The sequence below is a fragment of the Streptomyces sp. ISL-43 genome, assembly GCF_018614195.1.
In the GTDB taxonomy this organism is placed as follows: Bacteria; Actinomycetota; Actinomycetes; order Streptomycetales; family Streptomycetaceae; genus Streptomyces.
This window is the reverse complement of sequence record NZ_JAGGOT010000029.1, coordinates 224,964-281,819: the sequence shown is the minus strand read 5'-3', so window position 1 is coordinate 281,819 and position 56,856 is coordinate 224,964. Positions and strand designations below refer to the sequence as shown.

Here is a 56,856-nt window from a genome sequence, read left to right as displayed (position 1 = left end):
ACCCTCCAGTTCCAGTTCCAGCTCCAGTTCCAGTTCCAGCTCCAGCTCCAGCTCCAGCTCCAGCGACGCGACGAAGAAGGAGACGGACATGCGACGTACGTTGACGGTGGCGGCCATGACGGCCGCCCTGCTGGTCCCCGCCGGGCCGCTGCCCCTGGCCGAGGCCGGGAACGCCCCGCTGCCCGCCACACGGTGGTCGGCCCGGGAGGCGGAGTCCTTCTGGACCCCCGACCGGATGGCCTCCGCCGTCCCGGTCACCCGCGGCGGAGCCCCGGCGGCGGGCGACGGGACGGGGCAGGACTTCGACGGGATCCCGGTCGTCGGCCGGATGTTCGTCATGAAGGGCGGCGGCGCGTACTTCTGCACCGCGAGCGTGGTCTCCTCCCCCGGCCGCGACCTGGTGCTCAGCGCGGCGCACTGCCTGCTGGGAACCGATGCCCGCCAGGTGGCCTTCGTACCGCAGTACACGGCCGGGAACCCGCAGCCGTACGGGATGTTCCCGATCCTGCGCGACACCCGGGGCCGCTCCAAGGTGTGGATCGACCCGCGCTACCGGCAGCTCGGCGCGGACAAGGGCGCCACCCTCGACGTGGCCTTCGCCCAGGTGGGCCCGGATGCCGACGGGTTCCCGGTGGAGGACGTGGTGGGCGGCAACCGCCTGGTCACCGGCGCCGCGTACGCGCACAGGAAGGTGTCGCTGATCGGCTACCCGGCCTCCGCCGCCCGACCGCGCCTGTGCGTGAACCGGACGACGAAGTTCACCAGCGCCGATCCGAGGATCCCCGGATCGTTCCTGCGGATCGACTGCACCGGCTATCCGGGCGGGACCAGCGGCGGCCCTTTCCTGACCGGCTACGACGAGCGGACCGAGACGGGCGACGTGGTCGGGGTCATCGGCGGCTGGAAGACGGGCGGGGACACCTCCGACACCTCTTACAGCTCGTACTTCGGCGCCGACATCAGGAAGTTGTACGAGACGGCTCTTGCCGGGGCGCGGGTGGCGTGAACACCCGCACCCAGCGGGTGCGGCGCGGGTTGCCGACCGTGCGCGGGCTCGCCGGCAGCCCGTCCGCGGTCAGTAGGTCGGCCGGCGCGAGGCCGAGCTGCCGGCGCAGGTCCGCGAGGGCGGTGTGGACCGGCCCGAGGATGACCTCGGCGCGCGGGTGGGCGAGGGCGAGGGCGTGCGCGGCCGTCTCGATGGCCTCGGCGGCGTCCTCGGCGGCGCTGCGGCTCCACCCGCCGGGCGCGGCGTGGCCCCAGGGCGCGATGGTGTCGTAGAGGTGGCAGGCGGCATCGGCCACGGCGTCGGCCCGTTCCCCGACGCCGGGCGCCGCGATGATCGGCAGCTCCATGCCCGGTCAACGAGCGGAGCCCGCCGGGGGAACGACGGTTCCGGGGCCTGTCTCCCGGCCGCCCCGGGCTCCGTGCCGTGCCGGTGTCCTCAGGAGGCCACGGCCTGCAGCCAGAGCGGCAGCAGCAGGAGGGACACCACCGAGCTCTTGATCACTACGGCGGCGGAGAGGTCCACGCCCACGTCGTAGCGCTGGGCGAAGATGAACAGGTTCTGTGGCGTCGGCATCGCGGCGATCAGCACGAGGTAGGTGAGCCACTCGCCCCGGACCCCGAACAGCGCCCCGCACACCGCCCAGGCCAGCAGCGGGAAGGCGAGGCATTTGAAGCCGATGAGCGCCATTTCCTCGCGCGTGGTGCCCCGGATGTCGAGGCCGATGCCCCCGAGGTGGAGGCCGAGGGCGAAGAGCGCCACCGGGGAGGCGCTGTCTCCGACGAATGCGGCCCCGTCCAGGACCACTTCGGGTACGTGCACGGAGAGCAGGTTGAGCAGGATCCCGGCGTTGCAGGCGAGCACCAGCGGGGTGAGGAGCGAGGAGCCGACGGCCCGGGCGAGGCGCTGCGCGGGGCCGCCCGCGCCGGGGTCGCCGCGGCCCAGTTCCATGATGGCGATGACGACGAGCGACAGGACGCACACCTGGAAGAGCAGCACCGGGAAGATCGGCGCCGCCGTCCCGAAGAAGGTGATGAAGACGGGGACGGCGAAGTAGGCGGTGTTGACCTGGACCCCGGCCATCACGCGCAGGGCCACGGCGCGCGGCTCCCGCAGTCCGGTCAGTGCCGAGGCGGCGGCGACCGCCGCGACGGCGAGGGCGGCGGCCGCCGCGTAGCCGCCGATGGCCCGCCAGTCGAAGAGGGCGGAGAGGTTCGCGGCGTAGATGTTGCCGAACAGGTAGCAGGGGACGGCGAAGAGGAAGGCGTAGTCGGCGAAGACCTTGGAGGCCTCGGCGGGGACCACCTTGCGGCGTGCGAGCAGCACGCCGGCGCCGAAGGCCAGTACGACCGGTATCAGCTTCTCGAGCGCGGCTGCCCCGCCCATGCGTTCCCGCTCCCCCGCCGTTCGGTGATCGTCCAGGCCTGGCGCAGTCTATGCCGACCAGGTCCGGGGCCTGCTGCCCGTCCCGGGACCGCTTCCCGACCCGGACCCGCGGCCTCGACGGTGGGTGCCGCACGGGGCCGGCCCGTCCGCGGGCGCATACGCTGGACGGATCATGAGCGAACGAGCCCGATCCCTGTCCGCGTCCGCCGCCGCGAAGGCTTCCGCCGCCGCCAAGGCGGCCGGTGCCGCCGCGTCCGCCGCGGGGGCGCCGCGCGCGCTGACCCAGCTCGCGGTGTCGCTGCGCACGCCCGCGCGCGCCGCCGAGCCGCTGTTCGCCCAGGCGCCCAAGGCCTGGCAGCGGATGATGCCGTACGCGGTGGCCGCGGTGTGCGTGATGACGCTGCTGCCGGTCACGATCGTGGTGCTGACCAACGACTACAAGGCGGGCGGCGGCTGGGCCGGCGCGCTCGGTGTGGCCCAGACCGTGCCGCTGCTGCTCGCCGTGACCCGGCCGCTGCCCGCGTGGGCGCTGGTGCTGTTCGCGGACATCGTCGGGGCCGTCGTCCTGACCCAGGCCGACCAGGTGGCCCGGCACGCCTGGCCGTGGACGCCGATGGTGATCATCGGCTACCTGGTGCTCATGGCCTGCCTGGGGCTGCGGGAGACCATCCGGACCCTGGTCTGGGTGTGGCTGGCGACCGGGGCGGCCGGGGTGGTGCTGGGCTTCTTCCAGCCGGACGGGATCATCAACACCGTTGCCCTGCTGTTCGTGCTCTCCGGTGTCGTGCTCGCTCTGACGGGGGCGCTGCGCGGGCTCGGCGACGCGCGACAGAAGATCGCCGAGCAGGAGAGCATCAGCGAGGCCGAGCGGTCCCGGCGCACCCTGCTGGAGGAACGGGCGCGCATCGCCCGGGAGTTGCACGACGTCGTGGCCCATCACATGTCGGTGATCACGGTGCAGGCCGATTCGGCGCCCTACCGGCTGCCCGGCATGGCGGAGCCGGTCCAGGAGGAGTTCGCGGCGATCGCGGCGAGCGCCCGGGAGTCGCTGGGCGAGATGCGGCGGCTGCTGACGGTGCTGCGCGGGGACGAGACGGGCAGCGGCGACCTGGCCCCGCAGCCGGGGCTCGGCCGGTTGCAGCAGCTGGTGGAGGCGACCGTACGGGCGGGGCAGCCGGTGGAGTTGGCGCTGGCCGCGGGGGCCGCCGAGGCGGCGTCGCCGGCCGTGGACCTGTCCGCGTACCGGATCGTGCAGGAGGCCCTCGCCAATGTGGTGCGGCACGCGCCCGGCGCGCCGACCCGGGTGTCGGTGACGTTCGACGCCGAGGAGGTCCTCGTGCTCGTGGTCAACGGCCCCGCCCAAGACGCGGTGGTGGCGCTGGAGACCTCCGGCACCGGCCACGGTCTGGTGGGGATGCGGGAGCGCGTACGGTTGACGGGCGGGACGCTGGACACCGGTCCACTGCCCGACGGCGGCTTCCGGGTCGCCGCCCGCCTACCCCTGGACGCCCCGGCAGAGGAACAGATTTGACCATCCGCGTGATCATCGTCGACGACCAGGCCATGGTGCGGGCGGGGTTCGCCGCACTGCTGTCGGCGCAGGCCGACATCGACGTGGTGGGCGAGGCGCCCGACGGGCGCCAGGGCGTCCAGGTCTCGCGCACCGTCCACCCCGACGTGGTGCTGATGGACGTCCGGATGCCGGAGATGGACGGGCTGAGCGCCGCCCGCGAGCTCCTCGACCCCCCGCCGGGGGTGGTGCACCGGCCGAAGGTGCTGATGCTGACCACCTTCGACATCGACGACTACGTGTACGAGGCCCTGCGCGCGGGGGCCTCCGGGTTCCTGCTGAAGGACGCCCCGCCGGCGGATCTGATCGCGGCGGTCCGGGTCGTCGCCTCGGGCGAGGCGCTGCTCGCGCCTTCGGTGACCCGGCGGCTGATCGCCGACTTCGTCGAGCGGCGGCCGGCGCCGCGCAAGAACCCGGCGCTGCGGCTGAACGGGCTGACCCCGCGTGAGACCGAGGTACTGGAGCTCATCGCGCGCGGACTGTCGAACCAGGAGATCGCCGGGCACCTGGTGCTCGCCGAACAGACGGTCAAGACCCACATCGGGCGGGTGCTGGGCAAGCTGGACCTGCGGGACCGGGCCCAGGCGGTGATCTTCGCCTACGAGGCGGGGCTGGTGCGGCCGGGCGACGCGAAGGGCTGACCTGGGCGGCGGGCTCCGCGCGCCGTGGCACGCGGGCCGGGCTCAGCGGGTCGGGCTCAGCGGGTCGGGCTCCGCTCTCCGGGCGCCGCGCCCGCCGTACCCCTTGCCGCGTCCGAGGTCTCCTCCACCCCCTACCGGGGTATGACATCCGACTTGGCTCCACGGTCCGACGCCCCGACCGGCACCTCCTTCTTACCTTCCTCCTCGTCACGAGGAGAGGAGAAGGGGCATGCGCCGCTTCGCAAGGACACTGGTCACGGCCGCGCTCGCGGCGACCGTCGCAGGGGGGACCGCGGGATGGGCCTCGGCCGACACCCAGACGGCGGTCACCGGGCCGCCGCCGGGCACCGCCGCCTGGCGGGCGGACACGGTGTCCGGGCAGCCGCTGCCGGATCCGGCGCGGGCGACGCCGCGCGAGGTCGCGCGGTTCTTCGCCGGGCTGGACGAGGGCCGGGCGCGAAGCCTCGTACGGTCCCACCCGCTGGTGGCGGGCAATCTGGACGGGGCTCCGCTCCCTCTCAGGTACGAGGCCAACCGGCTGGCGGTCCTCGCCTCGGGTGAGGACCGCTTCGCCTCCCTCGGCGCGCCCGGCCGGCAGATCCTGGCCTTCGACCCGCGCGGGCGGGGCACGGTCGCCGAGGTGTTCGGGGACCTGGAGCGGGCCGCGCACGTCTCGGTGATCGTGCCGGGCTCGGACAACGACGCCACCACCTACGACCGCCCGCGAGCCCCGCACACCGGCCCGGCGGGCATGGCCCGTGCGCTGCGGGCCGCCTCCTCGGACTCGACCGCCGTCATCGCGTGGACCGGTTACACCACGCCCGTCGGGGTCGGGCTGGACGCGGCGCAGGGGCGGCTCGCCCAGGCGGGCGCGGTCCGCCTGGCGCGCTTGACGCAGGGGCTCAACGCGGTCGGCGCCCCCGACCCGGTGCTGTTCTGCCACAGCTACGGCTCGGTGGTCTGCGGACTGGCCGCCCGGGACACGGACGCCACCGACATCGTCGCGTTCGGCTCCCCGGGGATGCGCGCGGACACGGCCGCCGGGCTGCACACCACCGCCCGCGTGTGGGCGGCGCGCGGACCCTCCGACTGGATCTCCGACGTCCCCAACGTGGAGTTCGCCGGGCTCGGCCACGGCGCCGACCCCACCTCGGCTGCCTTCGGAGCCCGCCCGGTCCCCGCCGCCGACGTGGCCGGGCACACCGGCTACCTCACCCCCGGCACCCAGTCCCTGAAGGCGTTCGCCGCCATCGCGACGGGAGAATCCCGATGAGCACGCCGAGCCTCCTCGCCAAGGCGCGGGCCACCGCCGGCCGCATCGAGGCCAAGACCCCCGCCCACCGCGACCGGGCGATCGACGGACTGCGGGCGCTCGCCCTGCTGGCCGTGCCCACCGGGCACTGGCTGCTCGGCGGGTTCACCCTCGACTCCGACGGCGCCCTCCACAATGCCAGCCCGCTCTCCGCCTTCGGTGGCCTGGCACCGGCCGGCTGGCTGCTCCAGATGCTCGGGATCTTCTTCCTGGTCGGGGGCTACGCCTCGGTGCTCTCCTTCCGGCGGCGCACCGGCACCACCGGCTCGTGGCTGAAGGGGCGGATCGCCCGGCTCGGGCGGCCGGTGCTCGGGGTCACGGCGGTGTGGGCGCTGGCCGCGCCATTGCTGTACGCGGCCGGGGTGCCGGAGGCCACGCTGCGGACCGGGGCGACGCTGGTGATCCAGCCTCTGTGGTTCGTCGGGGTGTACGTGGCGGTCACCGCGCTGACCCCCTACTGCGTACGGGCGGCCCGCCGGCTCGGCGGCTGGGCGGCGGCTCCGCTGCTCGGCTCGGTCGCCCTGGTCGACTTCCTGCGCTACGGGCCCTTCGCGGACTCGGTGCCGGGCTGGCTGGCGCTGGTGAACATCCTTCCGGGCTGGCTGTTCGCCTACCAGCTGGGCGTGTCGTGGGGCGAGGGGCGGATCGGGCGGCGCGGGGCATGGCTGCTGCTGGCGGGCGGGGGCGTGCTGTTCGCGGCACTGCTGGTGGTCTTCCACTACCCGGCGTCGATGGTCGGCGTACCGGGCGAGGCCCGGACCAACTCGCACCCGCCGTCGCTGCTGGTCCTGGCACTGGCGTCAGTCCAGTCGGGGGCGGCGATCCTGCTGCGGGACCGGCTGGCCCGGCTGCTGGCCCGGCCGGCGCTGTGGGCGCCGGTGGTCGTGATCAACCTGTGCGCGATGACGATCCTGTGCTGGCACCAGACGGCGATGCTGGCGGCCGCCGTGCCGGGCTCGTCCGTGGGCGGGTTGGCGGGGCTGACGACGGCGCCGGACACCCTGGGGTGGATCGCGGGCAGGCTGGCGTGGATGCCGGTCTTCGCGGCGCTGCTGGTGGGCATCGCCCGGTACGCGCGCCGGTTCGAGCAGCCGTGGACGAAGGCGACGACCGTGCGCCGGACCGTGGCGGGCGTGCTGTCGGCCGGGTTCGCTGTCTTCGCGCTGGGGCTCGCGTAGGAGACGCCGCGGGGCCTGGGAGCACCGGTACGAAACGAGAGCGCCGCTCCCCGAAGGGAGCGGCGCTCTCGGCGTCGTGATGTCCGTGAACCGCCGTCAGGCGATGGAGGCGACGACGATCGCGGCCACCGCGATGTTGCAGGAGGCCGTCACCCACACCGCGGGGTGCGGCTCGGGGTCGACCACGATGGCGCCGAGCTTGCCCGGGGTCACCAGGTCGAGCACCAGGAACGCCACGGCCATCAGGACCAGGCCGAGGACGCCGAAGGCCGCGGTGGAGAGCAGGCCCTTCCCGAAGTCGTCGTAGGTCGTCCAGATCGAGGTGAAGACGATGCCGCCGATGCCGAGCAGCGCGGAGGAGAGCATGACGGAGGCGTTGCGGTTGCGCTCCTCCCAGATCTGCTTCGGCAGCTTGCCGGGGGTCAGCACGTCCACGAGGACGATGCCGAGGATGAGCAGCACCAGACCGACGCCGCCGAATGCCGTGGTGCGGCCGAGTCCGTTGATGATGTCGCTCATTGAGAAGCCGTCTCCGGGTGGGTAGGAAGTACGTCGCGCGCCTGTCGGCGCGGTGGCCGAATCTATCGCACGCTGTGGCACCGGACCATGGGGAGGTCAGGAAGTGGCAAAGCTCAGGCCCGCGCTGCCCGCGGAGGCGGATGCGCTGACGGTGCTGGTCATGCGGTCGAAGGCGCACTGGGGGTACGACGCGGAGTTCCTGGCCGCCTGCGCGCCCGAGTTGCGGATCGGGGCCGGCGACGAGGTGCGGCGGCGGATCGTGGTCGCCGAGGGCGGAGCCGACGACGGCTGCGGCGGCCGCGGTGCCCCGGTGCTCGGGCTCGCCTCCCTGGACGGGGAGCCGCCGCTCGGGCGGCTCGGGCTGCTCTTCGTGGAGCCGGCCGCCATCGGGCGGGGAGTGGGCCGCCTGCTCTACCGGGACGTGCTGCGGCGCGCCGCCGGGCTCGGTTTCCGCCGGCTGGTGATCGACTCCGATCCGCACGCCGCCGGGTTCTACCGGGCCCTGGGCGCGGCGTACCGGGGCGGTCCGGGCGCTCCCGGCGAACTGGTGCGGTTCGAGGTGGCGCCCTCGCCCCTGGCCGCCTGGGCCCGGGCTTGGACGGGCGGCGTGGCCGCCGTGCACGTGGGCAACGTCGCCGAGTACAACGCGCAGTTCGCCGACGCCTCGCTGGACCGGGAGCAGCGGGCCGCGCACCACTACGCCTGCCTGGCCGCCTTCTACAGTCCGCGGCCGGCCGCGCTGGTGCTGCCGCGCACGGTGCCGGCGGGCTGGATCGGCCTGGTCGGGCGCCAACTGGGCTGGCCCGCCGGTGTGGAGGTGTACGACGGGCTCGCGGAGCGGGGTCCTGGTCTGTCGGACTCCGTACGGGCCCGGCCGGCGCTGACCGCACGGCTGACCGGGGCCGCAGACGGGGCCGTAGCCGCGGGCTGCGAGGGGGCCGCGGCGCCCCTCGTGCCGTGGGGGCTGACCGCCCCCTTCGCTCGGCTGTCGGGACGGCCGTGGCGCCCGGGTGAGCTGCGGTACGAGTCGAAGTCGGCGGCTCACGAGCTGTTCGGCCGGATCCTGGCGGAGGGCGGCCACCCGGCGATCACGCTGCCCGCGCAGTGGCGGGCGGACACCCGGCGGGCGGCGGTCCGACTACTGGCGGCCCGGGCCAGGGCGGGCGAGAGCACTGTTCTCAAATCGGAGCACGGCGTCGGAGGTTCGGGCACGACGGTGGTGACCCCCGAGCGGGTCCGCGCGGCCGGCGGGGCGCGGGCGGTGCTGCGCGCGCTGCCGCGCGGACCGCTGCTGGTGGAGGAGTACGTGGCCGGCCCGGCGGACGCCGAGGAGCCGCGCGACCTCACGTACGACGGGTTCGTGGACGCGCGGGGCCGGGTGCACGAGGTCGGCGGCGCGGTGATGGACGTGGCGGACGGCGGGTACCGCGGGGCGACCGTGGGGCCCGGGGTGGTGCCCGGGTGGGCGGAGAAGCCGCTGCTGGCCTTCGGGGAGGCGGTGGGCCGGGAGCTGTCGGCCGCCGGCTACCGGGGCTGGTTCGACGTCGACTTCGTCGCCGACGGCGCGGGACGGCTCGCCCCGACCGAGACGAACCTGCGCCTGACCGGACCCTCCGTCGCCTTCATGGTGGCGGCCCGGCTCGACGAACTGCGGGGCGCGGGGCACCTCGTACGGATCGCCGACCGGGTGGAACTGGGCGCCCGCCTGCCGGAGGCCGCGTTCGACGAACTGTGCGAGGACCTGGCCCGCCGGTGCGCCGCGATCGGGTCGGTGTTCGTCCCCGCCATCCCGACCGGCGCCTTCGAGCCGGCGCCATGGATGGGCGCCCTGGTGGCCGCGACCGACAAGGAGGCGCTGGACGCGGCCGAACGGCTGGTGCGGGCGGGGGCACTGTCGGTCGGGGCGATGTTCGAGCAGGCGGGCGACGACAGGGCTTAGTCCGGGTCCACGTCGAAGGCGCTGGCCGGCGGACGGGATACGTAGACCGCCACGATGCCGGCGGCGATCATCAAGGGGATGTTGAAGGCGTAAACGAGGGCGGCCTGTTGGGGCCAGTCCTGCTTGGCCGCGAGCCGGTAGAGGTTGTCCTGCGGCCACCAGGCGGCCAGCAGGTAGACGATCGCCAGGTGGGCGGCCGCGGTGATGCCGGGGCCCCGGCGCATGTGGCGGCGCATCCGCGATCGGCCGGCGAACAGGAACAGCACACCGGCGGCGAACGACCAGGACTCGGCCAGGTAGAGAAGGAAGAAGAGCGTCGCGTAGGGGTTCGGGACGCCCGTGAGGTCCATGGACCCCGGCCAGAGGATCGCGGCCAGGCCCATGGCGAAGGCTCCCAGCACGAGCAGCGCTATCCCGCAGAAGAAGACGAAACCGGCCGTCCCGGCAGCCGTGGACCCCCCTGCCCGCGTGAACGCACCGTACTTGCCCCCGTCGGCGGTCCGCGCGTCCTCGGCCGACGACGCGGGCAGGGGCAGCACGGTCCGCTGCTCACGGCCGGCCCGGTCCCGGGGAAGCCGGGGCAGCCGGAACACGGCGCGCGGCAACATGGCGCCCGGGATCCTGCCCCCCAGGTGCCGGCGCAACTGCCCGCTGTCGGGAAGGTCGGAGCCCGGGGGCCAGGTGTCGTCCTCCGCGGCCGGTGCCAGGTAGGCGACGAGCATCGGCTGCGCGTTCTTGCCCGTGCCGGCGCCCCGGACCTCGGCCAGGACCGCGCCGCCGACCCCTTCGTACGTCCGGATCGCGGATTCGACGGGATGCGGGTCGAGGGGCCTGTTGTCCACGGTGAGCCGGTCGCGGATCCGGCCGCCGAACTCCAGCAGCCCGTCGGGGCGCAGCGCCCCGAGGTCGCCGGTCGGGATCGCCTCGCCGCCGCCCGGCACGGTGAGGCGGATCTCCCCGTCGCGCACGCCCACCCGGCAGCCGGGGAAGGGGGTGCCGATCAGCGAGAGCTCCTCGACCCCGTCCAACGGGCCGGCCAGTTGCGGGAGTTCGAACCAGGCGCCGGTGCCCGCCGACTCGGTGAGCCCGTAGACGTTGAGCACCCGGGCGCCGGACCGCAACCGGGCGAGCAGGGCGGACTGTTCGTCGAGGTAGAGGCGGTCGCCGGTGATCGTGACCATGCGCAGCGACCGCAGGCCCTCGTCCGGGCGGCGCAGGGTGTGCGACAGGACCGCCTCCCCGTCGCGCATCAGGAGCTGGGTGGCGGTGCCCGGGTCGGTGTGCAGGACGGTGACCCGCTCGGCGTCGACCGCGCGGCGCAGCGACTCGGCCGTCCAGCGCGGGCCCCCGGGCAGGACGAGGGCTCCGCCCTCGCACAGGGCCCGCGTCCACCCGGCGGCGAAGGGGGTGAGGTCGGGACCGGCGGTGATCAGGTGCCGGTCCTCGGGGGTCAGCCCGGCCGCCTCGGCCCAGCCGTCGTGGGCGGCGAGGAGCCGGTCGTGGCCGAGGGGGACGGCCCGGTGGTCCGCGCCCGCGGTGAACAGGACGGCGGCGGTGTCCCCTTGCGGGGCTCGGGTCCGGTCGTCGGCTCGGGCCTGGTCGGCGCGGGCCTTCGGGACACCCGCCTTCGGGGCCCGGACCGGCGGGTCGGTGGGCAGTGCGCTCAGCGCGGCCGCCTCCGCGCCGAGGCTGATCACCCGCAGGTCGCCGCCGTCGTCCAGGCGGGCCCGGTCCGCGGCGTCGCCGAGCAGGGCGAAGGGGCCGGCGGCGGCGAGCTGGAGCCGCCCGGTGCGCGGGTTCTGGACGTCGATGACGGCGTAGGCCGCACCGGCCTTGAGGATGCCGAGGAGGGCGACGAGGAGTTCGGCCCGCGGGGCGGTGCCCACGGCGACCACGGCCCCGTCGGGCAGTCCGGTGGCCAGCAGGTGGTGCGCCAACTGGTTGGCGCGGGCGTCGAGTTGGCCGTAGGTGAGACTCTCGGTACCGGCGACGACGGCCCGCGCACCGGGGGTGTCGCGCACCCAGCGCTCGAAGCGGGACAGAACGGTGTCGTCGGTGCGCCGGGCGGCATGCGTGGATGGCTCTGATCCCTGCGTCATGGACCGATTCTGCCATCGGGCACTGACGCGCACGAGGTCTCCGAAAATCCCTCGTACGAGCGGGCGTTGGTCATGGAACGGGGTAAGCGGCGCCCGCCCCTTGACCTCAAGTTTGGTTGAGGTCGTAACGTTCGGCGCATGGATATGGAAGTCACCGCCTGGACATCGCTGCACAGCGCGATCAACGCCCAGAAGGACCGGCGCCCGCTCTCGCGGGCCGGCCTGCGCCGCGTCGCCGCCTTCGCCCGCCCGCACCGCCGAGGGCTGACGCTCTTCCTGCTGCTCAGTGTGGTGACCGCGCTGCTCGCGGTGGCCACCCCGGTGCTCGCGAGCCGGGTGGTCACCGCGATCGTCGAGGGCCGCGAAGGCGGTACGGTCACCCGCCTCGCCCTCCTCATCGCCCTGATCGCGGTCGCGGAGGCGGGCCTCGGGCTGCTCGTCCGCCGGCTGTCGGCCACCCTCGGCGAGGGGCTGATCCTGGATCTGCGGACGGCGGTCTTCGACCACGTGCAGCGGATGCCGGTGGCGTTCTTCACCCGGACCCGCACCGGCGCGCTGGTCAGCCGGCTCAACAACGACGTGATCGGCGCGCAGCGGGCCTTCAGCAACACCCTCTCGGGGGTGGTGGCCAACACCGTGACCCTGCTGCTGACCCTGACCGTGATGCTGGGCATCTCCTGGCAGATCACCTTGCTGGCCCTCGTACTCCTGCCGGTGTTCGTACTGCCCGCGCGCCGGATGGGGGCGCGGATGGCGGGGATGCAGCGGGAGGCCTCGGCGCTCAACGCGTCGATGGGCACGCAGATGACCGAGCGGTTCTCCGCGCCGGGCGCGACGCTGGTGAAGCTGTTCGGGCGGCCGGCCGACGAATCGGCGGAGTTCGCGGCGCGGGCGGCCCGGGTCCGCGACATCGGGATCCGCACGGCGATGGCCCAGTCGGCCTTCATCACCGCCCTGACGCTGGTCTCCGCGCTGGCCCTGGCGCTCGTCTACGGACTCGGCGGCCACTACGCCCTGCGCGGCACCCTGGACGCGGGCTCCGTCGTCGCCCTCGCCCTCCTGCTGACCAGGCTGTACGCGCCGCTGACCGCGCTCGCCGGGGCGCGGGTGGAAGTGATGAGCGCCATGGTCAGCTTCGAGCGGGTCTTCGAGATCCTCGACCTGAAGCCGCTGATCTCCCAGAAGCCGGACGCGGTCCGGGTCCCGGACGGGCCGGTGGCCGTGGAGTTCGACCGGGTCTCCTTCGGCTACCCCTCCGCCGACAAGGTCTCGCTGGCCTCCCTGGAGGAGGTCGCGACCCTGGACGCGCGCGGCGGCACGCAGGTGCTGCACGAGGTGTCCTTCCGCGCCGAGCCCGGCCAGATGATCGCCCTGGTCGGCTCGTCCGGCGCCGGCAAGTCGACGATCGCGCAGCTGCTGCCCCGGCTGTACGACACCGACGCGGGCGCGGTCCGCCTCGGCGGGATCGACGTACGGGACCTCACCGCCGACTCCATCCGCGACACGCTGGGCATGGTCACGCAGGACGGCCACCTCTTCCACGAGTCGGTACGGGCCAACCTGCTGCTGGCCCGACCGGAGGCGGGAGAGGACGAGATCTGGGAGGCCTTGCGCCGCTCCCGCCTGGACGGCCTCGTGGCCTCGCTCCCGGACGGGCTCGACACGGTCGTCGGCGAGCGCGGCTACCGGCTGTCGGGCGGGGAGCGCCAGCGGCTCACCATCGCGCGGCTGCTGCTGGCCAGGCAGCGCGTGGTGATCCTGGACGAGGCCACCGCCCATCTGGACTCCACGTCGGAGGCGGCGGTCCAGGAGGCCCTGGGCGAGGCCCTGGCGGGCCGCACCGCCGTGGTGATCGCACACAGGCTGTCGACGGTGCAGGCGGCCGACCTGATCCTGGTGGTGGAGGACGGCCGCATCGTGGAACGCGGCACCCACGCCTCACTGCTGGCGGCGGGCGGACGGTACGAGGAGCTGTACCGCACCCAGTTCGCGACGGCCGGCCCGGACGGGGACACGCCGTCGGCGGACACCCTCTCGGGCGGCGCGGCGGGCGCGGCGGCCGTGTCCGGCGGATGATGGCCGACAGGCCCGCACCGCCCACCCCTCACCGCTGGGAGCAGGAACAGCCGATGGACATCAAACTGGAACTGGTCGCCGTCCCGGTCACCGACGTCGACCGCGCCAAGGCCTTCTACGAGCGGATCGGCTTCCACGCCGACCACGACGTCACGGTCAGCGAGGACATCCGCTTCGTCCAGCTGACCCCGCCGGGTTCGGCCTGCTCGATCGCCCTCGGCAAGGGCCTCACCCGGATGACCCCGGGCTCGCTGGACAACATGCAGGTCGTGGTCACGGACATCGAGGTGGCGTTCGCCGACCTCAAGGGCCGCGGCATCGAGGTGACGGAGATCCAGGACCTGCCCTGGGGCTCCTTCGTCTACTTCTCCGACCCGGACGGCAACGGCTGGGCGGTCCAGCAGACCACCCCGCGCACGGCCTCGGCGGACTGAGTGTCCGCGGCGGGGGTGGCGGCCGGCTGACCTTCGGGCGGAGCCCGTCGGATTCGGGCCGGAAGGCCTCGAATCGGGCGATCGGCCCGCGGACCGGTGGAGACTGTCCCCCGGGGACACCTGAGGGACGACCGAATGGGAGTGAAGCCGTGAGCGCCGTCGCACTGCTGGGGACCGGGATCATGGGATCAGGCATGGCCCGGAACCTGCTCGAGGCCGGACTCGAAGTCCGCGTGTGGAACCGGACCCGGGAGAAGGCGGCCGCCCTGGCCGCAGACGGCGCGGTGGTCACCGACAGCCCGGCCGAGGCGGTGGCCGGTGCCGATGTCGTGCTCACCATGCTGGCCGACGGCGCGGCGGTGGCGCGGGCCATGGCCGCGGCCGAGGAGGGGCTGAGCGCCGGCCAGGTGTGGGCGCAGATGGGCACGGTCGGCGTGGCCGCGCTGGACGAACTGGCCGCCTTCGCCCAGGAGCGCGGGCTCGTCTTCGTCGACGCCCCGGTGCAGGGGACCCGCCAGCCCGCCGAGGCGGGAACCCTGGTGGTACTGGTGTCCGGCCCGGCCGACCCCCGTCTGGACCCGGTCTTCGCCGCCGTCGGGAGCAAGGTGCTGCGGGTCGGGGACGCGCCGGGCGCGGCGACCCGGCTGAAGCTGGCCACGGTCGGGTACGCGATCACCGTGACGGCGGCCGTGGGCGAGGCCCTGGCACTGGCCGAGGGGCTGGGGGTGGACACGGACCTGTTCGCGCAGGTCGTGACGGGCGGACCGATGGACAACCCCTACCTCCAGGCCAAGATGCGAGCCGTGCTGGAGCGGGACTTCACACCGAACTACACGGTGCGCGGTGCCGAGAAGGACACCGGCCTGATCGCCGACGCCGCCGAGGCGGCCGGGGTCTCGGTGGACCTGGCTGTCGCCGCGCGGGCCCGTTTCCACCGCGCCGACTCCCTGGGCCACGGTGACGAGGACATGGCCGCCGGCTACTTCGCGGGCTTCCCCGACCAGCCCTGACCGCGTCTTCGAATGCCCCGCCGCCGGCCCCGGCGAGCAGCCCGCTCTCGCCGTGTCCGGTTCGACGGCGGTGCGCAGCCCTTGGACAGGTACGGCGCGATGGGTTTCAGTGGTGCCAGGCGCCGCACCCGTCGGCCGGGCGCCGTACGGGCCGGTGCCGACGAGAACGGCGAGGTGTTCGGGGATGCGCGTCATCGTGGTGATGGGAGTGGCGGGTACGGGCAAGACGACCGTGGGCCGGCTGCTCGCCGAGGAGCTCGGCCTTCCCTACGCGGAGGGCGACGCCTTCCACCCGGCGGCAAACGTCGCCAAGATGTCGGCCGGCACCCCGCTGGACGACGACGACCGGTGGCCCTGGCTGGACGCCATCGGCGAGTGGATGCGCAACCGGGCCGGCCTCGGCGGCGGGGTCGTCGCCGCTTCCGCGCTCAAGCGCGTCTACCGCGACCGGCTGCGCGCCACCGCTCCCGGGACCGTGTTCGTACACCTCACCGGCGAGCGGCCGCTCATCGAGAAGCGGACGGCGGCGCGCGAGGGGCACTTCATGCCCCTCGCGCTGCTGGATTCGCAGTTCGCCACGCTGGAGGCGCTGGACCCGGACGAGGCCGGCGTCCTCGTCGACGTCTCCGGGAGCCCGCGGGAGGTCGCCGCACGAGCGCTCGCCGCCCTGCGGGAGCTCCCCGCGCCGGAGGAGGGGAAGGTCGGCTGACGGGGTCGGCGGCAGGGCCGTACGGGCGGTCATCGGTCGCGATCTTCCTGGACGGGATCTTGAGGTTCTTTCAAGGTGCGGCTGCCACCTTGTCGGCCGTACCCACCCCGCTCCGAGCAGAGGAGAACCCCATGCCCACCCTGGCCCCCGAACGCGATGCCGAGCTCGCCGCGTCGATGAGCGACGACCTCTTCGACCTCGACGTGCAGATCGAGGTCACGACGAAGCCCGAGGCCGGCTGGCACAGCATCGGCTGCAGCATCACGTGCAGCTCCTGCATCCAGAGCACCTGTTACTGCTGAGGCTGCTCAGACCGCTGAGACCGCGGAGCCAGGAGGCCGGCGGCCCACCGCCGCCGGCCCCTCGCCCGTCCGCGCACCAGCCCGTCCGCGCACCGCCCGCCGCGCCACCCAGCGCGTCCGCGCACCCGCCCGTCCGCGCAACTCGCCGCCAACGTCAGGGGACCGGTCCCGATGCCGCCGAAGCCCTCGCACCGCACGTACTTCCGCGCCGTACCCGCCGCCCTGCTGCGCGCGCCGGCGCGCGGCCGCCTCCGGGAGCCGGCCCGGACGTCCGCCGGCGGACCGCCCGACAGCCGGAGCGCCTGCGAGGAGGTCCTGCGCGACGCGGCGGCCGACGCCCCCTTCATGGAGGCCCTGCACGTGGCCAGCGCCTCGCTGGCCCGCCTGGTGGAGTCGAGCACCGAGCCCGGCCGGCTCGCCTCCCGCACCGACGCACAGCTGCGCAAGGCCGCGGTCTCCGTGGTCCGGTACGAGGCCAGGATGCGTTCGCGGTCCACCCCGTTCGGGCTGTTCGCGGGGGTCGCCCCCGTGCGCATCGGCACCTCGGCGAAGGTGTCCTGGCCGGAGCCCCCGACCAGCCGCACACGGGTGGACCTGGACTGGCTCTCCCGGCTGATCCGCGAACTGGAGCAGGACAGCGACCTGTTGCCGCACCTCACCGTGCACGCGCACACCGGAGTGGTCCCGCGCGGCGGCCGGCTGGTCATGGCCACGCCCTCCAATCCCGGCACCGGCGCGGGGGACGCGGCCCGCAGCGAGGTGTCCGTCCGCGTCACGCCCGTGGTCACGGCCGCCCTCGAACTGGCCTCCGACGGCATCCTCGCGGGTGCCGCGATCGCCTCGCTCGAGCGGCGGTTCCCCACCGCCCCGGCCGGCGCCGTCGCCGGACTCCTCGCCACGCTGGTCCGGCAGGAGTTCCTGATCACGGGCCTGCGGCCGGTACTCGACGGCAGCGATCCGCTGAACCGGCTGATCAGGGTGCTCGCCGCCGCGTCCGAGTCGGCCGGCGCACCGCTCCCGGTCCTGACCGCGCTGCGGGATGCCGCCGCGGCCCGGGACCGGTTCGACGCGGCCGCGCCCGGGTCCCGACGCACGGCGCTCGCCGAACTCGAAGCCGGTCTGCGCCGGCTCGGGGCGCGGGACGGCGACCGGCTCGTCCACGTGGATCTGGCGCTGGGCGCCGACGTGCGACTGCCGCAGGCCGTCGCCGACGAGGCGGCCCGGTCGATGGACGTGCTGTGGCGGCTGTCGCCGCAGGGCCCGGGCATGCCGGCGCTGCGCCCCTACCACCTGGAGTTCGTGGAGCGGTACGGCACCGACCGGGTCGTCCCGCTCCTCGAGGTCCTCGACGACACGGTCGGACTCGGAGCGCCCCCGGGCTACGAGTGGCCGGCCTCCTCCCGCGCCGAGGAGCCGCACGCCCCGTCGGACCGGGCCCGCGATCTGCTGCTCGGCCGGCTGGCCGCCGCGGCGGTCCGGGACGGGGCGCGCGAGGTGGTCCTCGACGAGGCCCTGGTGGACCGGCTAGCGCCCGGGGAGCCTGACCTCGCGCGGCTGCCGAGGTCCTGCGAGCTGTTCTGCACCCTGGTCGCGGAGTCCGAAGAGGCGCTGGACCGGGGGGATTTCCTGCTCGTCACGGGGCCGGGCCCCGGACCCGCCGAGGCCGGGGCGACGTTCGGCCGGTTCGCGGGGATCGCGGGCGGAGTCACCGAGGAGCTGGCCGACGCCGTACACCGGGACGTGCCGGGCGCCGCGCACCTCACGGTCGCGTTCCAGCCCCGTACGACCCGGGCGCTGAACATCGCGAACAGCCCGCGCGCCGCCGAACACCAGGTGGCCATCGGGCTGCCGCCGGACCCCGCCGCGAGCGCCGTGCGGCTCGACGAGATCGGCGTCGCGGGAAACACCGAACACCTCTACGCGGTCCATCTGCCCACCGGCCGGCGGCTGCTCCCGCACACTTCGCACGCCCTCGACCTGCGCGGCCAGGCGCCCAACGCCGCCCGGTTCCTGCTGGAGCTCGGGCGCGACGCCACCCGGATGTGCACCCCGTGGGACTGGGGTCCCGTCAAGAGCGGGCCGTTCCTGCCGCGCGTCCGGTACGGCCGCACGGTCCTCTTCCCCGCGACCTGGCGCCTCGACGAACTGCGCGAGCACACCTCCGGCGAACCGGCCGCCTGGTCCCGTGCGGTGGCCGGCTGGCGGGCGCGGTGGCGGGTCCCGGAGCGGATCGTGCTGAGCCGGCTCGACCACCGGCTGCACCTCGACCTGTCCGACGACTGGCACCTGGAGGTCCTGCGGGACGCGATCGCCAAGGACCCCGATCTCTTCGTGCTGGAGGTCCCGGGCGGCGAGGGCCGCCCCGACGGCTGGCTGCGGGCCCCGGACGGCGCGCCCCGGGCGGCCGAACTGGCCTTGGCGTTCACCGGCGCCGAAGGCCCCGCCGGGCGGCTCCGGGCCGCGCCCCCGCCCACCGCGGGGCCGCGGGCCGCCGAGGTGGGTGGCGAGTGGCTCTACGCCAAGCTCTACCTCCCCGGCCGGCACACCGCCGCCTTTCTCTGCGAACGGCTCACCCCCTTCCTGGCCGGGCTGCCCACCGAGTGCCGGGAGCTCGTGGACCGGTGGTTCTTCATCCGCTACCGGGACCAGGAGGACCATCTGCGCCTGCGCTTCCACGGACCCGCCGGGCCGCTGTGGGAGCGGCTGCTGCCCGCCCTGCGCGCGGCGGTCCTGGAGTGGACCGCCGAGGGCCTGGTCGGGCGGTGCGTCCTCGACGCGTACGAGCCCGAGTGGGAGCGGTACGGCGGGCCGGACGCCCAGGAAGCCGCCGAGCGGTTCTTCGCCGCCGACAGCCGCGCGGCACTCGCCCTGCTGCGGGCCGCCCGAAGTCAGGGGGCGGACGGGCCCCGTTGGGACCAGGAAGCCCTCGCCGCGATGTCGATGGCCTCGATCGCCCAGGCCTTCGGCCCGCCGCCCGCACCCGAAGACGCGGCCGTCGGCGACGTGGACGCCCACCACCGCCGGGCCGGCGCCGCTCCCGCCCGGTACGGGCCGGAGGAGCCCGGCGCCGCCTGGCTGTCCGGCGGCGAGGCGGGCCGCGAACTCCCCGACGGATTCCGGGCCGACCGGGCCCGGTGGCTCGCGCTGATCGACCCGGCCGGCGGGTGGCCCGCGCTCGCGCAGAGCCCCGCCGGACGCGAGGTGCTCGCCGCGCTGACGGACCAGGCGACCGAGCTGCGCGCCTACCGGGAACTCCTCGACCGGCTCGCCGGCACCGGCGAGAGCTGGTCCCCGCTGCCCCGCGTGGCCGCGGGCCTGCTGCACATGACCTGCAACCGGCTGCTCGGCCCCGACCGGGACGCCGAGAAGCGGGCGTACGCCATCGCCCGCGCCTGTGTGACGGGCAACGCCGACCGAAGGAGGCACCAGCGGTGACCACGGCCACCAGCCGGATCGAGACCACCGTCGCGCGGGTGGCGGACGCTCTCGCCGACCCCGAGACGCTGATCCGGCACACCGGCGACCGCAGGGCCGCGGTGTCGCTCGACGGCAGCGCCGGCGCCGCGCTGTTCCTCGCCGAACTCGCCGCGCACGACCGGGACCGGCTGCCGGCCGCCCACGCGCAGCTCGCGGTGGCCGCGCGGGCCCTGGCGGGAACCGCCACGGCCGGGCTGCACTACGGGCCCGCTTCGGTCCTGGCCGCCGCCCAGGCCTGCGGGCGGCTCGGCGGGCACTATCCCCGGCTGCGCCACCAGCTGACCGCGCACGTCGCGGCCGAACAGCTCGCCCGGATCGCCGCCGAACCGCCCGGCGAGGGGGTGGCCTGGTCGGCGTACGACATCATCGCCGGGACCACCGGAACCGGCCGGCTGCTGCTCGGCGCGGTGACCGAGGGGGATCAGCAGGAGCGGGCGGCGGCCGAACCGGCGCTGCGGGCCACCCTCTCCCATCTCGTCGCCCTGTCCCTGCCGATCACGGCCGACGGCCACCGGGTCCCCGGCTGGTGGGTGCCCGGACCCCTGCAGCCGACCGGCGCCGACCGCGAGGCCTTCCCGCGCGGGGACTTCAACCTCGGGCTCGCCCACGGCATCGCCGGACCGCTGGCGCTGCTGGCCCTCAGTGCGCAGGCTGGTGTGACGGTGGACGGCCAGCTCGCCGCCGTCGGGCGGATCGGCGGCTGGCTCGCCGACCGGGCCGACCACGACGCGTTCGGGCCCTACTGGGAACCGCGGCTGCCCTTCGACGACGAGCTCGTGCGGAGCGCGGGCGCCTCGACGGAGCCTTCCCCTTACGCGGCCGCCGCGTCGGGCGGGGCCTGGTGCTACGGGGCGGTGGGCATCGCGAACGCGCTGGCCCGGGCCGCGCAGCTCAGCGGGGAGCCCGGCTGGCGGCGGCTCGCGTTGGGCAGCGCCCGTGCGCTCTTGCGCCGCCCCGGCACGGACCGGCATCTGAAGGGCCCCACCGTCTGCCACGGCCACGCCGGTTTCCTGCAGAGCCTGTGGCGGCTGGGCCGGCTGACCGGGGACCGGGAGCTGCTCGACGGGGCCGCGCCCCTGGCCGGGGAGCTGGCCGCGATGGCGGACGAGGACGCCCCCTTCGCCTTCCGCCATCTGGCACCGGCCCGCCGCGACCAGGGCTGGGACCGCACGCAGCGATTGTGCGCCGAGGACAACGGCGGACTCCTCGAAGGGGCCGCCGGAGTCGCGGCGGCGCTCCTCTCGCTCGTGCCCGGTCCCTCCGCGGACGGCCCGCACTGGGACCGCGTACTGCTCCTGTCCTGACCGCCCCAGCCCACGCCCACGCCCCGCCCCGCCCCGTACGAGGAGAACCGCCCATGAGCTCCGAGCCCACGTCCGCGCGCGACCTCCTCGACCTGCCCCGGGGACAGCTCCTGATGGTGGGCACGGGGGCCTTCGACGTGGTGAAGATGCCGAGCTGGGTGATGTGGCTGCGGGTGACATGCGGCTGGTCGGTACGGGTCTGCCTGACCGCGTCCGCCGACCTCCTGGTGTCCCGGCGGGCCGTGGCGGCCGCGGCCCAGGCGCCGGTCAGCGGGCCCGAGTGGGAGACCGAGCAGGGCCGGGTGCCGCACCAGGAACTGGCGGAGTGGGCCGACCTGGTCCTGGTGCTGCCCGCGACCGTGAACTTCATCGGCAAGTGCGCGGCGGGCATCGCCGACGACCTCGCCCTGACCACGGTCATGAACACCGCGGCACCCGTCGTCATCGGACCGTCGGTCCCGGCCACCGCGCTGCGCCGCCCGGCGGTCCGGCGGAATCTGCGCACCTTGCAGGAGGACGGCTTCTTCGTGGTGCCTCCGGTGGCGGGCACCTCCGTGCACGAGGGCCGGACAACCGAGGGCTGGGGCAGCGAACTGGGCCCCGCGCTGGAGCACGCGGCCAAGGCACTCGCCGCGCGCCCGCTCTGACGCCTGGCAAGGGGACGGAGTTCGTCGTCGGCCGAGGACAGCACTCAGGGCCTGAGCGGGGGCCTGGGCGCGACGAGTTGGGCCGCCGCCAGGTCGAAGCCGCCCGCCGCGGTGGCGCAGCGGTCGGCCAGGCCGGCCACCTCGGCGCGCAGCGCGTCGGCCCGCGGACCCTGCCAGCGCAGGTCTCCCGCGGCCCGGCGCAGGCACTCGGCGTGCGTGCGCAGGGCTGCCGAGTGGGCGCGCAGTCCGTCGGCCGGGGCGGGGTCGGGGGTGTCCGTCACCGGGGCCTCCCCGGGGCGAAGGCGTCGGGCAGACCGGGCACGCCGACGAGGTGGCTCGCGGTGACCCTGCCCTGGAATCCGGCGAGCGCCGCCGCGGACTCGGGGTCGGGGCACACCCGGGTGACCGGGTAGACGGTGGTGAAGTCCCGGCTCGTGGCCAGCCGTTCGGCCGTTTGCCCGCCCGGGCCGCGGCCGACCAGGGCGAGTTCGGTTCCGGAAGGCACGAGGCGCCGTACGGTCGCGGCCACCGTGCGCGCGTACTCGTCATGGGCGTCATGCGCGTCATGCGTGTCATAGGGGTGATGCGCGTCATCGGGGTCGTCGTCTGCGTGGGCCGGGTGGCCCTGGCCATCGGCGTGCCGGGGTCCCGCGCGGCCGGACTCACCAGGTGGACCGGCGAGTTGGACCACGCACCGCTCGGTGCCGTCCGGGCCGATGACCGACTGGAGCAGGATCGCGCCGGCGGTCCCCCTGATCCGGTCCGCGTTGCGCCCGTACCCGGCGGCGGTGCCAGTGGTGTCCAGCTCGCCGATGAGACCGGCCTCCGGCTCGGCCCAGGCGGGCGCCCGGTCGAAGAAGGCCCGGAAGGCGGCGCCGAGTCCGAGGAACGGTGCGGCGGTCACGGCCCGGCCGGTGGCGACCTGCCAGCCGGCGTGGTCGTTGAGGGGGTTGTCGTCGGTCAGCGCGCTCCAGGCCAGGATGTCGGCGAAGGAGGGGTTCAGCAGGGCGAAGGCGGGTCCGGCGCCCTGTCGGCGCATGAGGTCGCGGAACTCGCGGACGGCGTCGGCCTGCCGGTCCTCCTCCACGGCCCGGAAGACCTCCGCGGCGGCCGGGTCCGCCGGCATCCCCGGGTTGCGTGTGCACGCGACCCGGATCCGGCCCTTGAGGCCGCACACCGCGAGGCTGACGGCGAGGCTCTCCCGCCTGGCGAGGACCCCGGCGAGCCAGCCGGCCCGCGCGACGCCCCGGCCGCGCGGGGCCCAGCCGAGTCCGGCCGGGTCGGTGAGGGTGCGCAGCAGCGTGCGCCAGGCCGTCCGGCGGCGGCTGCCGCGGGCCAGGGCGGTGACCGGGAGCCGGGAGCCGAGGGCCAGTCGGGAGGCGTAGTGGGCGGCTTCGCCGACGGCGTCGGCCGCCTCGGCCAGCTCCCGGCACAGGGCGTCCAGTTGATCGGCGTCCGGGTCGGCGTCCGGATCGGTGGATCCAGTGGTCGCGGAGGGCGCGGCGTCGGACATGGATTCCTCGTCGGGTCGGATGGACATCGGGTGGGGATCGCACGGGGCGAGTGGGACGGGTGGGGCAAGTGAGCGGGCATCCAGGGGAGCAGGCGGCCTGGAGGACGGCCGGGCTGCGGTGCGGTGCGGTGCGGTGCCGTGCGGTTCAGCGGCGGGTGAGCCGGAGCCGGATGCCCTGCGGGTCCAGCCCGGCGGGCAGCGGTCCGATCGGGTCGAGCACGGGCCGGACGCCGTGGACCCGGTGTCCGCGCAGCACCTCGGCGCAGAGCGCGGCCGTGACCAGCAGCCCCAACTGCTCGCCGGGGCAGCGTCCGTCGGCATGGCTGAAGGGGGCCATCCGGATGTCCCGCTCCGCATCGCGCGAAGCCCACCGGCCCGGCACGAAGACGTGCGCGGCGGGCACGTGCTCGGGGTCGCGCTGGTGGAACAGCGCGGGCAGCACCACGCGGGTCCCGGCGGGATGGCGCACGCCCCGCCACTCGGTCTCGGCCCGGGTGATCCGTATCAGGTCGGGGACGGCCGGATACAGCCGCAGCGCTTCGCGGATACAGGCCCGCAGCCGGGGCAGCGCACCCTGGGCGGAGCCGGCCGCCCGCGCCTCCGCGGCGACCGCGTCCTGTTCGGCCGGGTGGGCGCCGAGGAGCAGCAGGGTGCGCAGCAGGACGCCCGGGACGAGGTCGAAGGCCGCCAGCCAGTGCCGGGCCTGCCCGACCGGGTCGAGGCCGCCGGTGAGGCCGCCACGGCGGCGGGCCCGCCCGAGGAGGGTGTGCGGTTCCGCGAGGTCGGCGTACGCGGCGATGCGTGCGCCGGCCTTGTGGTGGAAACGTCCGGGCCGGCGGGCGAGTTCCGCGTCCTCGGCGGCCGCGTCGCAGAGGACGATGCGGCGGGCCGCGCGGGCCACGGCGTGGCGGGTGCGGGCGAGTTCGAGGGTGCCCCCGGCCGTCAGCCGCCGCGCCTCCTCGGCGAGCACCGAGAGGAACGCCCCGCACGACGGGTGTACGGGCAGGCCCGCGGCGAGGACGGCGTCTTCGACCGCCCGCCGCCGCGCGTGCGCCCCGGCGTGTGCGCAGCCGTCCGCCGCGTCCGGGGCGGGGGCGCTGACCGGTTCGGCGTAGAACCGCGGCACGTCCCGCGGATCGAGGATGAGCAGGACGGCGCCGGTCAGCCCCCGTACGAGTACGGGCGCCCCGCCGTGCCGGGCGCGCAGGGCCCGCAGCGTCGCGGCGGACCAGCGGGTCCGGCCGGGTGCGGCGTGTCCCCGCGCCGCGCGGGGGCGGGCGCTCACGAAGCCCCGTACGAGGACGGGCAGGGTGTGCGTGGCGGCGAACCGGACGCTCGTGGCCGTCCCGGCCCGCGCGGGCCGGGCCGCCGAGGAGGCCTGGGAGACCGGCGAGGACGGCGAGGTCGGGGCGGTCATCCGGCGTCCGCCTCGGCGCCGGGGGCGCCCAGCGCCTCGGGAGCGGTCTCGCGGACCGTACGCATCCGTGTACCTCCACGCAGCCGGGGTTCTACGGTCGGTGATGTCGCGCTCACCGTACGTCGAGCATCCCGCGTCCGCGCCCCGAGGACTACGGGAGGATGTCGGGCTCGGAAACCGGACCGTACGCGTACCCGGAGGCCGGGTCGAGGCCGACGAGCAGGGCGGCGGCGTCCAGAGCGGTGGCGAGGTAGTCGGCGAAAGCCCCGTTGTGCAGGGCCCAGGGCGAGCGCCTGCGGCGGACGAGGCAGATGGCGGCCTCCGGCGCGAGGCCGCCGTCGACGAGGCACTGGGCGACGACGGGGCCGGAGCGGTTGTAACCGGAATGGCAGCGGACCGGGATCGTCCGTCCGGAGTCGAGGGCGGTACGGACGGACCGCGCCGGCGAGCCGTTGGACGGTACGCGGCCGCACGCCCGTGAGCGGGGCGTCGGGCATCTCTCCGACCAGGTGCTCCACGCGCGGGCCGGGGTCGTGGCCCGGGTTCAGCCGAAGACCGCGTCGCGGAAGGCGGTTCGGAGCGGGGCCGACGGGGTGGTGGGGAGGAGGGCCGCCCAGCGCTGCCCGCGCGGGGAGACCCACAGGGCGGGGCCCTCGCCGTGGGACCAGGCTCCGTGCGGGGCCGGGTGCCAGAGGAGGCCGCGGGCCGGGGTGAGTTCGCCGGTGCGGATGCGCAGCGACTGGGCCGTCCAGGCCGGGCTGACGGGACCGCCCGCCGGGGCGAGGAGGTGGCTCAGGAACCGGGCGAGGTCGGCGACGGGCGCACGCAGGGTGCCGTCGGCGGCGAAGCGGGTCCGGGTCATGCCGAGCGGGCCCCAGACCCGGTCCGCGGCGAATCCGGCGAGGGGCCCGCCGCACAGCCGCTCGGCCAGCCCGACGAGGGCGGGCGACGGTCCGGAGCCGTGGGTGAGCAGCTGGTGCGCGGTGGTCCCGTCGGGCAGCTCGCCGCCCGCCCCGTACGCGGTGAGCGGGGTGTGCAGTTGCAGCTCCCCCGCGTCCACGAGGATTCCGATGACGGGCCAGACGGCCAGCACGCCCGCCAGCCCCCCGACGTCGAGCACACCGGCCCGATCCCCGGCATCGACATCGCCATCGCCATCGGCCCCGGCATCGGCCCCGGCTTCGACCACCGCGTCCGGACCGTCAGGGCCGTCCGGACCGCCGACCGCCCACGCGGCCCCCGGGTCGGCGTCCCGCACGACCTCCCGGATCCGATCGGCGTCCCCGCCCGGTCCCGCCGCTGTCCGGGGCGTGGTCGGCTCGCTCTGCTCGGCCTGCCCGGCCCGGTCGCTCTGGAGCGTCATGGGCAGCCACGGTACGGCGCCTCCTGGCCCTCCCGCGAGCGTCGCGCGGGCCGGTCCTCGCCGGCCACCCGAATGCCCCCGCGCCTTCGGGACGGGCCCGACCGCGTCGCGGTGCGGTCAGGCTGCGGGTTTGCCGGGCTGATCGTGGGTCGAGCAGTGGATGCCGCCGCCCGAGGCGATCGTGTCGATCGCGACCGGCACGACCTCCCGCTTGGGGAAGTGCTCCCGCAGGATGCCGCGGGCCCGGTCGTCGGCCTGGCGGTCCCCGAACTCGGGCATGAAGACGGCGTCGTTGGCGACGTAGAAGTTGGCGTAGGTCGACACGAAGTCGTCGCCCTCGCCCCTGATCCTGTTCAGGTCGGGCTGCGGCAGGTCGATGACATCGAAGCGCCGGCCACGGGCGTCCGTCGCCTTCGACAGGACCGACTTCGCCTGGTCGGCGGAGCGCGACCAGGAGTCCGGCGGGGTGCCCGGGTGCGCGCGGTCCAGCAGGACGACACCGGGGGCCGCGAACCGGACGAGGCTGTCCACATGGGCGTCCGTGATGTCCTGACCGCGGACGCCGGCCAGCCAGACCACCTTCTCCACGCCCAGGGCCTGCTTGAGTTCCGCCTCGATCGCGTCCCGGTTCTTGCCGCGGTTGCGGTTGTCGTTGACGATCGAGCTCTCGGTGATCAGCAGGGTGCCCTCGCCGTCGGTCTCGAAGGAACCGCCCTCGGCGACCAGCGGAGCCTGGACCCGGGGGATCCCGTACTTCTGGAGCAGGGTGCGCCCGACCTGGGCGTCGTTCTTGTGCTCCTGCTTCCGGCCCCAGCCGTTGAAGTTGAAGTCGACGCCGACGACCTTGCCGCCCTCCTCGACGAAGACGGGGACGGTGTCGCGGGCCCACAGGTCGTCGACGGCCAGCGGGATCACCTCGACCTGGGAGCCGCAGGCCCGCTGCGCCGCGTCCACCTGATCGGGCAGGGCCATCATGACGACCGCCTCGTACTCCCCGACGGCCCGGGCGATGCGCGCGATGTCCTCGCGCACGTAGCGCAGGTCTTCCATCCAGACCGCGTCCAGCGCGGGCCAGGCCACGAAGGTGCGGGTGTGGCTCTCCCACTCGGCGCCCAGCCGGCGCCCGCCGCCCGCCGGGGACGGCTGGGGGGAGCCCGCGAGCGCGTTGGAACGCGGAGCGGTCTCGGAGGCACCGCAGGCGGCGCTGCCGAAGGCGAGGGCTCCGAGTCCGGCGAGCGCGCCGAGGGCGGCCCGGCGGCTGGGGAGGAGGTGGGACACGGGGAACTCCGATCGTGGACTGGCGCAGCGGGTTCGTCCGGCCAGGACGGGCGCGGGAGGCATGGTGCGGACCGATGCCCCCGGGCCACTGGGACAAGGGTGCGCGCTCCGCACCGTGAACGGCCGGCATGCGGGGCAGGCGGTGCGGCTGCGTGTCGCCACTCTGACGCTGACTGAAAATTCAGTCAATTCCGCCGTGAGGTGCCGTCTGATACCTGGCGCGCGACGGCCCGGCGTTCGAGCCGTCCGAGGAGTCGGACGGCTCCGTCGCGATCGTCGTGGACCAGTACTGCCGCAGCCGACCAAATCCGCATGACGACAGGCCAGGGCGTTCGGCAAGATCTCCGCATGACCCTGCTGCTCCCGCCCCGCCTCACCGCGTCCGCCGCCCGGCTCCGGGACGCGGCGCACGCGCGCGGGCTGGACACCGCACAGCTGGACGGCTTCGCCGTACCCGAAGGGCTGCGGGCCGCGCACCTGCACGCCGGTCCGCGCTTCGCCGACGCCGTGGCCCCCGGGCTCGGGATCGGGTTGCTGGAGGCGCCGTGCGACTGGCTGGCGCGGCTGCCCCGGGAGTTCACCGGGCGGGAGATCCTGCTGATGCCGATCCGCGAGGCGTACGGGCTGCGCCGGCCCGTCTTCGTGAAGTCCCCGAACGACAAGGACATCCCGGCCCTCGTCTACGCCGACGGCTCCCGCCTGCCGGGGCCGGACGCGGTGGATCCGCTGACGGAGGTGCTGGTCAGCGACGTCGTCCGGTTCACGGCGGAGCACCGGCTGTTCCTGCTGGACGGGGCCGTGCACACCGCGAGCCGCTACGCCGAGGACTGCCGCCTCAGCCTGGGCCCGGCCTCGGCCGACGCGCTCGCCTTCGCCGCCGGCCTGCCGTTCGCCACCCTCCCGTCGGCGATCGTGGTCGACGTGGGCGTCGCCGACGGCCGCTGGTCGGTGATCGAGGCCAATGCGGCGTGGGCGAGCGGCACGTACGCCTGCGACCCGCAGCACGCCTTGGACGTGGCGCTCCGCGCGGCTGCCCCGCTCCCCTCCTTCACCCCACGCGACCGGGAGTTCCTGCGGTGATCCTCATGCAGCCGTACTGGACGTCTCGGACGACGACGGCAACCTGCTGACCCTGTCCGGCGCGTTCACCCCGGCCGAGGTGGCGGGGAAAGGGCGGGGCGCCCGAGGACGCCCCGCCCGTCGGACCGCCGCCGGGGTCAGTTCTTGTCGGGGCGGTCCGTCACACGCAGGGAGTTCAGCAGAGGTTTGCCGTAGCCGGTGTGGGTGACGAAGCGGACGTTGAGGACTCCGTCGGTGACCGTGACCGTGTACGTGCGGGTCAGGGCCGTGTAGGTGCCGGCCTCCAGGGAGATGTCCAGGGACGGCAGTACCTGGGTGCCCTCCGCCAGGACGTCGAAGACGCGCTTGTTCGGCTTGGTGGAGGAGAGCTCCGCGAAGCCCAACTCCACGGTGTAGGTGCCGTTGGGGACGTTATCGAAGCGGTATTCGTACATGCCCTCACGGGCGTTGCGGAAGAGCCGCTGGTCGTCCGTGCCCGCGATCGTGCGGCTGGTGGACTGGGCCGAGCCGTTGCCCTGGTAGCCGTACGAGCCCGCCGTGTACTTGCGGTCCGGGGACCAGCCGTCGCCCAGCGAGTCCGTGCTCGCGGCGGTGGACCCCGCGTCCAGGGCGGCCTGGTAGCGCGGGACCACGAGTTTGACGGGGACGGTGAGCACCGGGGTGCGGCCGCTGGCCGAAGCGATCTTCAGATCGGCCGTGAGGACGGTGCCCGGGGTCAGGCCCGTACTGTCCACCGACAGCGTGAGCGAGGCCTTCCCGCCGGTCGGGAGATCCCCCGAGGCCGGAGTCACCGTCAGCCAGGACGCGTCCTCGGCCGCGGTGAAGGCCGTGGCGAGACCCTGGTTGGCGAGATCCAGCGTCCGTGTCCGCTTCTGGCCCGGCGGAAGGACGATCTCCACCGCCGGTTTCGCCGCCGCCACCTTGCCTGTGCGCAGGGACCGGGTCACCGCCGTGACATCGGCCGCCTTGACGTCCACGGTGGCCGCCACCGGCTCGTACTGCGCCGCGGCCAGCGCGAGTTCCCGTGCGCCCGAGGGGCTCTGGACCACGTATCCGCCGTCGGCGGCCGTGGTGGCCGATACGGCCGTGGCGCCGGTGCCGACGGTCACCGTGGCTCCGGCGACGCCGTTCCCGTCGTTCGCGTCGAGCACCCGGCCCGCCACCACACCGCTCTTGGTGGTGCGGAAGGCGATGGACAACCCGTCGGTGATGACGGGCGTGTTGAAGGAGTACTTGAAGCCGTCGGTGCCGGTCGCGTTCTCCACACCGACCGTGGCCGAGGAGCCGCCCTTGATGCCGGTGCCGCCGGTCCCCTTGTAGGAGTACTTCACGGAGCCGTCCTCGCCGATCGCCGCCGAGAAGGAGAACTTGTCGGACTGCGCCGACCAGTGGGACACCTCACGCCACTCGATGACGTAACTCCGGTGCGGCGCCGTGCCGGTGACCGCGGTGAAGACGCCGGACCCGCTGCCGGCGGCGCCGACGACCAGGTCGTCCCAGAACGGGTACAGCGCCGCGTTGGGCGTGGCCGCGCTCGGGATGTCCCCGTTGATGTCGCCGGTGTTGTTGCCGCCGAAGCTGACGGTGCCGTTCGTCCCGATCCACGCCTGGCCGTACGTCTTGCCGTACAGCGGCAGCGGGAAGGGCAGGTCGACGCGCTCGGTGGTGTTGTCGCCGGTCAGCGCGAGCTGCCGGTCCCCCGCCTGGTACGGGCTGCCGCCCGCGGCCGCGCAGGCGTAGCCGTAGCCGTCGGTGCGTTCGGGGAGGGCCACCGCGACGGTGGTGTCCCCGGCGACGGTGACCTTGGCCGTGCCGCCGGTCAGGCAGCGGGAGGAGTGGGCGGCGTTCACGTCGTACGTGCCGTGCGGCAGGGTGACCTCGAAGCGGCCCTCCCCGTCGGTGGTCGCGGTCACCGGGGTTTCGGCGATCGTGACGGCGGCGCCGGCCAGCGGGCCCGCGGCCGAGGAGACCGTGCCGGTGACCTTCCCGGAGGCGGCCGCGGTGAGGGTGAGGTCGCCGGTGGCGGTGGTGTTCTCGGTCACCGCCACGGTCGCGCCCTGCTGCCCGTAGCCGAACTTCGACGCGGTCAGCGCGTACTCGCCCACGGACAGGGCCGGGAAGCGGTACGTGCCGTCGGCCGCCGTGGTCGCCGTACGGTCGATCGGGCCGTCCGCGACGATCTTCACACCGGCGACCGGCTGCCCGTCGGCGCGTACGGTACCGCCGAGGGCGCCGATCGCTCCGCGCGGGGCGGCGGTGACGGCGGCGAGCGCGTCGAGCTTGCCCTCGCCGAAGACGTTGTTGTCGGCTGCGGTACCGCCGCACTGGGCGCTCTCGGAGTCCTGCGCGGTGCCGTCCAGCAGTGCCTCGGTCTGCGCGACGTCGCCTTCGAGCGCGGGCGCGGCCGACCAGAGCAGGGCCACCGTCGCGGCCGTGTGCGGCGAGGCCATCGAGGTACCGGACAACGACTCGTATCCGCCGGGGACGGAGGATCGCACGTTGACGCCGGGGGCCGCGATGTTCGGCTTGACTATGCCGCCGGGGCCCGCGCCGCGCGAGGAGAACGACGCGACCGCGCCGTTGATGTCGAAGGCGCCGGAGCTGTAGGAGCTCGCGTAGTCCCCGGGCGAACCGCTGGTGGAGCAGCCGGGCCCGGCGTTGCCGTTGGAGAAGGCCGGGAAGATGCCGGCGGCGCGCCAGGTGTTGACGATCTCCTGGTACCAGGTGTCGCCGCCCGTGCCGCCCCACGAGTTGTTGACGACGTGCGGGGCGAGGTCGGGGCGGGGATTGTGGCCGCTCAGGTCGGTCGGCGCGACGATCCACTGGCCGGCGGCGAGCAGCGAGGCCTCGGAGCAGGAGGTGGTCTCGCAGCCCTTGGCGGCGATCCACTTGGCGCCCGGGGCGACGCCGATCTTGTTGGCGCCCCCGTCGTCGCCGACCATGGTGCCCATCGTGTGCGTTCCGTGGTCGTTGTTGTCGCACGGGGCCGCCGTGGGGCACACTCCGGCGGGATCGAACCAGTTGTAGTTGTGGTCGTACGTCCCGTCCGCGCCTCTGCCGCGGTACTGGTTGGCCACGGCCGGGTGCGTGTGGTCCACACCGCTGTCGATGTTGGCGACGACGATGCCCTCACCGCGCACGCCCAGCTGCTCCCAGACCTGCGGTGCCTTGATCCGGTCGATGTTCCACTCGACGGCGTCGGCGGCGGTCCGCTCGCGCGTGCCGTCCGCCGGCTTGGGGAGGTCGACCTTGTCGTCGGCGTCGATGCGCGAGACCTCGGGGCGCTGGGCGAGGACGCCGGCGAGCTTCTCGGTGCCGACGACGCGGACCGCGTTCACGATCCAGTACGAGGTGTACTCGGCCTGCGCGCCGTCCAGGGCCTTGATCACCTCGGTCTGGCTGCGCGTCGCGTGGTCCTTCTTCAGCCGGAGCACCGTTTCGGCCTTCGCGGTGCGGGTCTGCTGCTTGCCCGCGGCGGAGAGGTCGGCCGCGCTGTCGAGGTAGACCCAGAAGACGGCCTTGGCGGAACCGTCGAGCTGGGCGCGCAGGCTCGGCTCGATCTTGCGTTCGGCCGCGCCCGGGGTGGGGCCGGGGTCCGGGGCGGCGGCGGCGACCCCCGCGCCTACGGGCAGGAGCAGGGCCGCGGCGAGTGCGGCGAGTGCGGCGCGCATGGGTCGCAATCGCGAGCGTGATCGTGAGGTCCGTCGGCTGTCGCGTTGTGCCACGTGTGGTCTCCTCGTACGCCGTGTGCAGGTCGTGCGGAAAGGGTGTGCGTGACGTGCGCGGGCCATGGTGCGGGAGGTGTCATGTCCAGTACAAGAGGGCCTAATGAGCCGCACCGCCGCCGGGGCCGTTGCGGAACGGCCACCGCCGGGTGGCCGTTCCGGGCCGCGCGGGCCAGCCTGGGGGGATGACCGACCCCGTACCGCCGCCGTCGTCCCCCGGGGTACGGCTCGGGACCGCGCAGGGCCGGTGGATCGTGCTGACCACCGTGCTCGGGTCCGCCATGGCGCTGCTCGACTCGACCGTGGTCAATGTCGCCCTCCCCCGCATCGGGCGGGATCTCGACGCCGACCTGGCCGTGCTCCAGTGGACGGTCAACGCCTATCTGCTGACCCTCGCCGGGCTGATCCTGGTCGGCGGGGCCCTCGGCGACCGCTTCGGCCGGCGCCGGATCTTCGTGCTCGGGGTGGTGTGGTTCGCCGTCGGCTCGCTGCTCTGCGGCATCGCCCCGAACGCCGGGGTGCTCATCTCGGCCCGCGCCCTGCAGGGCATCGGCGGCGCCCTGCTGACGCCCGGCTCGCTCGCGCTGATCCAGGCGTCGATCCATTCCGACGACCGGGCCCGCGCGGTGGGACTGTGGTCGGGGCTCGGCGGGGTGGGCGCGGCCGTGGGGCCCTTCCTGGGCGGGTGGCTGGTGGACGGGCCGGGCTGGCGCTGGGTGTTCCTGCTCAATGTGCCGGTGGCCGCGCTGTGCGTCCCGGTGGCGCTGCGGCACGTACCGGAGTCATGGGATCCGCAGGCGCACGGACGGTTCGACGTGGCCGGCGCCGTCATCGGCGCGGCCTCCCTCGCGCTGCTGACCTACGCGCTGATCGAGGCCGGCTCCGGCTCCGCCCTCGTGCCGGGCGCGGCCGTCGCCGGTGTCCTGCTGGCCGCCGCCTTCGTCGTGGTCGAGCGGCGGCGGGCCGATCCGATGGTGCCGCCGGAGATCTTCGCCTCGCGCCAGTTCACGGCCGTCAACCTGGTCACCCTGTGCGTGTACGCGGCCTTCGGCGGCTTCTTCTTCCTCGTGGTGCTCCAGCTCCAGGTGGTCTGCGGCTACTCCGCCCTGGGAGCCGGGGCCGCCCTGCTGCCCACCACCGCCCTGATGCTGCTGCTGTCGGCCCGCTCGGCGGAGCTCGGCGAGCAGATCGGCCCGCGGATCCCGCTGACCGTGGGGCCGCTGCTGTGCGCGGCGGGGATGCTGCTGATGCTGCGGGTGGGACAGGAGGCCTCGTACGTACGGGACGTGCTGCCGGCGCTGCTGGTGATGGGCCTGGGCATGGCGACCCTGGTGGCTCCGCTGACGGCGACCGTGCTGGCCTCGGTGGACCCCGGCCGGGCGGGCCTGGCCAGCGGCATCAACAACGCCGCCGCGCGGGCCGCCGGACTCCTCGCGGTGGCCGCGCTGCCGCTGCTGGCCGGGATGGGGCCGGACGCGTACCTCTCGGCCGGCGCCTTCGACGCGGCGTTCGGGCGGGCGATGCCCTGGTGCGCGGGGGTGTTGGTGGCGGGCGCCGCCGTGGCGTGGGCGACCGTACGCTCCCCCGTGCCCGGGACCTGCCACCCGCAGTGCCGTACGAACTGCGCGGTGACCGCTCCGCCGCTGGAACCCCCGGGAGCGGCGGAGCGGTGAGCCGGCCGGCCGCCCTACCAGGGGCCGGGCGCGGGCGGGGCCACGACCGGCGGGCGGTCGTCGCAGGTGAGGGTGTTGGGCAGTTCCCAGCCCGCCAGCCAGGGGCCCGTCGTACCGCCGCCGTCGTTTCCGCCCCTGTCGACGAGGGTGAACTCCGAGCCGGTGGCCGGGAAGTTGAAGGAGCCGCAGTTGTTGACGCCGACGGCTCCGACGTTGCGGGCGTCGACGTTCTCGAAGCTGGCCGAGCCGGCCGCACGCGCGCTGACCACGGAGGTGCCCGTGCCGTCGACGCGGACGTCCTTGAAGTGGACGTTCTCGATGCGCACCTTGTCCTTCACCGGCCAGTCACCGACCAGCATGACCGCGTTGTAGGTGCTGTCGAGGAAGTCGTTGCCGGTGACCTGGATGTCGGCCCGGTCGATGCTGCGGTCCAGGGCGTAGAACCAGATGGCGCCGAGCCCGATGTTCCAGTTCAGCTCGTACGTGCCCGCGCGCGCGGTGGTGTTGCCGGCGATCCGCAGGCCGCCGGTGAAGGGCTCGGCACCGAAGCGGGATCCGACGTGCAGGGCGCTGCCCTCGCGGACCGGGTCGGCGACGAGGTTGGCGGTGACGGCGGTGTCCGCGCCGCCGTAGAGCGCGATGCCGTTGGCCAGGGTCGGGCTCTGCACGGTGTTGTGGTTGAAGGCGTTGCGGGCGTTCGCCGTCTTCTCGGACCACATGGCGAGGCCGTCGTCGCCGGTGTTGCGGACGAAGTTGTCCTGGACGAGGGAGTCGGTGACGCCGGTGTGGAAGTTGAGGCCGTCGGCGATCTGGTCGGTGAACCACGCGGGCGCCGCGCCCCTCGACGAGTGCGGGATCGAGGGCGGCCCGGGTGACGGCCGTGGCCCTTGCCGGGTCCGTGGCCGCGGTACGGGCTTCGGCCGCACCGGCGCCCAGGGCGCCGAGGCCGAGCGCGGACATGGTGATCGCCGCCAGCGCGGCGGCGGCTCTTGCGGGGACGGCTCCCGCGGCGACGACTCTTCCGGGAACAGCTCTTCCGGGGACGGCTCTTCTGGGCGGCATAGCCGGGACAGTAGGACCCCGCACGCGAACCCAGCAAGAGTCATGCAGGAATCTTCTCTTCATTGTCGAATTCTTCCATCAATCTGCGGCGTGGCAGACGGCATCGAACCGGCTTACCGTGGGACCGGGAGGTCGCATGTGCTGGAGCGCGACGGCCGATCTGACGGCGGGGGCGGTCATCACCGCCGTCGGGATCGCCTGCCTGGCACGCACCCGACGGCCCCGGGACCTTCCCCTCGCCGCACTCCCCGCCCTCCTGGGCGCGCACCAGCTGACCGAAGCCGCCGTCTGGCACTCCGGCGGCGGCTGCGGCCCGGCCACCACCGCCTGGGCGGCGATCGCCCTGCCGCTGCTGCCCGTATGGGTGCCGCTCGCCGTGCTGCTCGCCGCCGCGCCCGCGCTCCGGCCCCGCCTGCGGTGGCCCGCCGCAGTGGGACTCGCCACCGGCGCGTACCTCTCGTACTGCCTGGCGACGCGCCCGGCGTGCGCGGAGGTCCGCGGCCACACGCTCGGATACGGCGTGAACGTTCCATGGATGCCGCTGGTTCTTGCGGGCTATCTGTTCGCCACGGTCGGCGCCCTGTTGATCTCCGGAGACCGCCGGCTCCGCCTCCTCGGCCTGCTGATGGCCGCCGGGGCCCTCGTCTGCACGGCACTGTGGAGGCTCGAATTCGCCTCCACCTGGTGCGCCTTCGCGGCGGCGGCCTCGACGCTGATCCTGGCCTGGACCGGCCGCCGCGAGGATTCCCCTCGCGTACGAGAGGCGTTCGGGCGGAGCGCGAGCGGCCTGTAACGCCGGCACGCGCACCGAACAGAACCACTCGGCGAAGGTAAAAGATTCCGGCTCCGATCACGGGCCCATCCTGCGGTTTGCCGCTTTTCAGCCTCGGACCCCGTGGGACCCAGCCATGACGGAGTGGCTGGATGCGCCGAGACCTCCACTTCCCCCCGGAGGGACGGTCCGCCGCAACGCGTTCGACTTCTGACGTGGCGGATTGGGGCGGACACGCGCGGCCGGCCGGCCCGTCCCCCTCGGCGCGACCGTCACTGCGCGGCCATCGGCCGTCCACAGCCGGTCGTCATTCCCAGCGTCCGATGGGACCTTCAACACCGTTGCACAGGAGCCGAATTGGCGTCCGTCACCGCCGTGACCGGCGAAAGATACCCCGACGTATCTAGTGACTTCACAAGCACTCGGCAGTAGAACTCGTTCTCATTCAGCCAAGAGTGAGGAAGCTCACATGGGCGACAAAGGCCTGCACAAAACCAACATCAACGGCGTCTCGCGTCGTGGGTTCCTGGGTAGAACTGGTTCCATTTTGGGAGCTATGGCCCTTGCGGGCCAGATCGCTCCGTCCCCGGCACAGGCAGCGACGGCCGGCGCGGCCGCCACCAGCCCCATCGACAACGGAGCGCACGTACCGGCCCTGGTGATCGGCACCGGGTACGGCGGATCCGTCGCCGCGCTGCGGCTCGCCCAGGCCGGCGTGGACGTCCACATGATCGAGATGGGCATGGCCTGGGACACCCCCGGCTCGGACGGCAAGATCTTCTGCAACACGACCAGCCCGGACTACCGCGCCTACTGGCTCCGCACCAGGACCAAGGCGCCCCTGAGCAACTTCCTGGGCTTCCCCATCGACAAGAACGTCCCGCGCTACACCGGAATCCTGGACGCCGAGGAAATGGGCGGGATCATCGTCTACCAGGGCCGTGGCGTCGGCGGCGGCTCGCTGGTCAACGGCGGCATGGCGGTCACCCCGAAGCGCGCGAACTTCGGCGCCGTCCTCCCGTCCGTGGACGTGGACGAGATGTACAACACCTACTACCCGCGCGCCAACGCGGGTCTCGGGGTCAGCCTCATCGACCCGGCCTGGTTCGACACCGTCGACTGCTACCAGTTCGCCCGCGTCGGCCGCAAGCACGCCCAGCGCGCCGGATTCCCCTTCGTCTTCGTCCCCGACGTGTACGACTGGGACTACATGAAGAAGGAGGCGGCCGGGACCGTCCCCAAGTCGGCCGTCGCCGGCGAGATCCTCTACGGCAACAACGCCGGCAAGAAGTCCCTCCAGCAGACCTACATCGCGCAGGCCAAGGCCACCGGCAAGGTGACCATCTCCCCCCTGCACAAGGTGACCTCGGTCTCCCCGGCCTCCGACGACGGGTACACGGTCGTCATCGACCAGATCAACACCTCGGGCGACACCGTGGGCACCAAGACCGTCCTCGCGGACAAGGTCTTCTTCGCGGCCGGCAGCGTCGGCACCAGCAAGCTGCTCGTCAGGCTGAAGGCCACCGGCGCGCTGCCCAACCTGAACGGCGAGATCGGCAAGGGCTGGGGCGACAACGGCAACGTCATGTGCGGCCGGGCCAACCACATGTGGGACGCGACCGGCAAGGTGCAGGCCTCCATCCCCTGCGGCGGCATCGACAACTGGGACGCGGGCGGCGCCTTCGCCGAAGTGGCCCCGCTGCCGACCGGCATCGAGACCTACGCCTCCTTCTACCTGTCCATCACGAAGAACCCGAACCGCGCGCAGTTCACGTACAACGCGGCCTCGGGCGCGGTCGAGCTGAACTGGCAGACGGCCTGGAAGCAGCCGTCGATCGACATGGCCAAGACCATCTTCGACAAGATCAACTCGAAGGAGGGGACGATCTACCGGACCGACCTCTTCGGCACCAACAAGATCTGGGGCGACCACCTCACCTACCACCCGCTCGGCGGCGCGGTCCTGAACAAGGCCACCGACAACTACGGGCGCCTGCACGGCTACACCGGGCTGTACGTCATCGACGGCGCGCTGATCCCGGGCAACACCAGCGTCAACCCCTTCGTCACCATCACCGCGCTCGCCGAGCGCAACATCGAGAAGATCATCGCCACCGACCTGTAGCACCGGCCGACAGGTAGGGGCATGGAAAGCACGAAGACCGGGGCCGTCGGATTCACCGACGGCCCCGGACCCGTGTACGCCCCGCTCCCCGCCTCAGTGGCCGGGCAGGACGCACACGCTGTCGAGGCCGAGCACGTGGTTGAGCCGGCCGAAGGCCAGCCAGGACCCGATGCTCATCGTCAGCTCCACGATCTCCAACTGGCTGTAGCGCGCGGTCATCCGCTCCCAGAACTCCTCGTCCAGAGCGTGGTGGTCGAGGCAGTACCGCTCCGCGTACTCGGCCGCCAGCCGGGTGCGCTCGTCGAAGCGGTCGGTGGTGCGCCACTCGGTGACGGCCTCGGAGAACTCCTCCTCGACCTTCTCCCCGTCCCGGTCGGTCCGCCAGTCCAGGCAGAAGACGCACCCGTTGATCTGCGCGACGCGCAGCCGGGCGGCCTCGAACTCCCGCAGTCCCAGGGTGGTGTGGGCGTACACCGACAGCGAGAAGTTGGCAGCGGCCATCCCGATGCCGGGTACCAGGTCGCCCCACACGTACTCGATGGGGTGCTGGCCTTCGGGTACGTCGATCCTCATGGCAGTTTCCTTCCGAGCTTGCCGATGGCGGGGCGCAGTGGGATGTCCAGGGCGTCGTAGAGCCCCGGTTCGGCCTCCACCAGCCAGTCGATGGCGCCGACGAGGCGCCCGACGGCGGTGGCGTTGCCGCCGGCGGAGCGGTTCTCGCCCTCGTCGGTGGCCTCGATGGTGACCTCGATGTGCGGGCGGCCCTCGATGATGACCCGGTGGGCGCCGTCGCCGCCGTCGGGCGGGGTCGGCCAGTCGGGGGCGCAGGAGGCGTGGATGCGGGTGACGTGCTCGATGACGATGCGGGGTTCGCCCTCGACGATGCCCTGCACCTCGAAGCGGATGGCCCCCTGGGTTCCGGCCTCGAACTCGCCCATCGTCCGCGTGGTGACGGTGGTGTCGAGGGCCCGGCGGTCCACGGTCTCGCGGATGTCGTCGAGTTCGACGCCGAGGGCGCGGGCCATCATCCGTATCTGCCCGCCCCACACCATGGTCGGGATGGACGGCATGAGCATCATCGGCTCGAAGTCCATGGGCTGGCCCATGCCGACGAGGAGGCGGACCGAGTCCGGCTGGTCGTAGGTGGAGTAGTCGAATATCTCCTGGCAGCGGATGACGTCGATCCTGGTGCCGAGTCCGCTGAGCAGGAGCGGGAGCACGTCATTGCCCCAGCCGGGGTCGACGCCCGAGGCGAAGAGCGAACCGCCGCCCTCCGCGACCGCGGCGGCCACCGGATCACGGAACTCCGGTGGAGCGTTGCGGTGGTCGTAGAGCGGGTAGAGCGCGGGGCTGACGACGACCGCCCCGCAGCGGATCGCCCGCGTGATGTCGGCGAGGGCGTCGTCGGGGCGGATGTCGCCGGAGGCCGCGTAGACGACCGCCTGCGGACGGGCGGCGAGCACGGCCTCGATGTCGTCGGTGGCCGCGACCCCGACTTCGTAGTCGAGCTCGCCGAGTTCACCGGCGTCGCGGCCGACCTTCTGCGGATTGTGGACGATGACGGCGGCCAGTTTCAGCGCCGGATGGGCCTCTATGGCACGGATGGCCAAACGGCCGACGTTGCCGGTACCCCAGACAACCGTGGAAATCATGCGCGGAGGGTAGCTTCAGGACCTGCAGGTTCCTAGTGCTGTGAGCGGAAACTTCGGCCCCGCCGTCACTGGTTCCGGCCTCCCAGGACGAAGAGCAAGTAGACGAAGAACGCGAAGAGGTGGCCTACGAACAAGTAGGCGATGAGCCGGACGACGAGACCGCGCGGGAACTTCGACTCGATGCGCCGTATGAGGGCTGTCGGCCGGGCTTCCCCCGCCTCGGGCTGCTGCTCTGTCTGGGACATGGGTACGGCTCCTCGGCTATCGGTGCGTGGTGGTCCCGCCGCCCAGGCACAGCCCGGCGAGGCTGCTCTGCAGCAGGGTGTGGACGAACAGGAGGTCGGCCCCGGCGGCCGAGGCCGCACCGATCCGGTGCGGGGTGAGGGAGTCGAAGTGCGCGCTGTCCCCCTGCTCCAGCAGCTGCTCGGTGTCCCCCAGGTGCAGCCGCAGGCGCCCCTTGAGGACGTACAGCCACTCCTCCCCGGGATGTACGCGGACCAGCTCGCCCTGGCTGCGCCCGTGGGGGACGTGCACCCGCAGCGCCTGCATCCCGCGGCCGGAGCCGCCGGCCTGCCAGTACGTCCAGCCATCGGCTTCGCGGGCACCCGGGCCGCCCGCCCGTACGATGGGATCGGCGACGGCGGGGGTCTCCCCGAGCAGCTCCGAGACCGTCGTACCGTAGGTGCGGGCGAGTCCGAGCAGCAGCGGCAGCGAGGGCTGGCGCCGCCCGGTCTCCAGCCGCGACAGGTGCGCCGGGGAGAGCCGGGCCCGTGCGGCGGCGGCCTCCAGGGTGAGCCCGGCGCGGCGGCGCAAGTCGCGGGGCCACGGTGGGCAGCTCGCCGCCGACGTCGCCGGCCGCGGGGTTGCCGCCGTCGGGGGCGGCCGCCTCGTCGGGGCCGGGGGCAGGACCGGTTGTCATGCTCCGATTGAGCCAGACCCTTACCCCCCTGGCAATCCGCCTTGCCTCTGAGGCAAAAGCCGCCGTTGTCGTCCGACAGGTGCCCCCTCAGGCGTTCCGGACGGCCTTCACCAGACCGGCGACGAGGTTCGCCCGCTCGGCCATCGAGCCGACCACCAGGTACTCGTGGTCGGCGTGGGCGCCGCCCCCGACCGCTCCGAGGCCGTCGAGTGTCGCCACGCCCAGCGCGGCCGTGAAGTTGCCGTCGCTTCCCCCGCCGACGGCCTTGCCTTCGAGACCGGGAAGCAGCCGCTTCGCCACGGCGAAGAGATCGGCCGAGGCCGACTCGGGCATCGGGGGCCGGCTGATGGCTCCCCGCACCACGATCTCCGCCTCGTCGAGGTGCGGAGCCAGTGCCGCGAACGCGGACTCGATCCGCTCCCGCTCGGCGTCCGACTCGACGCGGACGTCGACGATGACGGTCGCCTCGGCGGGAACGACGTTGTCGAGGGTTCCCGCGGACGCGACGGTCGGGGTGACGGTCGTGCCGATGCCGGGCCGGCCCAGCGCCGCGATGTCCAGTACCTGGTGTGCCGCTTCGATCAAGGCGTTGACCCCGGCCGCGGGTTCGAGGCCCGCGTGGGACGCGCGGCCCGCGATGGAGACCTGGAAGGTGCCGCAGCCCTTGCGGCCGGTCTTCAGGGCCCCGCCGTCGGCGGCGCCCTCGAGCACGAGGACCGCACCGCAGGCGAGGGCCCGCTCTTCGAGCAGAGCCCTGGAGGAGCGGGAGCCGACCTCCTCGTCGGCGGTCACCAGGATCTCGACGCCCGACAGGTCTTCGAGGGTCGCCAGGCCGTGGACGGCCTGCACCAGACCGCCGAGCATGTCGAAGACCCCGGGTCCGGTGGCGTGCCCGGCCTCGACGGTGAACGGACGGCGTTCGAGCGATCCGAGCGGGAACACCGTGTCGTGGTGACCGAGGACCAGCACCTTGGGATCGCCCCCGGCCGACCAGTGGACGTGCGGTCCGGCTTCGCTCTCGATGAGGGCGGCCTGCCCGCCGAGGCGGCTCTCGATGACGGCGGCGACGACCTTGGCCGACGCCGTCAGAGCGTCGGGGTCCCGCGACGGGGACTCGACCTCGACGAGTGCCCTGAGGTCCTCGATCATCGCGTCGACACTCACATGAACTGTCTTGCGCATCGTCATTTCACCAGGGTATCGGGCACCCCCGGATGGATGATCTTCCGTCCCGGACGCGGCCACTCGCCGGCCCCCGCCACCCGCCGGCCGCGGCCACCGTCCGTCGAGGCCGGGACAGCGCCTGACCTCCGGTCATCCCGGGCCGGGCCGCACGTCACCGTCACGCTCCCCGAGCACCGTATCCACCGTGTCCGCCTCCTCCGCCCGTTTGTCGGGGCGGTGGCGCAGGACACGGGCGAAGCGCAGCGCGACGCCGGCGGGGTAGCGCGGGGAGCGCTGCAGGCCGTCGTAAGCGATCTCCACGACCAGCTCGGGGCGGACGGTGACGGTGAAGCCGTCGTCCGCCACGGCGAGCTCGCCGAGCCGTTGGGTCTGCCAGCGCAGCATTTCGTCCGTGAGCCCTTTGAAGGTCTTGCCGAGCATGGCGTACGTGCCGTCGGCGGCCCTCGCGCCGAGGTGCAGGTTGGACAGGAGCCCGGTGCGCCGGCCGTGGCCCCGTTCGACGGCGAGGACCACCAGGTCCAGGGTGTGCACCGGTTTCACCTTGAGCCAGTGTTTGCCGCGCCGGCCGGCCGCGTAAGTGGAGTCGAGGGCCTTGACCATGACGCCCTCATGGCCCCGGCGCAGGGTCTGCGCCCAGAATTCCTCCGCTTCGGCCGACTGCGCCACCGGATCCTCGACCACGAGCCGGCGCACCCGCCACTCCTCGGGCACCAGGGCGGCCAGCGCCTCGTACCGCTCGCGGACCGGCGCGTCGAGGAGTACTTCCTCGCCCGCCGCCAGCACGTCGAAGAAGAAGGGGGACACCTGGAGCGCCCGCCGGGCCGCCTCGACGTCGAGCCGGGAGCCGACCCGGCTCGCCACCTCCTGGAACGGCACCGGCCGGCCGTCCGCCGCGGACCGTCCGATGACCTCCCCGTCGAGGATGAACCGCTCCCCCGGCAGCGACCGGGCCAGCTCGGCCACCTCCGGCAGCCGGTCGGTGATCTCGTCGAGGGAGCGCGTGTACACCCGTACGTCGTCCCCCTCGCGGTGGACCTGCACCCGGATCCCGTCGAGCTTCTCCTCCACCGCGCACGGCCCGAGCGCGGCCAGCGCCTCGGCCACCGTCTTGGCGGTGTTCGCCAACATCGGCTGTACGGGCCGCCCCACATGCAGCGCGACCTCGCGCAGGGCCGCCGCCCCGTCGGCGAGGACGGCCCCGGCCACCCGGGGCAGGGAGCCCTCGAGCATCGCGGCCCGGCGCAGCTCCGCGGCCGGCACCCCGGCCGCGGCGGCCACGCCCTCCAGGGCCACGGCGTCCAGCGCGCCCTGGCGCACTTCCCCGGAGATGAGGCTGCGCAGGAACCGCTGCTCGGCCTCGGTCGCGGCGCCGAGCAGGCCGTCCAGGATCCGGCGGCGCTCGGCCTGCGCACCGGCCCCGGCGACGGCGGCGAGCAGGGTCACTGCCTCGTCGACGGCGGAGACGGTCAGGGCGGGCTCGGCCGCCGGCTCCACCTCCCGGGCGAGCGCGCGCCAGCCGATCCCCGGGCGGCCCTGCGGAAGCCGGCCCGCGAGGTAGGAGACCACGAGGGCGGCCTCATCGGCGGGGGCGGCGGCGAACACCTCTGCGAGCAGGGCGGTCTTCCGGGACCGGGCGGAGGTCTCGGCGACCTCCCGGGACACGCGCGCGACCTCGGCCAGCAGCATGCGGCCATCCTCCCGCCGGTCGGCGCCGGGCGCAGGTCGGCCTGGGGCCGGCCCGCCCCCGCGTACCGCAGGCGCGGTACGCGCGGCGGCCGGCGTAGTCCTTGAGAAGGTCTGCGGTTCACTCTGTGGGAGCGCGGGCGGCGCGGGCCTGGCGTTTAGGGTTCCCGTATGAAGCTCCGACTGCCCCGGCGCCGCCGAAGCCGCCTGCTCGCGGGCGCCGCCGCGCTCGCCGTCGTCGCGGGGGCGGGCACGCTGACGGCCGCCGCCGGCGACGCTCCGGCCGTGCACCGCGAGGACCGCCTGTTGAGCATGCCCGGCGCCGACATCGACATCTCGTACTTCACCTCCGGGAGCGATGTCGGGACCGATGTCGGGAGCGAGGGAGAGAAACGTCCCGCCGTACTGCTCGCGCACGGTTTCGGCGGCAGCAAGGAGGACATGCGGCCGCAGGCCGAGCGCCTCGCCCGCGACGGGTACGCCGTGCTGACCTGGTCGGCGCGCGGCTTCGGCCGCTCCGGCGGCAAGATCGGGCTGAACGACCCCGACTTCGAGGTCAAGGACGTCTCCCGGCTCATCGACTGGCTCGCGGCCCGCCCCGAGGTCCGGCTCGACGCGGCGGGCGATCCGCGCGTCGGCGTCGCGGGCGGATCGTACGGCGGAGCCGTCTCGCTGCTCGCGGCCGGTCACGACCCGCGCGTGAACGCGATCGCCCCCTCGATCACGTACTGGAACCTCGCGGACGCGCTCTTCCCGGGGGGCGTGTTCAAGAAGCTGTGGGCCGGCCTCTTCTTCACCACCGGTTCCGCGGGCGGCATGCAGGCGGGAGGTCCGGGTGCGAACACCGCCCCGCCGTCCGCACCCGGCTGCGGGCGCTTCCAGCCCGAGCTGTGCGCCATGTACGAGCGGGTCGCGGTGGCCGGCGCGCCCGACGCGGAGGCCCGCGCGCTGCTGGAGCGGCGCAGTCCGTCGGCGGTCGGCTCCGCCATCAAGGTGCCGACGCTGATCACCCAGGGCCAGGGCGACTCCCTCTTCCCCCTGGACCAGGCAGACGCCATGGCGAAGGCCATCGCCGCCAACGGCGCGCCCGTCTCCGTGGACTGGGCGGCGGGCGGCCACGACGGCGGCATGCGGGAGGCCGACCGCGTCGAGGACCGGGTGAAGTCCTGGTTCGACCGCTACCTCAAGGACGACACGGCCGTGGACACCGGCCCCGCCTTCCGCGTCTCGCGCTCCGGCGGCATCGATTCCACCGACGGCGAGGTCAAACTGCGCGGAGCGAGCGGCTCCGCCTATCCCGGGCTGCGGTCCGGACCCCGCGAGTTCGCCCTGGCCGGCCGGGAGCAGAGCTTCGGCAACCCGGCCGGCGGTGCCCCGCCGGCGCTGTCCGCGCTGCCGGGCATCGGCGGGCAGTTCGCCGCCCTCGGAGCCGGGATCTCGCTGGACTTCCCCGGGCAGAACGCGCGGTTCGATTCGGAGCCGCTGACCGAGGAGGTACGGATCACCGGGACCCCGACTGTCACCCTGAAGGTGAGGTCGACGGCTGCGGACGGTTCGGCCGTCCTGTTCGGCAAGGTCTACGACGTCGGCCCCGACGGGCGCCAGCAGGTGCTGCCGAGCCAGCTGGTGGCCTCGGTACGGGTGGAGAACGCCCAGCAGGACAAGGCCGTCGAGCTGCGGCTGCCCGCGATCGACCACGCCGTCGAAGCCGGGCACCGACTGCGGCTCGTCGTCGCCGCCACCGATCTGGGCTACGCGTCCCCGGTCGCGCCGGCGGCCTACACCGTCTCGGCGCAGGGCCCGCTGGCCGTGCCCGTCGCGGGCGGCGTGCGGACGGCGTCCTCCGCACTGCCCGCCTGGACGTGGGGGATGCCGCTCGGGGCAGCGCTGCTGGCCGCGGGGCTGGTGGGGATCCGGAGGACCGGCCGGGGGCGGGGCGGGATCCGGGCGGGCGCACCGCAGCCCGAACCGGCACTGGCCGACGTACCGCTGGAAATCACCGGACTCACCAAGCGCTACGCCAAGTCGCAGGACCGCTACGCCGTACGGGACTTGTCCTTCCGCGTGGAGAAGGGCCAGGTCCTCGGCCTGCTCGGGCCCAACGGCGCGGGCAAGACCACCACCCTGCGCATGCTGATGGGCCTGATCACGCCGGACGCCGGGGTGGTACGGGTGTTCGGGCACGCGGTGCGGGCCGGCGCGCCCGTGCTGTCGCGGGTCGGGGCGTTCGTGGAGGGCGCCGGCTTCCTGCCGCACCTGACCGGACGGGCCAACCTGGAGCTGTACTGGCAGGCCACGGGCCGCCCCGCCGAGGACTCGCACATGGACGAGGCCCTGGAGATCGCCGGGCTCGGCGACGCGCTGGAGCGCGCGGTGCGCACGTACTCGCAGGGCATGCGCCAGCGCCTCGCGATCGCGCAAGCCATGCTCGGCATGCCGGATCTGCTGATCCTCGACGAACCGACGAACGGTCTGGACCCGCCGCAGATCCGTGAGATGCGCGACGTGATGATCCGGTACGCGGCGGGCGGGCGGACGGTCATCGTCTCCAGCCACCTGCTGTCGGAGGTCGAGCAGTCCTGCACGCACCTGGTCGTCATGGACCGGGGCCGTCTCGTACAGGCGGGCGAGGTCGCCGAGATCACCGGCGGCGGGGACGCGCTGCTGGTGACGCTGGCCGGGCCGGTGGACGAGGTGACGCTCGGGAAGGTTGCCGCGCTGGAGGGAGTGGAGTCCGTGGAGAGCGCCGACGACGGGCTGCTCGTACGGCTGGACGGCGCGAGCGCCGCGACGCTCATCGCAGAACTCGTACGGCTGGAGGTGCCGGTGTCGGGAGTGGGACCGCACCGGCGGCTCGAGGACGCGTTCCTCACCCTGATCGGAGGTGCGGCATGAGCGCCGTGACGGACGTGGAGAGCAGCGGGACCGCCGGACACGGGGGGACCTCACGGGGCGGCACGAGTGAGGTTGCCCCCGGCTACCGGGCCAACCGGACGCTCCCGCTGCGCGTGGAGGCGCTGCGGCAGTGGCGTCGGCGGCGGACGCTGGTGATGGGCGGGATCCTGGCCGCGCTGCCGTTCGTCCTGATGATCGCCTTCGCCGTGGGCGGCGGACCGGGCAGCCGCGACGGCGGCAACGGCCGGATCACCCTCATCGACACGGCGACGGCCTCGGGCGCGAACTTCGCGGCCACCTGCCTGTTCGTGTCGGCCGGGTTCCTGCTGGTGGTGCCGGTGGCGCTGTTCTGCGGTGACACGGTGGCGTCGGAGGCCAGCTGGTCCTCGCTGCGCTATCTGCTGGCCTCGCCCGTACCGAGGGCCCGGCTGCTGTGGAGCAAGCTGGTCGTGGCGCTCGGTTTCAGCCTGGCGGCGATGGTGCTGCTGCCGGTCGTGGCGCTCGCGGCGGGCACGGCGGCGTACGGGTGGGGGCCGCTGAAGCTGCCGGCGGGCGGCGCCCTGGCGGCCGGGGACACGGTGGGGCGGCTGGCGCTCGCCGTGGCCTTCATCTTCGTCTCGCAGCTGGTGACGGCCGGTCTGGCGTTCTGGCTCTCGACGCGGACGGACGCGCCGCTCGGCGCTGTGGGCGGCGCGGTCGGGCTGACGATCGTCGGCAATGTGCTGGACGCGGTGACGGCGCTGGGGTCGTGGCGGGAGTTCCTGCCGGCGCACTGGCAGTTCGCGTGGGCCGACGCCTTGCAGCCTCAGCTGGAGTGGGGCGGGATGGTCAAGGGAGCGGCGGTGTCGGTGTCGTACGCGCTGGTGCTGTTCGCGCTCGCGTTCCGCGGGTTCTCGCGCAAGGACATCGTGTCTTGATACGCGCCTGACGCGCGGGGCCTGAGGCGCGGGACCTGACGCGCGGGACCTGACGCGCGGGGCCTGAGGCGCGGGGCCCGTTCGGCCGTCCGTGGCAAGCCCGGGCGCACGCGCTCGTGCCTGCCGCCCGATCGGCCCGCGCGCCCCCAAGAATCGCCTCGGTCAGGGCGTACGGACGCGTCCGAGTGGCACTGAGGGGTACGACCGATGGACAGAGCAGGACTTCCGAAACGCAGGTTCGTGCTGACCGGGAGCCTCGCGGCCGCCGCGGCGGCCGCGTCCGTGCTCTCGGGGTGCTCGGCCAAGAGCACCCCGAAGGCCACGACCGCCGCGCCGGAACCTCGGCCCAGCACCCCCGAGGCCGCGTACAGCAGGCTGGTGGAGGGCAACGAGCGCTGGGTGAGCGGCGACCTCAATCACCCCGACCGGGATCCGGACCGGCGCCGGCTGGTGGCGGAGGCCCAGGACCCCTTCGGCGTGATCCTGTCGTGCATCGACTCCCGGGTGCCGCCGGAGCTGCTCTTCGACACCGGGCTCGGCGACCTGTTCGTGCTGCGCACGGGTGGGCAGGCGGTCGGTCCGGTGGTGACCGGGTCGGTGGAGTTCGGTCCGATGACAGCGGGCACCCCGTTGATCCTGGTCCTCGGCCACCAGCGCTGCGGGGCCATCGCGGCGACGTACAAGGCGCTGCGGGACGGCACCTCGCTGCCCGGCAACCTCCAGGCGATCGCCACGGCGCTGGTGCCGGCGTACGACCTGACGGTCAATGACCCGGGTACCGACCCGGTCGACACGATGATCCGCAACCAGGTCAAGGTGACGGCGGACGAGCTGCGGGCCAACGCGGACTTGGCGCCCCTGGTGAAGAAGGGCTCCCTGGCCGTGATCGGCGCCTACTACTCGCTGGACACCGGCGAGGTGGAGGTGCTGACCGGCAGGCCGGCGGGGTCCGCCTCCGCGAGCCCGTCCGCCAGTACGTCCGCGAGCCCGTCCGGCAGCGCCTCGGCGAGCCCGTCCGCGAGCCCGTCCTCCAGCCTTTCTCCGAGCCCCTTCGAATCCGCTTCGCCGAGCGCGTCCGTGTCCGTGTCGGCCTCCGTCTCCTGAGTCCGTCGCGGCCCTGCCTACTGGTCGTCGTCGATGACCGCGCGGCGCGGGACGTCCGTCACAGAGCGGCCTCCGCGACGGCGTCGACCTCGGCCAGCAGGCCCGCGTCCAGCGGCCGGTCGGCGACGGCGGCGTTGGCGCGCACTTGCTCCGCGGAGGTGGCGCCGGCGATGACGGAGGCGCAGCCGGGCTGGGCCGAGAGCCAGCCGACGGCGAGTTCCAGGACGGTGCGGCCGTGCTTGTCGGCGAGCGCGGCCAGGTCCTCCACGATGTCGAGGCGCTCGTCGGTGAGGTAGGCGTCGCGGCCTTCGAGGCGGGAGCCGGCGGGTACGGGGGCGCCGCGCCTGATCTTGCCGGTCAGCAGCCCGTTGGCCAGCGGGAAGTACGGGAGGACGCCGACTCCGTAGTGGAGGGCGGCCGGGACGAGTTCGCGCTCCGCGGACCGCTGGAGCAGCGACCACTCGTTCTGGGCCGATACGAAGGGTGCCGCTCCGGTTTCGCGCGCCACGTGGGCGGCTTCGGCGAGCTGCCAGCCGCTGAGGTTGGAGTGTCCTATGTAGCGGATCTTGCCCTCGGCGACGAGTTCGGTGAGCGCCGCGAGGGTCTCGGCGATGGGGACGGCCGGGTCGGGGCTGTGCAGTTGGTAGAGGTCGATGTGGTCGGTCTGCAGGCGGCGCAGGGACTCCTCGACGGCGCGCCGGATGTAGGCACGGCCGCCGCGCGAGCCTGCGGCGGGTCCGTACCCCATGTCCACGCCGTCGTAGCCGAATTTGGTGGCGAGGACGACCCGGTCCCGGCGGCCCTTGAGGGCTTCGCCGAGGTGGATTTCCGAACCGCCGCTGCCGCCGTAGATGTCGGCGGTGTCCAGGAGGGTGATGCCCGCGTCGAGCGCGGCGTCGACGACGGCACTGGTGGCGCGCGCGTCGAGCCGGCCGCCGAAGTTGTTGCAGCCGAGCCCGATCGCGGACACCTGGAGACCTGAACTGCCCAGGGGGAGATAGCGCATGTGTTTCATTCCTCCGTTACTCGTCCGCCGCCGTGACCCACCGGCGTGATCAACCGGCAGCCAGTCTAGGCCGCCCGTCCGGACCGGGGACGGGCCTGTGGACAACCGCGGGCGGACCTCCTGCCAGCGGCTCGGACTCGGTCGGTGCCGTGCGGTGCGGTGCCGTGTCGTGCCGTGTCGTGCCGTGCCGTGCCGTGTCGTGCGGGAGCGGTGCTCAGTAGTCGATGTCGACGACCGTGGGTCGGCCGAGGTCGGGCCGGTCGCGCAGGGGCAGTTCGGTGCCGGGGCGCTCCAGTTCCAGTACGACGAACTCGTTGACCCCGTCGCGCCACAGCGGGGCGGGCGCGTACAGCGTGCGCTGCGGACCGCGCGGGGTGTCGTAGTGGCCCAGGAGGAAGCCGTTCAGCCAGATCAGGCCGGTCCCCCAGTCGGAGAGGTCGACGAAGCCGTCGGCCGGGGCCTCGGTGAGGGTGTGGGTGAAACGGTGGAAGGCGGGCTTTCCCGCCTCTGGGGCGTCCGCCGACCACACCAGCGCGGCCAGGTCCGCGAGAGGCAGCGGCCGTATCTCCCACTCGAAGAGGTGCTGGTGGCCGTGGCGCACGGCGCGCGAGATGCCCTTGCGGTCGTCGAGCAGCGGACCGTAGTTGACCCGGCCCTGGGCCCGGACGAGGACGTCGAGGACGACTCCGGCCGCGCCGACGGGCAGGTCGAGGCCCTCGTCGGGGGCGTTGCGGTCCAGGATGCCGAGGGGCACCCCGTCGGCGAAGACGTACGCGCGGTCGCCGAGGCCGTCGATCTTGACCGGCATGGCCGGGCGGGGACCGGTGATGGTGGTGCGGTAGTGGATCAGGCCGTGGTCCTGGCCGAGCTGCTCCATGGACTCGGGGGCGGGGCGCAGGACGGGGGCGCCGGCGAGCAGGTCCAGGTGCGCGAGGAGCGGGGCCGCGCCCTCGGGGGCGGCGAGGGCGGGGGTCATCCGGGGCCGCGGCTCGGGCAGCGGGCCGCCGGGCAGTGGCACGTACTTGCCGATGATCTCGCGGAACGCGTGGAACTTCGGGGTCAGTTCGCCGGCCTCGCCGATGGGGGCGTCGTAGTCGTAGCTGGTGACGGTGGGCTGGTAGCCGGGGTCGCCGGGGCGGGAGCCGGAGTGGTTGGCCCCTGCCCAGAAGCCGAAATTCGTACCGCCGTGGGCCATGTAGAGGTTGACGGAGGCTCCGGTGGCGAGGAGTTCGTCGAGCGACTGCGCCGCGTCCTCCACGGGGCGTACGTGGTGCTCCTCGCCCCAGTGGTCGAACCAGCCGATCCAGAACTCCATGGCGGTGAGCGGGCCGGTCCGCTGGTAGCGGCGCAGGGAGGCGAGGCGCTCGGCCGGCTTGGCGCCGAAGGTGGCGGTGGCGAGCCGGCCCGGGACCATGCCGCCTTGCAGCATGGCGTCCTCGGGGCCGTCGGCGGTGAACAGCAGGCAGTCGACGCCGCGTTCGAGGAGGCCGCGCTCCACGTGGGCGCGGTAGGCGGTGTCGTTGCCGTACGAGCCGTACTCGTTCTCGATCTGGACGGCGACGACGGGGCCGCCGCGGCTCGCGAGGTGGGGCAGCAGTTCGGGGACGACCAGGTCGAACCAGCCGTCCACCTCGGCCTCGAAGCGGGGATCGGAGCAGCGCAGGCGCAGGCCGTCGACGGCGAGGAGGCGGGCCGGCAGGCCGCCGAAGTCCCACTCGGCGCAGATGTACGGGCCGGGGCGGACGATGACGTCGAGTCCGATGTCCTGGGCGATGCGCAGGAAGCGGCCGAGGTCGCGCCAGCCGGTGAAGTCGGCCTTGCCCGGGGCGGTCTCGTGGAAGTTCCAGGGGACGTAGGTGTCCACGGTGTTGGCGCCCATCGCCCGCAGCCGGGTGAGGCGGTCCTCCCACAGGTCGGGGTGGACCCGGAAGTAGTGCAGGGCCCCCGAAACGATGCGGTGGGGGCGGTCTGCGCGCCGGAAGCCGTCCTGGTCGTGCGTGAGCATGCGCTGACTCCCGGGAGAGGTCGAGATGCTGCCGTGAGGTGCGGGACGTGGCCGAATATATGAACGCCTGGTCCGAGACGTCAATGACCGGTTGATCGGAATCGATCGAATCGATCTAATCGGCTCCCTATGATGGATCCGAGCACCACACGCACCACGCAGATCGCAGACCGCGGGGGGACCCCTTGAGACCGCATGTAGACCAGCGCCAGGCCCGGGTACGCGCACTCGTCCAGGCCAGGGGCAGCGTGCGCGTGGCGGACCTCGCCCGAGAGCTCGGCGTCTCCCCCGTGACCCTGCGGCGGGACGTCGAGGCGATGGCGGCGCGGGGCGAGATCCAGCGGATGCACGGGGTGGTCAGCCGGCCGGTGACGGCCCCGGCCGGGCAGGACGTCGGCCCCTGGGCCGCCCCGGCGGCGGCACGTCGGTCCGGCCCGGATCGCGCGGGCGCCGGTGGCGGCGGCGGGCTGGTGATCGGGATGGTGGTGCCGACCACCGAGTACTACTACGCCGACGTCGTACGGGGAGCCCGCGAGGTGGTCGAGGCGCGGGGCGCGCGCCTCACCGTGGGGCTGACGCGCTACCTGCCGGGCGAGGACCGGACCCAGGCGGACCGTCTGCTGTCCACGGGGGCGCACGGACTGCTGCTGACCCCGAACTGGGACGCCGGGTCGCCGGGACCCGGCGAGGGGGCGTGGACGGCTGAACTCCCGGTGCCGGCGATCCTGGTGGAGCGGTGGGCTCCGCCGGGGCATCCGGCCGCGTCGCTGGACCGGGTGGCCTCCGACCACGCGCACGGCGCGGCGCGGGCGGTACAGCACCTGGCAGGGCTGGGGCACCGGCGCATCGCACTCGCCAGCCGGGAGACGCCGACGTCGGCGCGGCTGCGGGCCGGGTTCGAGGCGGCCGTGGCGACGCTGGGGCTGGAGCCGGCGCCGCCGTGGCCGCGGCCGACGGCCGCTCCGGGGCCGCACACGGGGGCGGAGGCCTCCGGCGAGTCGAAGGTGTTCGCGGAGGCGGAGGCGTTCGCGCGGACGCTGGACTACTTGTGCGCGGCCGTGACGGAGGGCGGGGTGAGCGCCGCCCTGATCCACAGCGACACGGACGCGATCATGCTGATCCCGCGGCTCCAGGCACGGGGGGTGCGGGTGCCGGAGGACCTGGCGGTGATCACGTACGACGACGAGGTGGCCGGGCTGGCCGACGTACCGCTGTCGGCGGTGGCACCGGCCAAGCGGGAGGTGGGGGCGCGGGCGGCCGGACTGCTGCTGGACCGGTTGGAGGGGGGAGCGGCGGCGGAGCGGGGAGCGCGGCAGCATCTGGACCTGCTCCCCAGGCTGACCATTCGTCCGTAGGGGCCGATCCACTTGCCACGACTGACTGTTTTGATCGAATTGGGCATTCGCTCTTGACCTCGTGGTCGTCCGCACAAAAGGATGGGCCTCTCGCGGACGGCCGCGCGTCTTCCCTCGTCCGTGTCGTTCGGATCCCACCGCAGGAGCCGTCCAGTGACCCACCCCGCCTCCTCATCTCCCTCTTCCCCGTCGCCCTCCTCGTCCGCCCGTTCGTTCGGCCCGTCCTCCGCTCCCGCGCGCCGGCCCGCCACCGTCCTCGCCATGAGCCCCTGCACCCGGGCCGCCGTCCTCGGCGGCCGGGTCCTGCCGGAGCTGCTCCGGGTCGCCGATGTGGACCCCGAACTGCTCGTCACCGACTTCGGGTCCGCCTTCGTCGAGGAAGCCCTGCGCCGGCGGCTGGCCACGGCAGAAGTGCTGGTGACCGGGTGGGGATGCCCTCCGCTGGACGGGGAGGCGCTGGAGCTGATGCCGGCGCTCCGGGCCGTGGTGCACGCGGCGGGCAGCGTCAAGCACCATGTCACCCAGGCCTGCTGGGAGCGCGGCCTGCTGGTCTCCAGCGCCGCCGCCGCGAACGCCCTGCCGGTCGCGGAGTACACGCTCGCCGCCATCCTCTTCTCCAACAAGCGTGTCCTGGAGTCCGCTCACGCCTACCGAGCGGCCCGCGGCCCCATCGACCTGCTGCGCCGCTACCCGGCCGTCGGCAACTACGGCCGCACGGTCGGCCTGGTCGGCGCCTCGCTCATCGGCCGCCGGGTACTGGAACTGCTGCGCCCCTTCGACTTCCGGGTGCTCGTGCACGATCCGTACGCCGACCCGGCCGAACTCGCGGCCCTGGGCGCCGAGCCCGTCCCGCTCGACGAACTCCTTCGGCACAGCGATGTCGTGAGCCTCCACGCCCCCGAGCTGCCGCAGACCCGCCACCTGCTGAACGCCTCCCGGCTGGCCCTGATGCCGGACGGCGGCACCCTCGTGAACACCGCGCGCGGCTCGCTCGTCGACACCAAGGCGCTGACCGAGGAGCTGCTCTCGGGCCGGCTGCACGCCGTCCTGGACCACACCGAACCGGAGGTGCTGCCCGCCGTCTCCCCGCTGTACAACCTGCCGAACGTGCTGCTCACCCCGCACGTGGCGGGTTCGCTGGGCGGGGAGCTGGACCGGCTGGCGGCCACGGCCGTCGAGGAGTTGGAGCGCTACGCCCTGGGCCTCGGCTTCCACCACCCCGTCGACCGGGACCGGCTCGCCTACTCGGCCTGACGCTCCTTCGGGACCGCGGCGACCAGAGCCTCCAAGTACTTCCGGCCCCGGGCGAGCTGTCCCGGCAGTTCGGCGGCGCCGGGGTACCAGCGCTTCTCGTACTCCCAGCACAGCCAGCCGCCCGGCGGTACGAGGGCCACCGCCTCGCCGAGCGGCAGTGCTCCCCCGCCGAGCCCGAGCGGGGTCAGCTCCCGCGCGGACCGCACGTCCTTGACCTGGGTGTAGCCCAGGTGCGCGGCCAGGGCCCGGCTCGACTCGGCCGGCGACTCTCCCCCGAGCCAGGTGTGCAGTACGTCCCACAGCGCGCCCGCGCCCGGATGCGCGACCCGGTCGAGCACGCGGGCCGTCGCGGTGGCGGTGCGGTGCGAGTCGTGGGTCTCCAGCAGGATCCGCACCCCGTGCCGCTCGGCGAAGGGTGCGGCGGCCCGGAGCCGGCGGACGGCGTGGGCGTCGGCATCCTCCGGGGACAGTTCAAGGCCGCCGGGAAAGACCCGTACGTACGGGGCTTCGAGGTCGGCGGCGAGCCGGACCAGGGCCTGGATCTCGGCGAGCACCGGTTCGTCGGGGCCGGGGGCCGCCACCTTGGCGTATCCCGCGACTCCGAGGACGGTGACCCCGGCGGCGGTCAGGGTCCGCAGGCCCGCCGTGCGGTCGGCGGCCGGGCTGGCGGGGTGCAGGGGCTCCTCGGGGTGGGCACGCAGTTCGAGGCCGTCGTACCCGTGGGTGGCGGCGAGGGCGGCGCTCTGCTCCAGCGCGGTGCCGGGCAGGCCGAGGGTGGAGAAGGCGTACCTCACGGGCGGCTCCCCTCGGTGGCGGTGGCCCGCGGTGATGCGGGCGGCGGTGCGGTTGATCCGCGCACCATCAGCTCGGCCGGCAGGGTGGTGATGCCGCCCGGGGGCAGCGCCCTGCGGCCCGTGACGAGCTGGGCGGCGAGCACGCCGGCTTCGCGCAGCGGCACCCGGACCGTGGTGAGGGCGGGTGCCGTGTCGACGCAGACGGGCAGGTCGTCGAAACCGGCGACGGAGACGTCCTCGGGTATCCGCAGGCCGGCTTCGCGCAGGGCGGCGGCGACCCCGGTGGCGACGGTGTCGTTGGCCGCGGCGACGGCGGTGAAGGGGGCTCCTCGGCGCAGCAGTTCGCGGGTGGCGTCGTACCCCGCGGAGCGCTCGAACCCGGCGTGCACGGTCAGGGCGGCACACCGCCCGGGCAGTGCGGGGTCGTGGTGGCCCAGGGCGTCCCGGTGCCCGGCGAGCCGCTCCCGGGTGGTGCTCAGCCCGGGCGGGCCGGCGACGTAGGCGATCTGTCGGTGGCCCAGCGCCAGCAGGTGTTCGGTGAGCCGGAAGGCGCCGGCGCGGTCGTCGAACATGACGGTGGCGACGGGGAGTCCGGCGGGCATGGGCAGCGGGGGGCGGCCGCACAGGACCACCGGGGCGCCGGTGGCCGCGATCCGCGCGAGGCGGGCGGCGAGTGCCCGGGTGTGCTCCGGTTCCTCGACGGCTCCGCCGGTCAGGACGACCCCGCCGGCCCGCTGGCCCTCGAGGAGGGCGAGGTAGGCGAGCTCGGCGGCCGGGTCTCCCTCGGTGTTGCAGACGACGGCGAGTCTGCGGGCGTCGCCTCGGCCGCTGGGCGCCAGGGCGCTTTGCAGGGCACCCGCGAGGATCCCGAAGAAGCTGTCGGCGACGTCGTGGACGAGGACGCCGACGAGGTCGGAGGTGGCCGCGGCGAGGGCCCGCGCGGGGCCGTTGGCGATGTAGCCGAGGTCCTCGACCGCTTGCTCCACTCGTGTCCGGGTAGCGCCGGCCACCGGGTATCCGCCGTTGAGTACGCGCGAGACCGTCGCGGGCGACACCCCTGCCCGCACCGCCACTTCGGCGAGTGTGACCGCCATCAGACCCCTCCTTCCGATCGTCCCCGGTCATCGTCTCATCCGGTGTGTGGATCTCCATACTCCCCGATTGAGAAAGCGCTTTCTATCACCCGTAAGAGTCTTGCACCGTCGTGTTGCGCGGCCCTAGCCTGATCGCGGTGAAAGCGCTTTCTATCGCGGCTTTCCCTGCAACTCCGTACAGCGACATCGCACAAGACGAAGGAGGGGGACACCGTGCAGCGCAGGACGATCAAGATCGCCATGAACGGCGTCACCGGGCGGATGGGATACCGCCAGCACCTGGTCCGCTCCCTGCTCGCACTGCGCGAGCAGGGCGGGCTCGACCTCGGCGACGGCACGGCACTGTGGCCCGAGCCGGTGCTGGTCGGGCGCCGCGAGGCGGCCCTGCGGGCCATAGCCGAGCGGCACGGGCTGGAGCACGTCAGCACGGACCTGGACGCCGTCCTGGCCGATCCCGAGGTCGAGGTCTACTTCGACGCGCAGGTCACCAGTGCCCGGGAGGCGGCCGTGCGCCGGGCCATAGCGGCCGGCAAGCACGTGTACTGCGAGAAGCCCACCGCCCTGACCTTCACGTCCTCGCTGGAGCTCGCCCGGCTGGCCGACACGGCCGGGGTCAAGCACGGGGTGGTGCAGGACAAGCTGTTCCTGCCGGGCCTGCTGAAGCTCAAGCGGCTCATCGACGGCGGTTTCTTCGGCGAGATCCTGTCCGTGCGCGGTGAGTTCGGCTACTGGGTCTTCGAGGGCGACTGGCAGCCCGCCCAGCGGCCGTCGTGGAACTACCGGACGCAGGCCGGCGGCGGCATCGTCGCCGACATGTTCCCGCACTGGGAGTACCTGCTGCACGAGCTGTTCGGCCGGGTCCGCACGGTGCAGGCGCTGACGCGCACGCACATCGGCCGTCGCTGGGACGAGGAGGGCAAGCCGTACGAGGCCACGGCGGACGACGCCGCGTACGGGACCTTCGAGCTGGAGGGCGGCGCGGTCGCGCAGATCAACTCCTCCTGGGCGGTCCGGGTCAACCGCGACGAGCTGGTGGAGTTCCAGGTCGACGGCACGCACGGTTCGGCGGTCGCCGGACTGCGCGGCTGCCGGATCCAGCACCGCGCGGCGACGCCGAAGCCGGTCTGGAATCCGGACCTGCCGCTGACCGAGCGGTTCCGTGACCAGTGGCAGGAGGTCCCGGACAACGACCCCGCGGACAACGGCTTCAAGGCCCAGTGGGAGCTGTTCCTGCGCCATGTCGTGCTGGACGAGCCCTGGCAGTGGGACCTGCTGGCCGGGGCCCGCGGAGTGCAGCTCGCCGACCTCGGACTGCGCTCCTCGGCCGAGGGCCGCCGGCTCACGGTTCCGGAGGTGACGTTGTGAGCATCCGCCTTCCG

At 73.9% G+C, this 56,856-nt stretch carries 45 protein-coding genes and 1 pseudogene (1 of these 46 cut by a window edge); 25 read left to right on the top strand and 21 right to left on the bottom strand.

Going from position 1 to position 56,856, the window contains the following annotated elements; translation table 11 throughout:
- The first annotated feature begins 88 nt into the window (after positions 1–88).
- A complete protein-coding gene (locus J7F03_RS17385) occupies positions 89–1,006 on the top strand; it encodes a trypsin-like peptidase domain-containing protein (RefSeq protein WP_214950371.1) in 918 nt (305 codons plus the stop codon).
- Here J7F03_RS17385 and J7F03_RS17380 read toward each other — a convergent pair.
- On the bottom strand, positions 960–1,352 hold the full coding sequence (locus J7F03_RS17380) for a hypothetical protein (RefSeq protein WP_214950369.1): 393 nt from the start codon (positions 1,350–1,352) through the stop codon (positions 960–962). The genes J7F03_RS17385 and J7F03_RS17380 overlap by 47 nt on opposite strands.
- Before the next feature lie 89 nt (positions 1,353–1,441).
- Positions 1,442–2,389 carry an AEC family transporter gene (locus tag J7F03_RS17375; RefSeq protein ID WP_214950367.1) on the bottom strand — a complete coding sequence of 316 codons (948 nt, stop codon included), beginning with the start codon at positions 2,387–2,389 and terminating at the stop codon, positions 1,442–1,444.
- A 172-nt stretch (positions 2,390–2,561) separates the two neighbouring features.
- On the opposite strand from J7F03_RS17375, the gene J7F03_RS17370 reads away from it, so the two are divergent.
- The 4 genes from J7F03_RS17370 (at position 2,562) to J7F03_RS17355 (ending at position 7,090) form a co-directional block, all read left to right on the top strand.
- A complete protein-coding gene (locus J7F03_RS17370) occupies positions 2,562–3,920 on the top strand; it encodes a sensor histidine kinase (protein ID WP_214950364.1) in 1,359 nt (452 codons plus the stop codon).
- A complete protein-coding gene (locus tag J7F03_RS17365; protein WP_214950362.1) occupies positions 3,917–4,600 on the top strand; it encodes a response regulator transcription factor in 684 nt (227 codons plus the stop codon). Before J7F03_RS17370 ends, J7F03_RS17365 begins: the two co-directional genes overlap by 4 nt.
- A 229-nt stretch (positions 4,601–4,829) precedes the next feature.
- Complete coding sequence (locus J7F03_RS17360; protein WP_214950360.1) at positions 4,830–5,873, top strand: alpha/beta hydrolase; 1,044 nt, start codon at positions 4,830–4,832, stop codon at positions 5,871–5,873.
- Positions 5,870–7,090, top strand: a complete 1,221-nt coding sequence (locus J7F03_RS17355; protein WP_214950358.1) for an acyltransferase — start codon at positions 5,870–5,872, stop codon at positions 7,088–7,090. The genes J7F03_RS17360 and J7F03_RS17355 overlap by 4 nt, the downstream gene beginning before the upstream one ends.
- Before the next feature lie 96 nt (positions 7,091–7,186).
- Here J7F03_RS17355 and J7F03_RS17350 read toward each other — a convergent pair whose 3' ends face one another.
- Positions 7,187–7,609: a DUF350 domain-containing protein gene (locus tag J7F03_RS17350; RefSeq protein ID WP_214950356.1), complete on the bottom strand. Its 423-nt coding sequence runs from the start codon at positions 7,607–7,609 to the stop codon at positions 7,187–7,189.
- A gap of 103 nt (positions 7,610–7,712) precedes the next feature.
- Between J7F03_RS17350 and J7F03_RS17345 the strand changes: the two genes are divergently transcribed.
- Positions 7,713–9,548, top strand: a complete 1,836-nt coding sequence (locus J7F03_RS17345) for a GNAT family N-acetyltransferase (protein WP_308379652.1) — start codon at positions 7,713–7,715, stop codon at positions 9,546–9,548.
- Here the strand turns inward: J7F03_RS17345 and J7F03_RS17340 are convergent.
- Entirely contained in the window at positions 9,545–11,647 is a 2,103-nt protein-coding gene (locus tag J7F03_RS17340; RefSeq protein ID WP_214950354.1) for an AMP-binding protein, read from the bottom strand. The genes J7F03_RS17345 and J7F03_RS17340 overlap by 4 nt on opposite strands.
- 138 nt (positions 11,648–11,785) lie before the next feature.
- Here J7F03_RS17340 and J7F03_RS17335 point away from each other — a divergent pair, with 138 nt between their 5' ends.
- The 8 genes from J7F03_RS17335 to J7F03_RS17300 all read left to right on the top strand — a co-directional run bounded on the left by J7F03_RS17335 (position 11,786) and on the right by J7F03_RS17300 (position 21,606).
- On the top strand, positions 11,786–13,723 hold the full coding sequence (locus tag J7F03_RS17335; RefSeq protein WP_251072031.1) for an ABC transporter ATP-binding protein: 1,938 nt from the start codon (positions 11,786–11,788) through the stop codon (positions 13,721–13,723).
- Positions 13,724–13,776: 53 nt separating this feature from the next.
- On the top strand, positions 13,777–14,157 hold the full coding sequence (locus J7F03_RS17330) for a VOC family protein (RefSeq protein WP_214950352.1): 381 nt from the start codon (positions 13,777–13,779) through the stop codon (positions 14,155–14,157).
- 149 nt (positions 14,158–14,306) lie between these two features.
- The gene (locus tag J7F03_RS17325) at positions 14,307–15,167 is read left to right on the top strand and encodes an NAD(P)-dependent oxidoreductase (RefSeq protein WP_308379650.1); all 861 of its coding nucleotides are present in this window, start codon (positions 14,307–14,309) and stop codon (positions 15,165–15,167) included.
- A gap of 184 nt (positions 15,168–15,351) precedes the next feature.
- Complete coding sequence (locus J7F03_RS17320; protein WP_214950350.1) at positions 15,352–15,876, top strand: gluconokinase; 525 nt, start codon at positions 15,352–15,354, stop codon at positions 15,874–15,876.
- 131 nt (positions 15,877–16,007) lie between these two features.
- Complete coding sequence (locus tag J7F03_RS17315) at positions 16,008–16,178, top strand: hypothetical protein (protein WP_214950348.1); 171 nt, start codon at positions 16,008–16,010, stop codon at positions 16,176–16,178.
- Positions 16,179–16,349: 171 nt separating this feature from the next.
- Positions 16,350–19,613, top strand: a complete 3,264-nt coding sequence (locus J7F03_RS17310; protein ID WP_214950346.1) for a lantibiotic dehydratase — start codon at positions 16,350–16,352, stop codon at positions 19,611–19,613.
- Positions 19,610–20,959 (top strand): lanthionine synthetase C family protein, encoded by a 1,350-nt coding sequence (locus J7F03_RS17305; RefSeq protein WP_214950344.1) that lies wholly within the window; start codon positions 19,610–19,612, stop codon positions 20,957–20,959. The genes J7F03_RS17310 and J7F03_RS17305 overlap by 4 nt, the downstream gene beginning before the upstream one ends.
- 53 nt (positions 20,960–21,012) lie before the next feature.
- Complete coding sequence (locus J7F03_RS17300; RefSeq protein WP_214950343.1) at positions 21,013–21,606, top strand: flavoprotein; 594 nt, start codon at positions 21,013–21,015, stop codon at positions 21,604–21,606.
- Positions 21,607–21,650: 44 nt separating this feature from the next.
- On the opposite strand, the gene J7F03_RS17295 is transcribed toward J7F03_RS17300, so the two are convergent.
- From J7F03_RS17295 to J7F03_RS17275, 5 genes are all read right to left on the bottom strand, one after another.
- Positions 21,651–21,887: a hypothetical protein gene (locus J7F03_RS17295; protein ID WP_214950340.1), complete on the bottom strand. Its 237-nt coding sequence runs from the start codon at positions 21,885–21,887 to the stop codon at positions 21,651–21,653.
- A complete protein-coding gene (locus J7F03_RS17290; protein ID WP_214950338.1) occupies positions 21,884–23,146 on the bottom strand; it encodes a hypothetical protein in 1,263 nt (420 codons plus the stop codon). Before J7F03_RS17290 ends, J7F03_RS17295 begins: the two co-directional genes overlap by 4 nt.
- A gap of 118 nt (positions 23,147–23,264) precedes the next feature.
- Positions 23,265–24,536 carry a cytochrome P450 gene (locus tag J7F03_RS17285; RefSeq protein ID WP_214950336.1) on the bottom strand — a complete coding sequence of 424 codons (1,272 nt, stop codon included), beginning with the start codon at positions 24,534–24,536 and terminating at the stop codon, positions 23,265–23,267.
- Positions 24,537–25,080: 544 nt separating this feature from the next.
- Complete coding sequence (locus tag J7F03_RS17280; protein WP_214950335.1) at positions 25,081–25,899, bottom strand: hypothetical protein; 819 nt, start codon at positions 25,897–25,899, stop codon at positions 25,081–25,083.
- 117 nt (positions 25,900–26,016) lie between these two features.
- Positions 26,017–27,177: an agmatine deiminase family protein gene (locus J7F03_RS17275; RefSeq protein ID WP_214950334.1), complete on the bottom strand. Its 1,161-nt coding sequence runs from the start codon at positions 27,175–27,177 to the stop codon at positions 26,017–26,019.
- Positions 27,178–27,525: 348 nt separating this feature from the next.
- Between J7F03_RS17275 and J7F03_RS17270 the strand changes: the two genes are divergently transcribed.
- Complete coding sequence (locus tag J7F03_RS17270; RefSeq protein ID WP_214950333.1) at positions 27,526–28,257, top strand: ATP-grasp domain-containing protein; 732 nt, start codon at positions 27,526–27,528, stop codon at positions 28,255–28,257.
- A gap of 137 nt (positions 28,258–28,394) precedes the next feature.
- On the opposite strand, the gene J7F03_RS17265 is transcribed toward J7F03_RS17270, so the two are convergent.
- Positions 28,395–31,928, bottom strand: coding sequence for a S8 family serine peptidase (locus J7F03_RS17265; protein ID WP_214950332.1), 3,534 nt, complete (start codon positions 31,926–31,928; stop codon positions 28,395–28,397).
- A 239-nt stretch (positions 31,929–32,167) separates the two neighbouring features.
- Here J7F03_RS17265 and J7F03_RS17260 point away from each other — a divergent pair, with 239 nt between their 5' ends.
- On the top strand, positions 32,168–33,655 hold the full coding sequence (locus tag J7F03_RS17260; protein WP_214950331.1) for an MFS transporter: 1,488 nt from the start codon (positions 32,168–32,170) through the stop codon (positions 33,653–33,655).
- Positions 33,656–33,669: 14 nt separating this feature from the next.
- On the opposite strand, the pseudogene J7F03_RS17255 reads toward J7F03_RS17260, so the two are convergent.
- Positions 33,670–34,470 (bottom strand): annotated as a pseudogene (locus J7F03_RS17255) (mycodextranase); the annotation flags it as partial.
- A gap of 383 nt (positions 34,471–34,853) precedes the next feature.
- On the opposite strand from J7F03_RS17255, the gene J7F03_RS17250 reads away from it, so the two are divergent.
- Both J7F03_RS17250 and J7F03_RS17245 read left to right on the top strand, forming a co-directional pair.
- Positions 34,854–35,510, top strand: coding sequence for a DUF6629 family protein (locus J7F03_RS17250; protein WP_214950330.1), 657 nt, complete (start codon positions 34,854–34,856; stop codon positions 35,508–35,510).
- Between the two features lie 448 nt (positions 35,511–35,958).
- Positions 35,959–37,614, top strand: a complete 1,656-nt coding sequence (locus J7F03_RS17245) for a GMC oxidoreductase (protein ID WP_214950328.1) — start codon at positions 35,959–35,961, stop codon at positions 37,612–37,614.
- A gap of 93 nt (positions 37,615–37,707) precedes the next feature.
- Here J7F03_RS17245 and J7F03_RS17240 read toward each other — a convergent pair whose 3' ends face one another.
- From J7F03_RS17240 to J7F03_RS17215, 6 genes are all read right to left on the bottom strand, one after another.
- On the bottom strand, positions 37,708–38,187 hold the full coding sequence (locus tag J7F03_RS17240; protein ID WP_214950327.1) for a carboxymuconolactone decarboxylase family protein: 480 nt from the start codon (positions 38,185–38,187) through the stop codon (positions 37,708–37,710).
- On the bottom strand, positions 38,184–39,266 hold the full coding sequence (locus J7F03_RS17235; protein WP_214950326.1) for a dihydrodipicolinate reductase: 1,083 nt from the start codon (positions 39,264–39,266) through the stop codon (positions 38,184–38,186). The genes J7F03_RS17240 and J7F03_RS17235 overlap by 4 nt, the downstream gene beginning before the upstream one ends.
- Positions 39,267–39,331: 65 nt before the next feature.
- On the bottom strand, positions 39,332–39,511 hold the full coding sequence (locus tag J7F03_RS17230; protein ID WP_214950325.1) for a DUF6126 family protein: 180 nt from the start codon (positions 39,509–39,511) through the stop codon (positions 39,332–39,334).
- 16 nt (positions 39,512–39,527) lie between these two features.
- Complete coding sequence (locus J7F03_RS17225) at positions 39,528–40,079, bottom strand: helix-turn-helix domain-containing protein (protein WP_214950324.1); 552 nt, start codon at positions 40,077–40,079, stop codon at positions 39,528–39,530.
- Positions 40,080–40,272: 193 nt separating this feature from the next.
- Complete coding sequence (locus J7F03_RS17220) at positions 40,273–41,373, bottom strand: M20 family metallopeptidase (protein WP_214950323.1); 1,101 nt, start codon at positions 41,371–41,373, stop codon at positions 40,273–40,275.
- 126 nt (positions 41,374–41,499) lie between these two features.
- Positions 41,500–43,056, bottom strand: coding sequence for an ATP-dependent DNA ligase (locus J7F03_RS17215; RefSeq protein ID WP_214950322.1), 1,557 nt, complete (start codon positions 43,054–43,056; stop codon positions 41,500–41,502).
- A gap of 168 nt (positions 43,057–43,224) precedes the next feature.
- On the opposite strand from J7F03_RS17215, the gene J7F03_RS17210 reads away from it, so the two are divergent.
- From J7F03_RS17210 to J7F03_RS17200, 3 genes are all read left to right on the top strand, one after another.
- Complete coding sequence (locus tag J7F03_RS17210; protein WP_214950321.1) at positions 43,225–45,948, top strand: alpha/beta fold hydrolase; 2,724 nt, start codon at positions 43,225–43,227, stop codon at positions 45,946–45,948.
- Complete coding sequence (locus J7F03_RS17205; protein WP_251072030.1) at positions 45,945–46,865, top strand: ABC transporter permease; 921 nt, start codon at positions 45,945–45,947, stop codon at positions 46,863–46,865. The genes J7F03_RS17210 and J7F03_RS17205 overlap by 4 nt, the downstream gene beginning before the upstream one ends.
- A 207-nt stretch (positions 46,866–47,072) precedes the next feature.
- On the top strand, positions 47,073–47,969 hold the full coding sequence (locus tag J7F03_RS17200) for a carbonic anhydrase (RefSeq protein ID WP_214950319.1): 897 nt from the start codon (positions 47,073–47,075) through the stop codon (positions 47,967–47,969).
- A 58-nt stretch (positions 47,970–48,027) separates the two neighbouring features.
- Here J7F03_RS17200 and J7F03_RS17195 read toward each other — a convergent pair whose 3' ends face one another.
- Together J7F03_RS17195 and J7F03_RS17190 are read right to left on the bottom strand one after the other, a co-directional pair.
- The gene (locus J7F03_RS17195; RefSeq protein ID WP_214950317.1) at positions 48,028–48,975 is read right to left on the bottom strand and encodes an aldo/keto reductase; all 948 of its coding nucleotides are present in this window, start codon (positions 48,973–48,975) and stop codon (positions 48,028–48,030) included.
- A 214-nt stretch (positions 48,976–49,189) separates the two neighbouring features.
- Positions 49,190–50,980, bottom strand: coding sequence for a beta-galactosidase family protein (locus J7F03_RS17190; protein WP_214950316.1), 1,791 nt, complete (start codon positions 50,978–50,980; stop codon positions 49,190–49,192).
- A 185-nt stretch (positions 50,981–51,165) separates the two neighbouring features.
- Between J7F03_RS17190 and J7F03_RS17185 the strand changes: the two genes are divergently transcribed.
- Both J7F03_RS17185 and J7F03_RS17180 read left to right on the top strand, forming a co-directional pair.
- Positions 51,166–52,335, top strand: coding sequence for a substrate-binding domain-containing protein (locus tag J7F03_RS17185; protein ID WP_214950315.1), 1,170 nt, complete (start codon positions 51,166–51,168; stop codon positions 52,333–52,335).
- Positions 52,336–52,596: 261 nt separating this feature from the next.
- Complete coding sequence (locus J7F03_RS17180) at positions 52,597–53,589, top strand: hydroxyacid dehydrogenase (protein ID WP_214950314.1); 993 nt, start codon at positions 52,597–52,599, stop codon at positions 53,587–53,589.
- Here the strand turns inward: J7F03_RS17180 and J7F03_RS17175 are convergent.
- Positions 53,577–54,383, bottom strand: coding sequence for a sugar phosphate isomerase/epimerase (locus tag J7F03_RS17175; protein WP_214950313.1), 807 nt, complete (start codon positions 54,381–54,383; stop codon positions 53,577–53,579). The two genes, J7F03_RS17180 and J7F03_RS17175, sit on opposite strands and share 13 nt — an antisense overlap.
- A complete protein-coding gene (locus J7F03_RS17170; protein ID WP_214950312.1) occupies positions 54,380–55,477 on the bottom strand; it encodes a LacI family DNA-binding transcriptional regulator in 1,098 nt (365 codons plus the stop codon). The genes J7F03_RS17175 and J7F03_RS17170 overlap by 4 nt, the downstream gene beginning before the upstream one ends.
- 240 nt (positions 55,478–55,717) lie before the next feature.
- Between J7F03_RS17170 and J7F03_RS17165 the strand changes: the two genes are divergently transcribed.
- Together J7F03_RS17165 and J7F03_RS17160 are read left to right on the top strand one after the other, a co-directional pair.
- Entirely contained in the window at positions 55,718–56,842 is a 1,125-nt protein-coding gene (locus tag J7F03_RS17165) for a Gfo/Idh/MocA family protein (protein WP_251072082.1), read from the top strand.
- Positions 56,839–56,856: the beginning of a dihydrodipicolinate synthase family protein gene (locus J7F03_RS17160; protein WP_214950309.1), read on the top strand. It continues 1,140 nt past the right edge of the window; the window shows 18 of its 1,158 coding nt (coding positions 1–18); it begins with the start codon at positions 56,839–56,841; its stop codon lies off the right edge, out of view. Before J7F03_RS17165 ends, J7F03_RS17160 begins: the two co-directional genes overlap by 4 nt.

Excerpts from the sequence above, each read along its gene's own strand:
- J7F03_RS17270 (WP_214950333.1), top strand. The coding sequence starts at position 27,526 with ATGACCCTGCTGCTCCCGCCCCGCCTCACCGCGTCCGCCGCCCGGCTC.
- J7F03_RS17180 (WP_214950314.1), top strand. The coding sequence starts at position 52,597 with ATGAGCCCCTGCACCCGGGCCGCCGTCCTCGGCGGCCGGGTCCTGCCG.
- J7F03_RS17355 (WP_214950358.1), top strand. The coding sequence starts at position 5,870 with ATGAGCACGCCGAGCCTCCTCGCCAAGGCGCGGGCCACCGCCGGCCGC.
- J7F03_RS17310 (WP_214950346.1), top strand. The coding sequence starts at position 16,350 with ATGCCGCCGAAGCCCTCGCACCGCACGTACTTCCGCGCCGTACCCGCC.
- J7F03_RS17335 (WP_251072031.1), top strand. The coding sequence starts at position 11,786 with ATGGATATGGAAGTCACCGCCTGGACATCGCTGCACAGCGCGATCAAC.
- J7F03_RS17375 (WP_214950367.1), bottom strand. The coding sequence starts at position 2,389 with ATGGGCGGGGCAGCCGCGCTCGAGAAGCTGATACCGGTCGTACTGGCC.
- J7F03_RS17165 (WP_251072082.1), top strand. The coding sequence starts at position 55,718 with ATGAACGGCGTCACCGGGCGGATGGGATACCGCCAGCACCTGGTCCGC.
- J7F03_RS17380 (WP_214950369.1), bottom strand. The coding sequence starts at position 1,352 with ATGGAGCTGCCGATCATCGCGGCGCCCGGCGTCGGGGAACGGGCCGAC.
- J7F03_RS17360 (WP_214950360.1), top strand. The coding sequence starts at position 4,830 with ATGCGCCGCTTCGCAAGGACACTGGTCACGGCCGCGCTCGCGGCGACC.
- J7F03_RS17300 (WP_214950343.1), top strand. The coding sequence starts at position 21,013 with ATGAGCTCCGAGCCCACGTCCGCGCGCGACCTCCTCGACCTGCCCCGG.
- J7F03_RS17350 (WP_214950356.1), bottom strand. The coding sequence starts at position 7,609 with ATGAGCGACATCATCAACGGACTCGGCCGCACCACGGCATTCGGCGGC.
- J7F03_RS17370 (WP_214950364.1), top strand. The coding sequence starts at position 2,562 with ATGAGCGAACGAGCCCGATCCCTGTCCGCGTCCGCCGCCGCGAAGGCT.
- J7F03_RS17170 (WP_214950312.1), bottom strand. The coding sequence starts at position 55,477 with ATGGCGGTCACACTCGCCGAAGTGGCGGTGCGGGCAGGGGTGTCGCCC.
- J7F03_RS17210 (WP_214950321.1), top strand. The coding sequence starts at position 43,225 with ATGAAGCTCCGACTGCCCCGGCGCCGCCGAAGCCGCCTGCTCGCGGGC.
- J7F03_RS17220 (WP_214950323.1), bottom strand. The coding sequence starts at position 41,373 with ATGACGATGCGCAAGACAGTTCATGTGAGTGTCGACGCGATGATCGAG.
- J7F03_RS17315 (WP_214950348.1), top strand. The coding sequence starts at position 16,008 with ATGCCCACCCTGGCCCCCGAACGCGATGCCGAGCTCGCCGCGTCGATG.
- J7F03_RS17190 (WP_214950316.1), bottom strand. The coding sequence starts at position 50,980 with ATGCTCACGCACGACCAGGACGGCTTCCGGCGCGCAGACCGCCCCCAC.
- J7F03_RS17330 (WP_214950352.1), top strand. The coding sequence starts at position 13,777 with ATGGACATCAAACTGGAACTGGTCGCCGTCCCGGTCACCGACGTCGAC.
- J7F03_RS17215 (WP_214950322.1), bottom strand. The coding sequence starts at position 43,056 with ATGCTGCTGGCCGAGGTCGCGCGCGTGTCCCGGGAGGTCGCCGAGACC.
- J7F03_RS17240 (WP_214950327.1), bottom strand. The coding sequence starts at position 38,187 with ATGAGGATCGACGTACCCGAAGGCCAGCACCCCATCGAGTACGTGTGG.
- J7F03_RS17320 (WP_214950350.1), top strand. The coding sequence starts at position 15,352 with ATGCGCGTCATCGTGGTGATGGGAGTGGCGGGTACGGGCAAGACGACC.
- J7F03_RS17195 (WP_214950317.1), bottom strand. The coding sequence starts at position 48,975 with ATGCGCTATCTCCCCCTGGGCAGTTCAGGTCTCCAGGTGTCCGCGATC.
- J7F03_RS17265 (WP_214950332.1), bottom strand. The coding sequence starts at position 31,928 with ATGCGCGCCGCACTCGCCGCACTCGCCGCGGCCCTGCTCCTGCCCGTA.
- J7F03_RS17205 (WP_251072030.1), top strand. The coding sequence starts at position 45,945 with ATGAGCGCCGTGACGGACGTGGAGAGCAGCGGGACCGCCGGACACGGG.
- J7F03_RS17200 (WP_214950319.1), top strand. The coding sequence starts at position 47,073 with ATGGACAGAGCAGGACTTCCGAAACGCAGGTTCGTGCTGACCGGGAGC.
- J7F03_RS17235 (WP_214950326.1), bottom strand. The coding sequence starts at position 39,266 with ATGATTTCCACGGTTGTCTGGGGTACCGGCAACGTCGGCCGTTTGGCC.
- J7F03_RS17245 (WP_214950328.1), top strand. The coding sequence starts at position 35,959 with ATGGGCGACAAAGGCCTGCACAAAACCAACATCAACGGCGTCTCGCGT.
- J7F03_RS17290 (WP_214950338.1), bottom strand. The coding sequence starts at position 23,146 with ATGTCCATCCGACCCGACGAGGAATCCATGTCCGACGCCGCGCCCTCC.
- J7F03_RS17250 (WP_214950330.1), top strand. The coding sequence starts at position 34,854 with ATGTGCTGGAGCGCGACGGCCGATCTGACGGCGGGGGCGGTCATCACC.
- J7F03_RS17260 (WP_214950331.1), top strand. The coding sequence starts at position 32,168 with ATGACCGACCCCGTACCGCCGCCGTCGTCCCCCGGGGTACGGCTCGGG.
- J7F03_RS17340 (WP_214950354.1), bottom strand. The coding sequence starts at position 11,647 with ATGACGCAGGGATCAGAGCCATCCACGCATGCCGCCCGGCGCACCGAC.
- J7F03_RS17285 (WP_214950336.1), bottom strand. The coding sequence starts at position 24,536 with ATGACCGCCCCGACCTCGCCGTCCTCGCCGGTCTCCCAGGCCTCCTCG.
- J7F03_RS17230 (WP_214950325.1), bottom strand. The coding sequence starts at position 39,511 with ATGTCCCAGACAGAGCAGCAGCCCGAGGCGGGGGAAGCCCGGCCGACA.
- J7F03_RS17385 (WP_214950371.1), top strand. The coding sequence starts at position 89 with ATGCGACGTACGTTGACGGTGGCGGCCATGACGGCCGCCCTGCTGGTC.
- J7F03_RS17280 (WP_214950335.1), bottom strand. The coding sequence starts at position 25,899 with ATGACGCTCCAGAGCGACCGGGCCGGGCAGGCCGAGCAGAGCGAGCCG.